The 41,160-nt window shown below is 58.9% G+C and carries 33 protein-coding genes and 4 pseudogenes; 12 read left to right on the forward strand and 25 right to left on the reverse strand.

All coding sequences use genetic code 11. The annotated features are described in order from the left end of the window. A partial coding sequence (locus AB4048_RS24590) for a PQQ-dependent sugar dehydrogenase (protein WP_442204618.1) occupies positions 1-1,011 on the forward strand: 1,011 nt, incomplete at its 5' end. Between the two features lie 934 nt (positions 1,012-1,945). Beyond that, positions 1,946-3,090 (forward strand): annotated as a pseudogene (locus AB4048_RS24595) (fumarylacetoacetate hydrolase family protein). A gap of 204 nt (positions 3,091-3,294) precedes the next feature. Here the strand turns inward: AB4048_RS24595 and AB4048_RS24600 are convergent. From AB4048_RS24600 to AB4048_RS24615, 4 genes are read right to left on the reverse strand one after another with little or no spacing between them, the layout of a single operon-like run. Next, positions 3,295-4,116 (reverse strand): alpha/beta hydrolase, encoded by an 822-nt coding sequence (locus AB4048_RS24600; protein ID WP_442204619.1) that lies wholly within the window; start codon positions 4,114-4,116, stop codon positions 3,295-3,297. Between the two features lie 16 nt (positions 4,117-4,132). Further along, complete coding sequence (locus tag AB4048_RS24605) at positions 4,133-5,620, reverse strand: NAD-dependent succinate-semialdehyde dehydrogenase (RefSeq protein WP_442204620.1); 1,488 nt, start codon at positions 5,618-5,620, stop codon at positions 4,133-4,135. A gap of 16 nt (positions 5,621-5,636) precedes the next feature. Next, positions 5,637-6,863, reverse strand: a complete 1,227-nt coding sequence (locus tag AB4048_RS24610; RefSeq protein ID WP_442204621.1) for an iron-containing alcohol dehydrogenase — start codon at positions 6,861-6,863, stop codon at positions 5,637-5,639. Further along, positions 6,860-7,894 (reverse strand): Ldh family oxidoreductase, encoded by a 1,035-nt coding sequence (locus AB4048_RS24615; protein WP_442204622.1) that lies wholly within the window; start codon positions 7,892-7,894, stop codon positions 6,860-6,862. Before AB4048_RS24615 ends, AB4048_RS24610 begins: the two co-directional genes overlap by 4 nt. An 88-nt stretch (positions 7,895-7,982) precedes the next feature. Here AB4048_RS24615 and AB4048_RS24620 point away from each other — a divergent pair, with 88 nt between their 5' ends. The 5 genes from AB4048_RS24620 (at position 7,983) to AB4048_RS24640 (ending at position 12,947) form a co-directional block, all read left to right on the forward strand. Continuing rightward, positions 7,983-8,684, forward strand: coding sequence for a GntR family transcriptional regulator (locus tag AB4048_RS24620; protein WP_442204623.1), 702 nt, complete (start codon positions 7,983-7,985; stop codon positions 8,682-8,684). 37 nt (positions 8,685-8,721) lie between these two features. Next, positions 8,722-10,275 (forward strand): sugar ABC transporter ATP-binding protein, encoded by a 1,554-nt coding sequence (locus AB4048_RS24625; protein ID WP_442204648.1) that lies wholly within the window; start codon positions 8,722-8,724, stop codon positions 10,273-10,275. Next, positions 10,272-11,264 (forward strand): ABC transporter permease, encoded by a 993-nt coding sequence (locus tag AB4048_RS24630; RefSeq protein WP_442204624.1) that lies wholly within the window; start codon positions 10,272-10,274, stop codon positions 11,262-11,264. The genes AB4048_RS24625 and AB4048_RS24630 overlap by 4 nt, the downstream gene beginning before the upstream one ends. A gap of 55 nt (positions 11,265-11,319) precedes the next feature. Then, positions 11,320-12,270 (forward strand): substrate-binding domain-containing protein, encoded by a 951-nt coding sequence (locus AB4048_RS24635; protein WP_442204625.1) that lies wholly within the window; start codon positions 11,320-11,322, stop codon positions 12,268-12,270. 62 nt (positions 12,271-12,332) lie between these two features. Then, a complete protein-coding gene (locus tag AB4048_RS24640; RefSeq protein ID WP_442204626.1) occupies positions 12,333-12,947 on the forward strand; it encodes a DJ-1/PfpI family protein in 615 nt (204 codons plus the stop codon). Between the two features lie 331 nt (positions 12,948-13,278). Here AB4048_RS24640 and AB4048_RS24645 read toward each other — a convergent pair whose 3' ends face one another. Continuing rightward, positions 13,279-15,153, reverse strand: a complete 1,875-nt coding sequence (locus tag AB4048_RS24645) for a glycerophosphodiester phosphodiesterase family protein (protein ID WP_442204627.1) — start codon at positions 15,151-15,153, stop codon at positions 13,279-13,281. 338 nt (positions 15,154-15,491) lie between these two features. Next, a pseudogene (locus tag AB4048_RS24650) lies at positions 15,492-17,038 on the reverse strand (acid phosphatase). Between the two features lie 139 nt (positions 17,039-17,177). Between AB4048_RS24650 and AB4048_RS24655 the strand changes: the two are divergent. Then, entirely contained in the window at positions 17,178-18,416 is a 1,239-nt protein-coding gene (locus tag AB4048_RS24655; RefSeq protein WP_442204628.1) for a cytochrome-c peroxidase, read from the forward strand. Between the two features lie 61 nt (positions 18,417-18,477). On the opposite strand, the gene AB4048_RS24660 is transcribed toward AB4048_RS24655, so the two are convergent. The 6 genes from AB4048_RS24660 to AB4048_RS24685 form a co-directional block, all read right to left on the reverse strand. Further along, positions 18,478-18,690, reverse strand: coding sequence for a hypothetical protein (locus tag AB4048_RS24660; RefSeq protein WP_442204629.1), 213 nt, complete (start codon positions 18,688-18,690; stop codon positions 18,478-18,480). 407 nt (positions 18,691-19,097) lie between these two features. Next, positions 19,098-20,267 carry a mandelate racemase/muconate lactonizing enzyme family protein gene (locus AB4048_RS24665; protein ID WP_442204630.1) on the reverse strand — a complete coding sequence of 390 codons (1,170 nt, stop codon included), beginning with the start codon at positions 20,265-20,267 and terminating at the stop codon, positions 19,098-19,100. Between the two features lie 31 nt (positions 20,268-20,298). Beyond that, the gene (locus AB4048_RS24670; RefSeq protein ID WP_442204631.1) at positions 20,299-21,072 is read right to left on the reverse strand and encodes an amino acid ABC transporter ATP-binding protein; all 774 of its coding nucleotides are present in this window, start codon (positions 21,070-21,072) and stop codon (positions 20,299-20,301) included. After that, complete coding sequence (locus AB4048_RS24675; RefSeq protein WP_442204632.1) at positions 21,069-21,728, reverse strand: amino acid ABC transporter permease; 660 nt, start codon at positions 21,726-21,728, stop codon at positions 21,069-21,071. Before AB4048_RS24675 ends, AB4048_RS24670 begins: the two co-directional genes overlap by 4 nt. After that, the gene (locus tag AB4048_RS24680; protein ID WP_442204633.1) at positions 21,725-22,390 is read right to left on the reverse strand and encodes an amino acid ABC transporter permease; all 666 of its coding nucleotides are present in this window, start codon (positions 22,388-22,390) and stop codon (positions 21,725-21,727) included. The genes AB4048_RS24675 and AB4048_RS24680 overlap by 4 nt, the downstream gene beginning before the upstream one ends. Before the next feature lie 65 nt (positions 22,391-22,455). Beyond that, positions 22,456-23,295, reverse strand: a complete 840-nt coding sequence (locus AB4048_RS24685) for a transporter substrate-binding domain-containing protein (RefSeq protein ID WP_442204634.1) — start codon at positions 23,293-23,295, stop codon at positions 22,456-22,458. A gap of 218 nt (positions 23,296-23,513) precedes the next feature. Between AB4048_RS24685 and AB4048_RS24690 the strand changes: the two genes are divergently transcribed. Beyond that, complete coding sequence (locus tag AB4048_RS24690) at positions 23,514-24,206, forward strand: GntR family transcriptional regulator (protein WP_442204635.1); 693 nt, start codon at positions 23,514-23,516, stop codon at positions 24,204-24,206. A gap of 466 nt (positions 24,207-24,672) precedes the next feature. Here AB4048_RS24690 and AB4048_RS24695 read toward each other — a convergent pair whose 3' ends face one another. From AB4048_RS24695 to AB4048_RS24720, 6 genes are all read right to left on the reverse strand, one after another. Next, positions 24,673-24,906, reverse strand: a complete 234-nt coding sequence (locus AB4048_RS24695) for a BrnA antitoxin family protein (protein WP_442204636.1) — start codon at positions 24,904-24,906, stop codon at positions 24,673-24,675. Between the two features lie 142 nt (positions 24,907-25,048). Next, the gene (locus AB4048_RS24700) at positions 25,049-25,801 is read right to left on the reverse strand and encodes an amino acid ABC transporter ATP-binding protein (RefSeq protein WP_442204649.1); all 753 of its coding nucleotides are present in this window, start codon (positions 25,799-25,801) and stop codon (positions 25,049-25,051) included. A 46-nt stretch (positions 25,802-25,847) separates the two neighbouring features. Continuing rightward, positions 25,848-26,795, reverse strand: a complete 948-nt coding sequence (locus AB4048_RS24705; protein WP_442204650.1) for an amino acid ABC transporter permease — start codon at positions 26,793-26,795, stop codon at positions 25,848-25,850. 125 nt (positions 26,796-26,920) lie between these two features. Beyond that, positions 26,921-27,778, reverse strand: coding sequence for an ABC transporter substrate-binding protein (locus AB4048_RS24710; protein WP_442204637.1), 858 nt, complete (start codon positions 27,776-27,778; stop codon positions 26,921-26,923). Positions 27,779-27,897: 119 nt separating this feature from the next. Beyond that, positions 27,898-29,202, reverse strand: coding sequence for an NAD(P)/FAD-dependent oxidoreductase (locus AB4048_RS24715; RefSeq protein WP_442204638.1), 1,305 nt, complete (start codon positions 29,200-29,202; stop codon positions 27,898-27,900). A gap of 24 nt (positions 29,203-29,226) precedes the next feature. Next, complete coding sequence (locus AB4048_RS24720; protein WP_442204639.1) at positions 29,227-30,246, reverse strand: isopenicillin N synthase family dioxygenase; 1,020 nt, start codon at positions 30,244-30,246, stop codon at positions 29,227-29,229. A 99-nt stretch (positions 30,247-30,345) separates the two neighbouring features. Between AB4048_RS24720 and AB4048_RS24725 the strand changes: the two genes are divergently transcribed. From AB4048_RS24725 to AB4048_RS24735, 3 genes and pseudogenes are all read left to right on the forward strand, one after another. After that, the gene (locus AB4048_RS24725) at positions 30,346-31,290 is read left to right on the forward strand and encodes a nucleoside hydrolase (protein WP_442204640.1); all 945 of its coding nucleotides are present in this window, start codon (positions 30,346-30,348) and stop codon (positions 31,288-31,290) included. A 110-nt stretch (positions 31,291-31,400) separates the two neighbouring features. Then, positions 31,401-32,024: a TetR/AcrR family transcriptional regulator gene (locus tag AB4048_RS24730; RefSeq protein ID WP_442204641.1), complete on the forward strand. Its 624-nt coding sequence runs from the start codon at positions 31,401-31,403 to the stop codon at positions 32,022-32,024. Between the two features lie 27 nt (positions 32,025-32,051). After that, positions 32,052-32,241, forward strand: a pseudogene (locus AB4048_RS24735) (IS110 family transposase); the annotation flags it as partial. 902 nt (positions 32,242-33,143) lie between these two features. Here the strand turns inward: AB4048_RS24735 and AB4048_RS24740 are convergent. The 7 genes and pseudogenes from AB4048_RS24740 to AB4048_RS24770 form a co-directional block, all read right to left on the reverse strand. Continuing rightward, positions 33,144-34,211, reverse strand: a complete 1,068-nt coding sequence (locus tag AB4048_RS24740) for an AI-2E family transporter (RefSeq protein WP_442204642.1) — start codon at positions 34,209-34,211, stop codon at positions 33,144-33,146. A gap of 108 nt (positions 34,212-34,319) precedes the next feature. After that, entirely contained in the window at positions 34,320-35,144 is an 825-nt protein-coding gene (locus AB4048_RS24745) for an LssY C-terminal domain-containing protein (protein WP_442204643.1), read from the reverse strand. Between the two features lie 389 nt (positions 35,145-35,533). Continuing rightward, a complete protein-coding gene (locus AB4048_RS24750; protein ID WP_442204644.1) occupies positions 35,534-36,343 on the reverse strand; it encodes a transporter in 810 nt (269 codons plus the stop codon). 397 nt (positions 36,344-36,740) lie between these two features. Next, the gene (locus AB4048_RS24755) at positions 36,741-37,538 is read right to left on the reverse strand and encodes a hypothetical protein (RefSeq protein ID WP_442204645.1); all 798 of its coding nucleotides are present in this window, start codon (positions 37,536-37,538) and stop codon (positions 36,741-36,743) included. A gap of 390 nt (positions 37,539-37,928) precedes the next feature. Next, on the reverse strand, positions 37,929-39,563 hold the full coding sequence (locus tag AB4048_RS24760; protein WP_442204646.1) for an arylsulfatase: 1,635 nt from the start codon (positions 39,561-39,563) through the stop codon (positions 37,929-37,931). A gap of 459 nt (positions 39,564-40,022) precedes the next feature. Continuing rightward, positions 40,023-40,790 (reverse strand): hypothetical protein, encoded by a 768-nt coding sequence (locus AB4048_RS24765; protein ID WP_442204647.1) that lies wholly within the window; start codon positions 40,788-40,790, stop codon positions 40,023-40,025. 127 nt (positions 40,791-40,917) lie between these two features. Then, a pseudogene (locus AB4048_RS24770) lies at positions 40,918-41,160 on the reverse strand (hypothetical protein); the annotation flags it as partial.

The raw sequence follows: 41,160 nt of genomic DNA on the forward strand, positions 1-41,160 counted from the left end.
GCGATCAAGCGACCCAAGGATCTCATCATGGGATGGATGGAATCGCTGACGACATCCGGAGGCTCTGGCAATGAAGACAGCAACAAAATAACCCTTCTTCGCGACGCCGACGGTGATGGCGTCGCGGAGGTGCAGGAGACCTTCCTCGACCACCTGAACTCGCCCTTCGGCGTGGCGCTGGTGGGAACCGATTTCTATGTCGCCGACACCGATGCGATCCGCAAATTCTCGTACRCGCCCGGCGAAACGACAATCAGCGATCCYGGAACCGTCTTCACGCCTCTGCCAGGCGGGCCKATCGATCATCACTGGACTAAGAGCCTCGTTGCCAGCGGCGACGGCAACCTCCTCTATGTGGGYGTAGGGTCCAACAGCAACATCACGGAAAACGGAATCCRGGCCGAAAAGRACCGCGCGGCTATCTGGGAGGTGGATCGAGCCACCGGYCGCCATCGCRTTTATGCGGATGGCCTGCGCAATCCGAATGGATTGAGCTTCGAGCCGAAGACCAATGCCTTGTGGACGGTCGTCAACGAGCGKGACGAGCTTGGCCCCAACCTCGTGCCCGACTACATGACCTCGGTGAAGGACGGCGGTTTCTACGGATGGCCTTACAGCTATTTCGGCCAGAACGTTGATCCGCGGGTTATGCCACCCCGACCCGACCTGGTCGCCAAGGCGATCGTTCCCGATTATGCCCTAAGTGCTCACGTAGCCCCGCTCGGCATGGTCTTCTATAACGCAGACAATCTTCCCGAGTCTTATCGAGGTGGYGCTTTTGTCGGCGAACATGGGAGCTGGAACCGAGATACGTTCAACGGCTACAAGGTCATCTTTGTGCCCTTTAAAGACGGACGCCCGAACGGCGATCCCCAGGACGTGGTGACCGGCTTCCTGAATGAGAAAGGCGAGGCACGAGGTAGACCTGTCGGCCTTGCCGTCGCCAAGGACGGTGCCCTTCTTATTGCCGACGATGTCGGCAACACGATCTGGCGCGTGACAGCTAAGTGAAGTCTAATCTCGAAGGGCGGGGTGGCTTTGGCATTGAAAGCGGGGATCACGTCGCCCAGCATACATCTGAACCCAGATGACGCGGCATCACATAGAAAAAGCCACCGATACGATTTCATCTACGCCCGCATCGGTGGCCTCAGTCCCCAGTTCCTAACATCTGTGAAGTTATCTCTGCGTGCCGTTACGTGATATGACCCGGAAGGCGTAAAAGCGGGGTTTGAAAAGGTTCATTTGGGTGGCCGGCAGTTGGAACTGACTTCTTCGATCCGCCTGCTTCGCGGTTATTCTCCACTTTGGCGGGGCCTTTTTACTTCGCCGTGTTTTCTGGAACATGTCTCCGGCCTATTGGTTGTCCTCGTTACCCAACCAGGAGTAAAAACATGCTGTTTAAGATTTTGTCAGTTTCATTGTTGGCTTTTTCTATGTCGCGCCTTTGCTCAAAGCAACACCGGTAGCAAAGGCGGCACTAATGCTGCCGGCGGCAAAGACAGCAGCTCTGCGGCCGGTGTTGCCACATAAACGCGGCGTCAGTGAATTTGGCATAGAAACGGTGGGAGCGGGGTAAGGGAATAGCAACGGCGGCTCTGGCGACCTCGTTCGCTCGGGACGCGGTCGCCACCCCAAGCGATTACAACATGGCTTTCTGACAAAACGGGTTAGAAATCCGACACCGACTGGCCCGCCGTGCAGGTAGGGGGCATAAAATTGAGAGATGTGCCCGCGCGGATAAGCCACTGCTCTACCCAAGCTAACCTGTGAGGTGCATGCCGTGACCCGAGAATTTTGGATCAGGCACTGCAAACGGAGTTCCGACGTCGTCCGAGGCTCACGGTTTGGAGATACTCGCGATGAGATGTGCGAGCTAGGCACTGGTCCGACTGCCGGGAGATGCGAGGCGCGTTCGCACCGAATGCCAACAATTGAGGATAAAATGGACTATTCTATATTTTCATCGGGCGTGTTTGTGGGCCGGATCTGGAACCCACTAGTTAAAGGACCTTGTGTCGTCACTGTTAGAGATGGCCACGTCATCGATATCACGCCAGGAAGGTGCCCACCGTCCGCGATCTGTTAGAGTTGGAGAATCCGACGTTGTTCGTGCGTAGCTCTAGCGGTCGCGCCATTGGCGCTATTTCCGACATTCTCAGCTCGAAGAGTAACAGGTCACTCGAGGAAGCCCACCTATTAGCACCTTGCGATCTTCAAGCGATCAAGGCTTGCGGCGTTACCTTCGCACGATCAATGATCGAACGGGTCATCGAGGAGAGAGCCGCCGGGAATCCAGATCGTGCTGCCGCAATTCGTAAAAAGGTGGCCGCGGCGATCGGTGAGAGTCTTCACAATCTCAAGGCCGGCTCGGACGAGGCAGCAAAGGTCAGAGAGGTGTTGATTAAGGAGGGGGTCTGGTCTCAGTACCTCGAAGTCGGAATCGGCCCCGACGCAGAGGTTTTCACAAAATCTCAGGTGATGTCATCGGTGGGGCATGGGGCAAACGTTGGTCTGCACCCCATTTCGAATTGGTCGAATCCTGAGCCTGAAGTTGTGCTTGCCGTAAATTCTGCCGGTATCGTCCGAGGCGCCACCCTTGGCAACGACGTTAATCTTCGGGACGTGGAAGGACGATCAGCGCTTCTGCTTGGTAAGGCGAAAGACAACAACGCGTCGTGCTCGATCGGCCCCTTCATTCGGTTGTTTGACGATGGCTACACAATAGAGGACGTGCGAGCGGCCGAGCTTTCCCTTATTGTGCGGGGTGAGGATGGCTTTGAACTTCAGGGCCGGAGCAGCATGAAAGAGATAAGTCGGGATCCTTTGGATCTAGTCTCCCAGACGATCGGTAAGCACCATCAATATCCCGACGGATTCATGCTTTTCATGGGTACTCTCTTTGCCCCAACAGAAGACCGAGATGAACCAGGCCAGGGTTTCACGCACAAACTCAACGACGTCGTAACGATTTCAAATGACAAGCTCGGGTCTCTCACAAATACCGTCAAGCTCTCGACACATTGCGATCCATGGATCTTTGGTACGTCACACCTAACGCGAAACTTGGCCCAACGTGCCCTGATCTAGGCTCAGGTGTGGCATGCGGCTTGAGACGTCCGGATCCATTCGGCGTCGAGGCATCAGCCTCAACGCCTTATCAGATTTTGCGGATCGAGCCCGGTCCTTCGTGAGTTTCCGGATAGATTGGTCGCAGTTTTGGCAAGGGCGGTGAACTGGTCTGGCGCGGCACTTCCAAAGTTCTGTCATTGTTGGCCGCGGCTCAAACCCCTTTCACAGACTGCGTGCTATGACGTCGGAGAGGAGCTCCGCTGTGGCGGTTCCTGCGATACCGAGGTCCCTGACGCTGCTCATATGATTGGCCCGCCCGATCGCTCTTCTCACGACCGTGAGTCCCTGTTTCTCCAGAGAACTGGCAAATTCGTTTGCCTGTCGATGGAAAGGAGGCGTCTCGTCAGCGCCTACAGCGACAACAACGTGGCAGCTTTCATCGTGGGTATGAGTGAGCGGCGAAAATGCTGCGACTTCTTCATCGGTGATGGCGATTTCAGCTTGGAGGAACGATTTCTGCAGGGGTTCCAGGTCGAAGATGCCGCTGAGAAGCAGAGCCGCCCCGACATCCGATTTGGTATCACCCCTGTGAAACAGGAAGCTCGCGAGATGAGCGCCAGCGGAGTGGCCACTGATGGAAAGGCATGCTGGATCGCCGCCGTAAGATGATATGCGTTCCAACACCCATCTCTTCGCAGCCCGTACCTGGTCGACGAGCACATCCATCCGGACACCAGGCATCAACGCGTAATCGACGATGACCGCGATTGCTCCAGCACGTGTGACGGTGTCGGCAACATAGGAGTAATCCTTTTTTGAGAACATCCGCCAATAGCCGCCGTGGATGAACATGTGGACCGGCAGGTTTTGGCGGCTGCCCTCCGGGAAGAAGATGTCCACCGTTTCGCTAGCAGATTCTCCGTAGGGCACGTTTGGCACCATCGGCAACCTATCCCGCGTCCTAGCGCTCGCTTCGACGATCTCTGCCACGATCGCATCGAAGTCTGCGACGTGGCCGCGGATGCGGAATGGGTCCGTCTCCAAGAATCTTTCCTCCGGTTCAGAAACTGGTCGCGATATATTTTGCTTCCATAAATTCGGCAATGCCATGGTGCTGGCCACCTTCACGCCCAAGACCGCTCTGTTTGACGCCGCCGAAAGGCGCTGCCGGATCGGACATCAGCCCACGGTTCAAGGCGATCATCCCGGCCTCGAGCCCGGCGGAGACGCGCAGTCCACGGGCAAGGTCGCGCGTGTACACGTAGGCGGCTAGACCATACTCGGTGTCGTTCGCCCGGCTGATGGCCTCTTCTTCGCTGTCAAACCGGTAGAGAGGCGCAACCGGTCCGAAGATTTCTTCGTGGGCCATTTCGGAGTTGGCTGGCACGTCAGCAAGAACCGTGGGTGGGTAGAAGAAGCCGGCTTCCGCGGGCATCTCGCCCCCACAAAGAACGCGGGCACCTTTTTTCTTCGAATCCTCGACCAGCCGGCTGATCTTCTCGACCGCCTTCCGCGTGATCATCGGTCCACAGTCGGTCTGAGCGTCAACGCCTGCCCCCACTTTCAAGGCGGCCATCCGCTTCGTCAGTCCGTCCGCGAAAGCATCATAAATTCCTGACTGAACGTAGAACCGGTTGGCGGCGGTGCAGGCTTCCCCGGCGTTGCGCATCTTGGCGATCATCGCCCCCTCGAGCGCCGCCTCCAAGTCCGCGTCGTCGAACACGAGGAAAGGAGCGTTACCCCCCAATTCCATCGCACAGGAAACGACATGTTTGGCTGCCTCGGCAAGCAGCAGACGTCCGACGCCTGTGGAGCCCGTGAAAGAAAGCTTCCGGACGCGGGGATCTGCCAATACTTCGGCAGCGATTGGACCAGGAGTGCTCGTCGTCAGAACATTGACGACGCCAGGCGGTACCCCTGCCTCCTCATAAATTGCGGCGAGAGCATAGGCCGTCAGCGGGGTTTCGCTGGCCGGCTTGAGGATCACTGTGCACCCAGCGGCCAATGCGGGGGCAATCTTGCGAGTAGCCATGGCTGCCGGGAAATTCCATGGTGTGATCAGCAGGCAGATGCCGATCGGCTGATAGTCAACAATAATTCGATTGGTACCAGACGGCGCGAGACCGAACTCACCAGTGATACGAACCGCTTCTTCAGCGTTCCAGCGGAAAAACTCGGCGGCGTAGGCGACCTCGCCGCGCGCGTCGCGCATGGCTTTGCCGTTTTCCATCGATATCAAAGTCGCCAGCATTTCCGAGCGTTCGACCATCAGTTCGAAACAGCGACGCAGGATTTCGGAGCGTCTGCGGGGAGGTGTAGCGCGCCAGGCGGGAGCTGCAGTGGACGCAGCATCGACACTCGCACGGGCGTCCTTGATAGTCGCATCCGGTACTGTAGCAAGAAGAGCGCCGGTAGACGGATCAATGACTTCTATCTGTAACCCAGAGCTCGACTGTCGCCAGCTTCCATTAATGTACAGACCGCGGGCAGCAGCCTGGATGTCGGGTAGTTGGGGGTCAGCCTGAGGTGTCTGCTGGGCAATCGTCATGTCATTTCCTCGATGATTAAATGGCGGAAGCGGCGAGGTCGCCGTCGTACGCTGCGCGCACAAGACGCTTCATGGCGTCGAGGTCGAACGGTCTAGGATTGTTCTTGATCAGTCTGTCGATGCCCAAGGCCTGTTCGGCAGTCCAGTCGAGCTTGTCGGCGGAGAGCCCGAGATCGGCGAGAGTTGGCGTGATACCGATTGAAGCGAAAAGTCTGCGAATTTCTTCAATCGCGGCCTCGGCCATCTCTTCACTGCTCCGTGCCGAGCTGTCTAGGCCGAGGGCCGAGGCGATCTCGGCCATCTCGGCTGCCGAGACGGACCGATTGTAGTTCATGACGTAGGGCATCATGGTCGCGACCCCGAGGCCATGAGCGGTGTGGGTGAGAGCGCCCGCGGGATATTGGACAGCGTGAGCCGCGGCAGTTCCCGCTGTCCCAAAAGCGCAGCCAGCGGCGAGAGCCCCCATCATCACCTCGGCCCGCGCGTCCTCGTCGGCACCATCCTTGCAGGCCTTCTCCAAGCTCCGGCCAAGAAGCTTGATGGCCAACAGAGCAAAATGATCGGTCAACGTGCTCTTGCCAATGAAAACGTGCTTTTGAGCCAGGAGGGGATCGGGTTCCCGGCGCGCCGCTGTGAAGGCTTCGATAGCGTGGGTCAGAGCGTCGGCACCGGCGACTGCAGTCAGTCCGGGTGGGCAGGTCATCGTTAGTTCCGGATCGCAGATTGCCGCGGTCGCGATGAGATAGGGACTGGAAATTCCTACCTTCAACGTGCGGTCGGAATCCGAGATTACCGCGACCGGGGTCACCTCGGAACCTGTGCCGGCCGTCGTTGGCACGGCGATCACCGGAAGGGTTGGCCCTGGGACCTTGTATTCGCCGTAGTAGTCCTGCAACCGCCCCTCATGGCTGAGGAGGAGGGCCGCGCACTTTGCCATATCCAGGCAACTCCCGCCACCGATGCCGATGACCATCTCTGGATCGAAACCGCGCGCACCTTCGACGCATACCGAGACTGTATCGCGTGGAACGTCAGGCTGGACGCCGTCGTAAATCAGCACGTTAATGGAAGCTGCCTCAAGGGCCTTGACGATCTCGGAGAACACGATCGTCGCGGCAAACCGTTCGTCGGTACAGATCAACGCGCGTTTCCCAAGCTTCCCTGCGACGATCGGCAAGGCATGGCGCTGGCCTTTGCCAAACAGAATTTCCTGTGGAAGCCGAATGGCGGCAAAGAGGGTCATTGTCCGTGTCCTTTGACAAGCGATTTGCTGAGAAGACTAAGCGCGTTCAGTTCGTCCCAGAGCCTGGGCGCTACTTCGAAGCCGTCTGAGAGGGCTCGGTCCCGACGCGCAGAAGCGCCATCGCCAGGGATAGTGACGGGGTGGGTGTGATCGGCCGGCTGCGAAGTCCGGACAAGATCTAGATAGGCGCTGCAACGAGCTAATAACTCGGGCTGGGAACCGACATCGATCGCGATCAGCACGTCTCCCTTGTTGCAAACGGCTTCGGAGTCGAGGGTTCCCCGGATGTTCGGGGCGAACGCCGATCCAGCGATCGATGCTACAAGTAACTCAACCGCCAAACCGAGAGCGTATCCCTTTGCGTCTCCGAAGGGGGCAAGCGAACCCTTCATCGCTGCGGATGCATCGATGGTTGGCATTCCGGTCTCATCACGGGCCCAGCCGACCGGGATTGGCAATCCGTTCGCCGCATGATGATGGATCTTGCCCATGGAGACGAGCCCTGTCGCGAGATCGACGACCATTGGCCGTCCTGCGGTTGGAACGGCAATCGCCACGGGATTGGTTCCAAGCAATGCACGTGCGCCACGGTAGGGATGCACCAACGCTTCGCTCGAAGACATGGCCAGCCCAATCTGCCCTTTGCTCGCGAGATGTTCGACGTAATGGGCAAGCATACCGATGTGATTTGAATTGCGGATGCCGGCGACCGCAACGCCGCTTGACGCCGCTCGTTCCGCTATACGCCTCAAAGCGGCGACCGCCACGACCGGTCCGAGCCCTCTAAGGCCATCCACTTCTAAAAAGGCCGACGACCGCCATGTCGCTACGCCCTCTGTTCGTGGATCGGCAAGACCACGCTCGATTCTTGTCAGGATCCGGGGGAGGCGCTGGAGACCATGAGAAGGGTGGCCTTTGAGCTCGGCTTCGACGAGCACCTCGGCTTGGAGCGCCGCATGCGTTGAAACCGCATTCCGCTCTTCCAGAAGCGTTATCGCCAATCGTCTTGCTTCGTCCTTCGTGACCTTCACATCCGCTCCAATATAAAATCCTATAGGATATGGGATTGCATATCGCGGAGCATCATGTTAGCGATTGGTCATGTCAAGAGGCAAAAATATGTTCGATCGAAATCCCCCCGTGGCCAAAGATGCCCCCGATACGAGCGGCTTTATCCAGAGATCCAGCAGTCTGGCGGGGAGCGTGTACGAGGCCATCTTCGCGCAACTGATGTCTCTCAAGATTGCGCCTGGATCGCGGATTACGGTCGATAACCTCGTCCGTGAGTTAAACGTGTCGCAGACGCCAATCAGAGAGGCGCTCGGCCGTCTCGAGGGCGAAGGGCTCGTCGTCAAGACCCATCTCATCGGCTACAGCGCGGCCCCGCAAATCGCACGGCGCCGGTTTGATGAACTCTATCAGCTTCGCCTGCTTCTCGAGCCTGACAGTGCTGCCAGGGCGGCGCTAGCAATGGATGAACAAAAGCTGGCCGTCCTGCGGGAGGTGGCGGGTGTGATGGGCCGCCGCGAGGGCGGCGACGAACGTCTGCGCTATTCGACCTTCGCGAGGCAGGATGCCGTGTTTCATGACAGGATCCTCGAGTTCGCGGGCAACGAACTCATCCGCGAAACGCTCAACCACCAGCACACCCACTTCCACATCTTCCGTCTTATGTTCCATTCACGCGTGACCGAGGAAGCGCTGGACGAGCACGAAGCTCTCCTTGCAGCGTTCGCAGCCGGCGACGCGTCGGCAGCCGAGAAGGCAATGCGGGTCCATCTTGAGCATTCGCGCGACCGGCTTCTGCCGGCCTTCGACTGAGGACCGGTCAATGTCCCACGTCGCGAGTATCGAGAGAATGGGAAGGATAGCCGTGGCGCAAGTCGACGAAAAGATTCGCGATCCAGTCCTTCGGGCCGAAAGTCTTTCCAAGCAATATGGCCCCGTGACGGTACTTTCAGAGGTAACACTCGACATTTTGCCTGGTGAGATCCACGCAATCATTGGTGAGAACGGTGCGGGCAAGTCGACATTCATGCGGCTTCTGTCAGGCTATGCCGAGCCAAGTGGCGGCACGCTTTCCATGGACGGCTGCCAGGTGAGGTTTGCCAAGCCGCAGCAGGCTCAGGACGCCGGAATCGTTCTCGTTCATCAGGAAATCCTGCTTGCTGACGCACTCACCGTCGCTGAGAACCTGTTTCTTGGCCGCGAGCTGCTGCGTCACCGCGTCGTCGACGATCGGACCATGCGGCGCCTTGCGACCGAGAAGCTCGCGGAACTCGGCTGCCTGGTGTCGCCGAACGCGCTCGTGCGCAATATCTCACTTGCCGATCGCCAGCTCGTTCAGATCGCCCGCGCACTCCTTGACGACTACAAACTCGTCATTTTCGACGAGCCGACCGCCGTCCTCACAGGGGACGAGGTTGAACGACTGCTCGGAATTATCCTGCAGTTGAAGGAGCAAGGAGCTGCGGTGCTCTACATCAGCCATCGCCTCGATGAGGTGCAGCGGCTGGCCGACAAGGTCACGGTGCTGCGCGACGGCAAGATGATCGGAACGTATCCTGGCGGCACTCTCAGCCAGATGGATATGGCACGGCTCATGGTCGGACGCGATCTTGCATCGCTTTATCCTGAAAAAAGCGTCAGGGCCACCGGCGAACCAATGCTGACAGTTCGCAATCTGTCGGTTCCGGGTTTCGCCAAGGACGTCTCTTTCCAGGCGCGCAAGTCAGAGATACTGGGTTTCGCCGGGATGATCGGCTCAGGCCGCACGGAACTTTTCGAAGGCATCATGGGGCTTCGTCGGGCCACGGGTACGGTCGAACTCGAGGGCAGGCCGATCAACATCCATTCCCCCCGCGCTGCGATCGACGCCGGTGTCGGTTACCTCACGGAGGATCGAAAAGGGAAAGGTCTTCTGCTTCAGGAGCGGCTGGCCCCGAACCTGACGCTCTCGGCATTGGAGCGCTTTCATCCGGGAATAATGATGCGCCGCCGGCGTGAACAGGCGGCTCTGACTGAAGCGGTTGAAGAGTACGACATCCGGCTCAAGAGCCTGGGCGTGAAAGCGGGACAGCTTTCCGGCGGTAATCAGCAGAAGCTTCTGCTCGCCAAGGTCCTGCTCACCACTCCCTCAGTCGTGGTCATTGATGAGCCCACGCGCGGCATCGACATCGCCAATAAGGCGCAGATTTACGTCTTCATCCAAAGGCTCGTGGCGGAAGGAAGGACGTGCATCGTCATTTCCTCTGAAATGCAGGAATTGATCGGCATCTGCGATCGGATCCTGGTGATGCGCGAGGGGCGCATTGCCGGCGAGGTCTCGGGTGATGAGATGACGGAACACAATGTCGCGCTTCTGGCGACGACTGACGCCGCTGTGGGAAGCAGCGAGGGAGGAAGACGATGACGGTAATCACGGGTTCAGCGGCGGTCAAGCAGGAACGGGAATGGTACATCCACTGGACTGACGTCGGGCCGTTCGTCGCGCTTTTTGTATTGATGGTGATCGGATTTGCGATCAATCCAGATTTTCTCTCGGCGACGAATCTCAGCAACGTCGTTACCCGTAGCGCGTTTATCGCCATCATCGCCGTCGGCGCGACATTCGTGATTTCCTCGGGAGGACTGGATCTTTCCGTCGGATCGATGGCCGCGTTCATCACGGGGATCACCATCATGTTCATGAACAGGATGGCGCCGGAGTGGGGCGTCTCGGCAATTCCTGCCGGAATGGTCGTGGCGGTTTTTGCCGGGACGCTTTGCGGCCTCATGAACGGCCTGATCGTTACCATCGGCAAGATAGAGCCATTCATCGCTACGCTCGGCACAATGGGGATCTTCAGGGCTCTTATCACCTACATGTCCGATGGCGGGACAATCCCGATCGACCGCAGCCTGCGCGACGCTTACCGGCCGGTTTACTTCGGTACCTGGGGAGGAATCCCGGTGCCGATCTTGATCTCGATCGCCGTCGCTGCAGTGGCTTCCTTCATTCTCTACAAGATGAAATACGGCCGGAAATGCGCTGCTGTCGGCGCGAATGAGGACGTTGCCCGGTATTCCGGCATCTCGATCGTCAAAACACGCACGATTGCCTATGCGATCCAAGGTGCCTGCGTCGCGATCGCCGCCATATGCTACGTGCCGCGCCTGGGAGCCGCTACGCCGACGACAGGCGTTCTTTGGGAATTGCAGGTCATTACCGCGGTGGTCATTGGCGGCACTGCTCTTCGCGGCGGCAAGGGCCATGTCTGCGGCACGGTGGCAGGCGCGGTCATCCTCGAACTCATCGCCAACCTGATGGTGCTCTCGGACTTCGTCTCCGAGTACCTCGTATCGGGCGTCCAAGGCGTAATCATCATCATCGCCATGCTTATTCAAAGGTTCTCGAAATAACTCGTGTCAGGACCGCATGAGTTCATGATTTTGGGTCCAATTCTGGGAGGAATGAATGTTCAGTAATAAATGGATTGCGGCTGCGGCCGTAAGTAGTTTGCTTATCGGCGGCCACGCGATTGCTGCCGACAAAAAAGTCGTCGCGGTTTCGATACCAGCAGCCGATCATGGCTGGACGGCCGGTATCGTCTACCACGCACAAGCAGCAGCCAAGGAAATCAACGCCGCATTCCCGAACGTCGAAGTCATCGTCAAGACGTCGCCGTCGGCAACGGCCCAGGTCAGCGCCTTGGAGGATCTTTCGGCAGGACGCAAGCTCGATGCCTTGGTTATCCTGCCTTACACTTCGGAGGAGCTGACGACTCCTGTGAAGGCGGTTAAGGATGCCGGCACGTTCATCACTGTCGTCGATCGTGGTCTCAACGACCCCTCTATCCAAGACCTGTACCTTGCTGGCGACAACATCGCCGTTGGACGCAACACTGCAAAGTTCATGATCGACCAGCTTGGCGGCAAGGGCAATCTTGTGGTTCTGCGCGGTATTCCGACGGTGATTGACGACGAGCGCATCAAAGGCTTTGAGGACGCGATCAAGGGTACCGACCTTAAGGTACTCGACATCCAGTATGCACACTGGAACAGCGACGAAGCGTTCAAGCTTATGCAGGATTATCTGGCGAAGTACCCGAAAATTGATGCTGTGTGGGCCAACGATGACGACATGCTCCTCGGCGTCCTTGAAGCGGTCAAGGAATCGGGGCGCAAGGATATCAAGCTAGCCCTCGGCGGCAATGGCATGAAAGACATCGTCAAAAAGGTCATTGATGGTGACAAGATGACGCCTGTCGAAACACCTTATCCCCCGGCGATGATCAAGACGGCGATCTACATGACCGTCGCCAACCTCATCGGACAAGCGCCAGTGCGCGGGACGGTCAAACTCGACGCGCCGCTGATCACCAAGGAGAACGCAAAGGAATACTACTTCCCCGATTCGCCATTCTAACATTTCACTTAGTTCGGGGCGGCGTGCGCCGCCCCGCCACATGAAGCAAAGAGGAGTAGATTATGCCAGGCAAGAAGATACTGATGCTGACCGGTGAGTTCACCGAAGAATACGAGATTTTCGTCTATCAACAGGCGATGGAAGCCGTTGGACACACTGTGCACGTCATCTGCCCTGACAAGAAGGCAGGCGACCTCATCAAGACATCGCTTCACGACTTCGAAGGCGATCAGACCTACACCGAGAAGCTCGGTCATTTCTTCACGATCAATAAGACCTTCTCGGAGGCAGAGGCGCAGCTCGATCAATATCATGCGGTCTATGCGGCAGGCGGTCGTGGCCCTGAGTACATCCGGACCGACAAGCGCGTGCAAGCCATCGTCCGCCATTTCCATGAGAAGCAGAAGCCGATCTTTACCATCTGCCACGGCGTTCAGATCTTGATAGCAGTCGACGGCGTGGTGCGTGGTAAGAAGGTGGGCGCGCTCGGGGCTTGCGAGCCGGAAGTAACTCTGGCTGGTGGCACCTACGTCGACCTCTCACCAACCGAAGCCTATGTTGATGGCACCATGGTGTCGGCGAAGGGCTGGACGGCGCTCGCAGCATTTATCAGGGAATGCTTGAAGGTACTAGGAACACAAATTAGTCACACCGACGACGTGGCCCAAGCCGCGTAAAACTCTGCGAGTTTGAACCGGCTCAGCGAAGCCAGTTCAAACTCCGTCATCGATCACACCGGACTGAAATGAGATTAGCACGCATTGTCATTCCGCATATCTTCACATCGCGCTATCGGCGTGCGCCGTATGAAGATGAATCATCAACGACGGAAGTGGCGGGTCGCAGAGAGAATTCTGGTGGACGCGAAATACTGATTGAACGCCGGCCAAGCGCAGCTTTCGTTGGCAACGTCAAAAATTCGATGCCGAACTTCACCTCGAACTGACGGCGGTCGAGGCCGACGAGGTCGACATTGACGTCATTGGTCGATGTCTTGATGCTCAGCGCTCAGGCATCCTGTTCGTTTCCAACGAGACGGAAGCTGCCGAGGCCGAAGCTGTCTGCCACCCACAGAAGCAGCCGCTCGGGCAAGGAGAGGGCATTTCGCTGCGCCATCACCTGTCGCGCCAACGCGGGCTGGTTGGTGATAAGCCCGTCCACTCCCATCGAGATCATCCGCGACATCGTCACAGGCTCGTCCACCGTCCAGACGTAGAGCTTCTTTCCTTTCGCGGCGCTCCGCTTCACCAAACCGACGGAGGCCTGTCCGGTGTTTACCGCGATGAAGTCGGCGTCGAGCTTCGAAAGGTCGCCGATGGCTCTGGCGGCCAGAATCCCGGTACGCCATCCCGGTCGCAGTTCCTGCATTTTCTCGACCATCGGCAATTTGAGCGAGATCACGGAGATATTGTCAGTCATTCCCGTCTCTTCGACGATCCGGGCGACCTTGTTCTCCAGGTCGACATTGTGCCCGTAGTACTTCAGTTCGATCATCACCTTCGACCTTCCGCGCGCGGCCATGAGCACGTCGTGCAGGGTGGGCGTCCGCTCGCCCGCGTAGGCGGGGTCGAACGAGCTACCGATGTCGATGCCGGCGATATCGCTCATCGTCGCGTTCCAGATCTTCAGGTCGACACCCGCCGACTTCATGAAGTCGCTGTCATGGGCGACGATGACTTCGCCATCCGCGGTCTCCTGCACGTCGATCTCCACCCAGTCGGCGCCGTCGTCGATCGCCTTGAGAACGGCCGCCATGGTGTTTTCAGGTCGTATTCCTGCCGCACCACGGTGCGCGATGATCTCGACGGTGCGTGGCGAACCTATTCGCGCGAGCAAACCATCCGTCACGAACAGTCCCGCTGTGACGCAGGCCGACGTGGCTACAAGAATGACCCAAAGCGGCAGTCGGGGGCCGGCATCGGCCGTCGCGGTCGAGGGAAGACCTTCCTGCCCGGACGCCTCCGAGAACTCCGTCAGCAGGAGCCGCGCCAGGGCACCGTTCGCTAGCGCCGATACGACGGTATTCATCAGCCACCAGACCAGCAGCAGGAAGAAAGTCATCGCAGCTATCCCCCGTAGACTGTCGCCCATAAGCGAAGGAACTCCACCGATCATGGCACCAAATAGCGCGGCGATGGCGGCGGCCATGCCAAATCGGAATGTGATCAGGACGACGATCTGCCACAACAGGCTCAACTTGCGCCCTTGAAGCAGCGCGGCGCTCTCTTTGAAGGCGGTCCTTGGCGCGACGCCCAGCCCCACGACGAGTTGCAGGGCGAAGCCCCAGCGGGTCAGAAATGACAGCATGACCAGGCCCATGAGCGTCGCCAAAACTGCGATGATGGCGGCGGCGAACAAGGCCTGCGGCGGATGATAGGTGAGGTAGTAGTTGATGTCGTAGTCGCGCAGTAGCCAATAAGCGGTGGCAGCCATCGCCAGGCCGAAGGGCAGGGCAATGGCGAGAACGCGCAGGAGAAGCCCCAGGCCGAAGCGCATCAGCCGTGGAAAACGCGGAACGACGAAGCCAAGCCCCCGCCGGATCGCGGGAAAGGCATGCCGCTCTCGAACCGCCAGCGTGTACATCATCAACGTGACGTCCAGCGCCGCGGCGGCGATGCCGAGGCTGAGGGCGGCCGCGGCCGCTAGAGCGCCGAAAGGCGTCAGCAGGAGCCGGGCGATGTCCTGATCGGTCATGGCGCTGCGGCCGGAAAAGGCGACGACAGTGCCGAGAAGCAGTCCGATCAATGGTATCAGCAGCGCGGACGTGACCAGTCGGACTACGAGGTGCGTGGCGATGAATGGCACGCGGTAGGCGAAAGCGACGCGGAAATGCGTCGAGACCTTCGACAGTGCCGCGATTGCCTTGCCCGTCGCTGCTCGCACGCTCCGCCTCCGTTAAGTGCCGGGCGTCCCAGCAGCAGTTCTAAAAGACCTGCGAACGATCGTACGAGGCTGATTGACATCGACCGAGTGCACGCCAACGCAGTCGAGGGGCGCGCCAAACGGATGGATTGTCTTAGCCCAAAATGCACCGTCTATCAAAACGGCGACGCTATACTTGATTCAGCACCTTGTCATCTGAGGGGCCGGGGCCGGTATCTACGGTTCTCACTGGGAATAGGAGCGGACTGCAGAAGGGTAGGCGATCAAATACATCCAAATCTCCTATAGCTGTACGGTCGCGTGACAAGGGCAGCGGGTTAGCTGTGGCGAATGCCCTCTCAATGCGCTGTCAGATCGAGCGCGCTTGTAAGGTCCCCAAGGGGTAATTCGCCGTAGGAGGCTACGGCGCTGTCTCGCACCGTAATGCCGTGCAGCGTCGGAAGCTCGAACCGGCGCGTAATGAAGCGCAGGATCGAGGTCGTGTCCATCGGCGTGTGGTCGACGAAGCCGCGGCGCGCGAACGGCGAGATGACAATGGCGGGAATGCGCGATCCGGGGCCCCAGCGGTCGGCCTTCGGTGGCGCGACATGGTCCCAAAGCCCGCCATTCTCGTCATAGGTGACGACGACGATCATGTGCGGCCATTGGGGGCTTTTTTCGAGATGGGCGACAACGTCGGCGATGTGTTTGTCGCCTGCCAGAATGTCGGCGTAGCCGGAGTGCTCGTTCAGATCACCCTGCGGTTTGTAGAATGAGACCGCGGGTAGTGCACCGGCATCGATCTGCTTGATGAATTCGGCACCACCCAACCCTCCGTCACGCAGATGTTGAGCGCGCGCCGCCGTTCCTGGCGCGAAGTTCGCATAATAATTGAAAGGCTGGTGGTGGTATTGGAAGTTAGGAACCGGGGTCTTGTTGCCATGGTCGAGAACGTCCTGCCAGGCGCCGCCATACCAGGCCCAGTTGATATGCTTTAGGCTGAGGAGGTCGCCGATCGTCGGCTCCGTCTGCGGCGGCAGTGTCGTCGGTTTGGTGGGATCGGCGCTGGTCGGATCGGAACCGGCGACCGGCGCATTCCCGCTCGGTTGGTAGGGCGGCTGCATGGTGTTTACGGCGTAGAGTCGGGTGTAAGGTTGCCGTCGCCGGCGAATTTGGGGATGCCGTCGAGTGCCGATCTCGGCGAGTTATCCGCGATTTTCAGTGTGACGCCATCCGGCTCCACAACTGCGATCGACGGCTTAGCCGGATTGGTGTCCGCGTTTGCATAGTAGGGCGCGCAGGCGCAGACCAGCCATTGGTGATTGAAGAACGAGCCTCCGAAGCCACCCATGAAGAAATTATCGGCAAGCGTATATTTCTGCGCGACCGTCCACATGGCTGTCTTCGAACCGTCCCACAGGCCCATTACCATGGCGCCGGAATCGGCATATGCGACGAACTTATTGTTCCTGCCGCCGTCGATCTGCATCTGGTTTTGGTAGAAGCGATGCCAGAGATCGTGGGTGATCGTCCCGAGCGGTTGGTTGAAACCAACGGGATCGTCGACCCAAAAGGGGTGGTTTGCGAGATGCTCGGTCTGCGCTTGCGTGACCGGCGGTACTATACCCTTGGCGGTCAAACCGTCCCAAACGGGCGGCAACTCAGCCAGAGGCGTGTTGTCGCGATCGAGCTGGACGAGCGCGTTGATGGAGGCATTCTGAAGCCCGTTGGCACCCGGAAAATTTCCGTAAAGATTGTCGAAGCTCCGGTTCTCGGCATAGATCACGACGACCGTGTCGATCGCCTTCAGATCGGCGTCGTTACCAGGCCCCGCGGCTCGCGCGGAGGTGAGGGAGCCGACGACAAGGCCGACTGTTGAAGCTGTCAGGATCAATGTCGACCGCATGGTGTCCTCGTTCATATCTGTTTATTGATATCTACCGATGCTTGCGCCATCATGCCTTGCAAAGCCGTCGAAGACACGCCGAATAATGAAGGTAATCACAAAATTTCTTTACGGCATAAGAGGAGAGCGCCGGGCTCGGATGCTGCTGTTTGTCTTGATGGCAACGGTGCTTGCAGCCGGCGCTTCCGTCGAAGTTTCGCCCACATCCGCCGCCGCCGGACAGGAGTTCACGCGCGCCCAGGCCCGCCGACAAGTGGAGGCGCTGGGTGAGCTCGGGCGGGCGTTGTTTTTCGATCCTTCGCTGTCGGGTTCAGGCAAGATCGCGTGCGCCTCCTGCCATGACCCGGACCATGCCTTCGGTCCACGGAATGCCCTCGCAGTCCAGCTCGGTGGCGGCGATATGCATCAGCCCGGCGTCAGGGCGGTTCCGTCGCTCAAGTACCTGCAGGCCGTACCGCCCTTCACCGAGCATTTCTTCGAATCGGAAGACGACGCCGACGAGAGTATCGACAACGGGCCGACTGGCGGCCTGACCTGGGATGGGCGCGCAGACCGTGGCCGGGAACAGGCCAAAATTCCGCTGCTGTCCGGTTTTGAGATGGGCAACAAGGACGAGGCGGAGATCGCCCGGCGGCTGCTCGCGGCAGGATACGACAAAAAGATCGCCGCCATAGCCGGCCCGGACCGGCAAGACGATCCCCGGACCGTCTATGACACCGCGCTCAAGGCCATCGAGGTCTTCGAGCAGGATTATCAGACCTTCTATCCTTATTCGAGCAAGTTCGACGCCGTACTGGCCGGGCAGACGACGCTGACCGCTCAGGAGGCGAGGGGACGCGATCTGTTCGAGGCGCCCGACAAGGGCAATTGCTCCTCGTGCCATGTCAGCCAGCGAGGCAACGACGGCACGCCGCCGCAGTTCACCGATTACGGCCTGATCGCGCTCGGCGTGCCGCGCAATCCGGATATTCCCGCCAACAGGGATCCGCGTTATTTCGATCTTGGCCTGTGCGGCCCGCTGCGCACTGACTTTGCCGGCCGCAAGGAGTATTGCGGTCTGTTCCGCACGCCGACGCTGCGCAACGTCGCACTGCGCCAGACCTTCTTCCACAACGGCGTCTTCCATTCACTTCGCCAGGCCGTGGAGTTCTATGTGGAACGGGAGATGGATCCGGGGCGCTGGTATGCGTATCGGGCCAACGGCGGCGTCGACAAATACGACGACCTGCCGGAGGGGGCAAAGGCGAACGTCAACATGGACCCGCCCTTCGATCGCCGCCCCGGTGACAAGCCGGCGCTGACCTCTGCCGAGATAGATGATGTCGTAGCGTTCCTGAACACGCTGACAGATGGCTACAGTCCGACAAAAGCCCAGTAAGGCCTCCACGGCAGCGCAGCTCACGCGGGTGCCGAAGCCTGCGCCAGGCCCCAATTAAGATCTAACTGTTTCCGGACTCGACCCGAAGAGCGAGCAGCTTGGCGACAGCGTCAGCGCCGTTGCCAGAGGCCGACAACTTCCCGCTATCGTGCACTTCGAGCGCGGCTCCGTTCGCGAAGCTGACGGACCATCCGTCGTCGTTGCTGTTCCGGCGGCGGTCGGTCAGTTCAATGCCTGCCGCGGAGACCAGCGCGATGGCTTTTTCTACATCCATAGTCGTCACTCGATTAAAGATGTTTCGCGTACCAGCTAGCGCTCGAAGCCGAAACGAGTCAAGGCCAACCCGGTTCGGCCGGCAGGTGACAGGTCGAAGCAACGTGCGCCACGCGATCATGTCATCCAACAGCGATGTCGGAGATCATTCCGCGTTACGAGCAAGGAGTAGAAATGACCGCCTCGTCGCGTTTCTGCCGGCTCCGCAGGCCGGCCAGCGGGCAGACCGCCCCGACGTCGCAGCCGCTTGCACTCGTTGCAATGGTAAAGGTCGAGAAGAGACCCAAAGAACCCGCACATTAGCTAAATGAAACACCAGCGATTTCGTTGAATCGTGAGATCCTTTACTGGCGACAAGCAGATTCCTCGCTTGCCGAGTGTGGGGACGGTCGACCGAACCCGCCATATCTATGCTACTTTGAAAAACCGTAACGCTTCCTCATTAAGCACCGCACCCAGCCCTGGTTTTGTGGGCTTTTCGATGACGCCGTTGTTGAACGTAAAACCATCCTCCGCCAATTCCTTGCGCAACGCATCGACACAAAGGCTCGGTGGCAGGTACTCGATAAAGCGGCAATGCGAAGTGTTGAACGCCAGATGCGCAGTAGCGGTCACCGAGATGCCCGTCTTCCAGCAGTGCGGTACGATAATGCGACCACGTTCCGCTGCCATATCACAGACTGCCTTGGCCTCGCCGAATCCGCCGACGCGGCCGATATCGGGCTGCGCCACATCGACCTTGCCGCGATCCATAAGTTCCTCGAACTCATAGCGCGTTGCCTGCCATTCCCCGGCCGCAATCGGCATTGGCGCCTCGTGGTGCAAGCGAGCATAATCATCGAGCTTATCAATCCAGAGCGGGGTTTCGAGGAAGAAAATGTCGAATTCCGCCCAATCTTTGATCGTGCGCAGCGCGGTTTCAGCATCCGGCCACATATATTGCACATCTATCATCAGCGCGATGTCCTTGCCCAGCGCCTTGCGGACCGCCTCTACGACCCTGGTGTGATTTTCATAGGGCTCACGCATGCCGTCATGCGCGTAGGGGCCGTTCATCGTGACCTCGGCTTTTACAGCCTTGAATCCCAGGCCCTTGGCGCGTTCGGCCCAGATACACAGCGAGTCGCGATATTCTTCCCAGCGATTGCCGCTGGGCTGGAGCGAGGCGTAGGGGATGACTTCCGCCTGCTCGGCCCCTCCAAGAAGCTCGAAGATGGGCTTTCCCTCGACTTTACCGCGTATATCCCACAGCGCCATGTCGATAGCGCCCATGGCGTGTATCACCGCGCCGCGCCGCCCGTTCATGGCGGTGCCGACATACATCTTGTGCCATAACTCTTCGGTCTGCAGCGGATCGGCACCTATCAGCATATCCTTGATACCCAACCCCATCGTGTGGGTCCCGGGAGCCTCGATACAGGCCTTGGCTATCCAGGGGTTGACGTCGGATTCGCCAAGTCCGGAAATGCCTTCGTCCGTTCGAATGATAACGATGAAGCTGTCCTGAGCGGACGACGTGCTGCCAGTGCTCATATCCGGAGCAAGAAGAACGTGGCACTCGATATCTGTAATCTTCATGATTTTCTTCCTTATGGAAATTGATGGATGGCTAAACCGAACGAGCGGAGCTTCCATCCCAACCGAGATGGCGAAGGAAATCGCGGGTCCTCGTCACCGTGGGCGCTTCGAATACCTGGTGCGGCGAGCCGATTTCGATGATCCGTCCCTTGTCGAACACGGCGACCCTGTGCGCCACCCGCGCGGCAAACGTCATTTCGTGGGTGACCACCACCATGGTCATGCCCTCGTCCGCCAACTGTTTCATGACGCTTAGCACTTCACCGATGGTTTCCGGGTCGAGCGCCGAGGTAGGTTCGTCGAACAGCATCATGTCCGGGTGCATGGCCAGCGCCCGCGCAATCGCGACCCGCTGCTGCTGGCCTCCCGACAGTTGGGCCGGATAAACATCGGCCTTGTCGACCAGGCCGACCTTTGCCAAAAGTTCGTCGGCGCGGTAATTCGCGTCTTGCCGCGACAGTTTAAGAATCTTGTGCGGGCCGACAGATACGTTGGCGCGCGCAGTCATGTGAGGGAACAATTCGAAACCCTGAAACACCATGCCCATGCGCTGGCGCACCTTTCGAATGTCGGTGCGCGGGCCATGCACGTCGATTCCATCGAAGATGACCGTGCCGCCGTCGATGCTGTCGAGAGCGTTGATGGCGCGCAGCAGCGTTGACTTGCCGGACCCGCTCGGCCCGATCAGGCAGACGACCTCGCCACGGTTGACATCGAGGGATACGCCGTTCAGCGCCTGCACCGTGCCATAGCGCTTGGAGACATCGACGAGCTCAACAATGGGAGTTGCCGGTACAGCCGTCATTCGCTCACCTTGAATTTGCGATGCACCCAGTCAGCGAGCTTTGCCTGCGGGTAGCCCATCAGCCAGTAGAGGACCGCCATCGCCGTCAGCACTTCCAGCACGCGGAAGCTTTGAGAGCGAAGTTGCAGTCCGACATAGGAAAGTTCAGCGACCGCGATCACCGAAACCAGCGAAGTATCTTTGAAAAGGGACACCCAGGTGCTGGCCAAGGCAGGCAGCACGCGGTGGATCGCTTGAGGAATGATGACGATCCTGAGCGCTTGCCATTCGCTCATCCCCAGTGCCAGGGCTGCATTGCGCTGGCCAGCGCGGATAGAGTTGATGCCGGATCGGAAGGTTTCGGAGTTGAATGCTGAGACATTTAGCGTCAATGCGATCAGCCCGGTGGCAAAAGCCGATGCGCGGAAGTCGATCATCACCGGAAGAATATAGAAAACCCAGTAGACCTGCAGGATGATGGGCGTAGTGCGGAAAAATTCTACGAAGCCGGTGGCGAACGCACGTACCGGTGCCAGGCGGGACATGCGCATCAAAGTCAGCAGCATGCCACCGGGCAGGGCCAGCGCCATGGTGGCAAAGGCCAGCATGATTGTGACTCCTGCCCCGTGCAGCAAAAGGGGCCAGTTGTTGGCTATCACGCTCCAATCGAATTTCATGAGGCACCGAGATGGGCGATGCGCCGATACAAATGGTCGACCGCGCGCGCCACAGGCCAGCTCATCACGAAGTAGACGATCAGTGCTGCTGTGAACACTTCAAACGGTCGGTAGGTTTGCCCGACCACAACCTGGCTTTGGCGCATCAACTCCGGAACTGCGATTGCCGAGGCCAGCGAACTGTCCTTTATCGTGATAACGAGTAACGACCCGAACGTCGGCAGCATGCGGATCAACGCCTGCGGCAATACGACGATGCGTATCGCTTGCATCGGGCTCATGCCAAGTGCCAGCGCCGCGCGGGCCTGCCCTGGGCGGATGGATGTTAGTCCTGCACGGACCAGTTCCGCCACGAAGGCGCCAAGGTGAAGACCCATGCCGACGACGGCGGCAATAAACGGGCTCATTGAGTATCCGCTTACCAGAGGCAGTGCGAAAAAAATCCAGACCAGGATTACCAGGAGGGGAACGGAGCGCATTGTGTCCACATAGATCGACAGCAGCGCATCGAGCCATCGCGGGCCATATGTTCGTGCGATGCCAACAACAAGCCCGGTGGCCAATCCGATAGCGATGGACAGAATGCTCAGCGAGAGGGTGAACAAAACACCATTGAGCAGGAAACGCCAATAGCCGCCAAGGATGGTGAAATCGAATTGCACGTGAAGCGGTTCCGGTTAGGAATAAGGCGGCCGCATTGCCGCCTTATTCAGGAATGAGGGCGGAACTAATTGCCTTTAATTACCCGGAATTCCTCCGCTTCGACCTGCGGTTGGACTTCGGCAGCCACAGCCTGCAGCCAAGCCAGAAATTCGGGCTGGTTCTTGTCGATGGCGTGACCTACCGGCGTCGCCATTTCCTGGCTGCGCAGGCAGTCTGCGGGGAAAACCATAAGACCGGCTACGGCCTTGTCTACCTCAGGCCATTTTGTATTGTCGAGGGGCGCGATGTCTGCTCGCTTCGACACGATTTCCTCAACGGGGGCGGTGGCACCGGACCCGCTGACGCCGTGCGCGGCCATCTTAGGAAAGCGCGTCGGCACCCAGGTCTCGGGTGGGGTACCGGTGTAATAGGCCATGGTGATGTCGGGCGAGTTGAGATCATCCACCGACTTGATGTTTGCCAACTTTGGATTCGACTTCAATCCAATCATGCAAAGGCTGGATTTCGAGTAGACGATAAAATCCACCACCTTTTTGCGGGCGTCCGTGATGGATAGCGGCGCAATGGTAATGTCCACTTGTCCGGTAGCCAGGATCGGCACTTTGGTCTCGTGACTGACCGGCACGGGTTCAAGTTTGACACCCAGTCGCTTGGCGTATTCCGTGGCGAGCAGCCACGACGGCCCGCTGAAAGGTTCACCCGAACCGCTGGTATTTTCGATCAGCCACGGCAATTCGCCGAGAACTGCAACCTTGAGAGTGCCCCGTGCCTTAATAGCGTCGATGCGACTGCTCACCCCCGGCGCGGGCACATCCGCCCCTGCGGCGGAAGCCGCATTGGCCGCCAACATGGCACCTATTGCAAAAATGCCGGCGGCTATTCCGCCTAATATTCTGGATTTCATCTGATCCTCCCAACGGCTCGCACCGAATTCACGAGATCGAACGGACCTTGCCGGATGAGCCAGTCCGGGCAGGAAAAGTTCGCATAAGTGTCGCCGACCGGTCAAGCAAATTGCATGAATGTAGGCAAACTAATTGTATTCAATTTCAAATGCGCTATTTTGACAGGCAAACAGCGCTATGCTTGAGCAATGGCGCCATTGCCGAGGCAGAGTGAATCATGGACCGTGCCGTCAGAACTGAAATGACCTTGCAACGACGAAAGAACCTCGCCGAGCAGATATCCGACACGTTGGTCGAGGCGATCGCACTTGGCGTGCTCAAACCCAGCGAACGCATCGTGGAGGCCGAGATAGCGGCCCGCTTCAAGGTCAGCAGGGTGCCGGTTCGCGAGGCACTCAAAATTCTCGTTACGCAAGGCATTCTGGAGGGGGAACCCCATAGGGGGCTTCATGTAATCCCCATCGACGAAACCATGCTCGATCGAATCTGCGAGGCGCGGCTTGCCGTAGAAGTTATTGCGGTCAAAACCCTGATGTCTGCGCCGGAGTTGATGGCACGATTAGGCGAAAGCCTTGACCAGCGTATCGCCGATATGGCGACGCAGGTTTCACGAAACGACCTCACTGGCGTCAATCAGGCGGATATTGCCTTTCACGCCGATCTTTGCTTGATTTCCAATAATCGTATTGTTTGGACGCTCTGGCAGGCGATCGCGCGCCATGTCTGGATCGTTTTTGGGCGTGAGATTCTTTCCGAGAAAGCCATCTCCAACATCGTCCAGGAGCATGAAGAACTCCGCGTCGCAATTCTCTCGGGCGATGAAGAGCGAGGCGTGCGTGCGCTTCAAGAACATATCTTCAGACAACGAATGAACCACAGATCTGCGCGCTCCGTATCCAGGGCCTCTTGAAAGCATGCGAATTTGGAGCAACGTTGGGCTTGGAGGTGCCCGCGAGGTTGACGCAAAACGAGCCTTGAAGCCACGTCAAGAGTGGGCGCCGGAGAACTACCCCCCACGCGGGATCGGCGCGCGCGGTGAGGTAGGGGCAGGTCGGCGTCGCCGTTTCTCGCGACCTCCTATGGGGTTAAGCGGCCATTATCGCAATCTGTTTGGGGCAGCGGAAGTAACTTACTGTAACAAAGTGCAGCCACGCCTGCGAAAGGCGCTTTTGCTGCGCCACGGTTTTATTCCCGCGTTACTCCGTCCGATAATTTCACGGTAGAAGTCCCTCGAACCTCACGTCCAGACCTCCTGGTCATGAGATCCTCCAAGTCCCGTTGCTCGTCCATGGAAAGGCGATCACAGTCGCATTCGAAGCTGCGTGACACCATTTGCAACGGAGGAGACGGTAGGCGGACACGCGACTAAACGTCGATCAAACCGCGCGTTTCACGGCATCCCGCAAGGCATCGTTCATGCGGTCCTGCCAACCAGGGCCGTCCGCCTGAAAGTGCGCCAGGACGTCGCTGTTGATCCTCAATGATATCATTTCCTTGGTGTGCGGGATTGCGGGTCTTTCGATCGCAGGAGCCGCCTCCTTCTTTCTCGGACTGAACAATGCCTCAGCGGTGTCTTTTGGATTAGTTGGTCTTCGGGGTGTTGTTGCCATAATCGGTTCCTTTTCGGGGCTTACTACGCTGTGCCATCCTCAGGGGATCGAGCGGTGGGGCTCCAGCCATTTACCTTCCGGCCAAAAGTGTCATGCCTTCGCTAACACGCGCTGCATATCCTCGGCTCTGACCAACGCGCATTCACAACACGCGCGACAAGAATTCCCGCGTGCGAGGCGATCTTGGGTCGCTGATCATCGCGCGAGGTTCGCCCTGCTCGACGATCACGCCCTCGTCCATGAAGATCAATTGGTCGCCGATTTCGCGGGCGAAGCCGATCTCGTGGGTCACGACCACCATGGTCATGCCACTCTCGGCGAGATCGCGCATGACGCTCAGCACCTCGCCGACAAGTTCCGGGTCGAGCGCCGAGGTAGGCTCGTCGAACAGCAGCACTTTCGGTCTCATCGCCATGGCGCGGGCGATGGCGACGCGCTGCTGCTGGCCGCCGGAGAGCTCGCGGGGATAGCGGTCATGCTTGTCCGACAGCCCGACGCGAGCGAGCAGCACGGCGGCTTCGGCGCGCGCCTGTTCCACCGGCGTCCGGCGCACCTGGGTCGGTGCTTCGATCATGTTCTCCATCACGGTCATGTGGGAAAACAGGTTGAAGGACTGAAACAGCATCCCGATCTCGGCGCGCCTCTGGCAGAGCAGAACGTCCCTGACCTCGTGCAGACTGTTGCCGATCAGGTCGTAGCCGACGAATTCTCCATCCACCAGCAGCAGACCGCCGCTCAGCTTCTCCAGATGATTGATGCAGCGCAGGAAGGTGCTCTTGCCAGAGCCTGACGGGCCGATGATGCAGCTGACGGAGCCCTTGGGCACGTCGAGATCGACGCCCTTAAGCACTTCGATATTGCCGTAGGACTTTCGTACGCCGCGGGCGAAGACCATGGAATCGGCCGGTACCTGGAAACGGGAACGATTGTCTTTGCTTGCCTTAGACATCGCTTTGCCTCCTCCGCCAAGTGATGGCGCGTGCCAGGATCTCGATCAGCATGGCATCGTCGCGCTTGTCGCTACGGCCGAAATGCCGTTCGAGGAACAGCTGGCCGACCGACATGATACTGACGACGGCTAGATACCAGAAGGCGACCACGATCAGGAGCGGGATGGTCTCGAACGTGCGGGCATAGATGCTCTGGGCCGAATAGAACAGGTCGTCGACGGCGATGAAGGTCACGAGCGAGGTCATTTTCAGCAGGTTGATAGCCTCGTTGCCGGTCGGCGGCACGACGAAGCGCATGGCCTGCGGCAGCGTAATGCGCTTGAGGATCATGCGGTATGGCATGCCCAACGCACTCGCCGCCTCGGCCTGGCCCGACGGCACGGACTTGATACCGGCGCGGATGATCTCTGCCATGTAACCGGCCTCGCAGAGCGAAAGCGCGACGACGGCCGAGAGGAACGGCGTCATGATGTCATTGGTCCTGGCCGAGAATACGGTGCCGATATAGGGCAACGTCAACGAGATCTGCCGCACCAGCAGAGAAAGATTAAACCAGAAGATCAGCTGGATTAGCGCCGGCACGCCCCGGAAGAACCAGACATAGACGCTGGCGAATGCGCGCAGGATCGGGCTCGGAGAGACGCGCATGATGGCGACTACGGTGCCAACGACGATCGCCACCGCCATGATCAGCACAGTTAGCAGCAGCGTCGTGCCTAGCCCGCGCAGGATCGGCGGATGCAGTATGTATTTGGCCGCGGTGTCCCAGGAGAAGGCTGGATTGACTGCGAAGGCGCGGATGATGAGCGCGACCAACAGCAGCGCAAGCGCGGTGCCCACCCAGATGCCATATTGTCGCTGGGGAACCACCTTCAGGCGCGCCACCTTGTCCGCTATGGCCGCATTCGCCATGGTCGGGGTGGGGGGAGGGTCTGCCATGCTCATTCGCTTTTCCTACAGAGTGTCGTCATGGGTGTGCGGCATGGGCCGGACAACGCTAGAGCGCCACCACATCAGCGAATGCGGCGGCGCTCCGAGATGGGCCGGGCGGACAGCGCCAGCCATCAATCGGCGCGCAGCGAGCCCATTTTGTTGACGAAATAGGGCTCCTTGATCGCATAGGTGCCCATGCCGTACTTCTTCAGGATCTCCTGGTACTTCCCGTTCCTGAAGAGTTCGGCAAGTGCCGCGACGATCATATCGCTTGTGGCCGGATCATCTTTGGCGACCGCCAGACCTAGCGGCGCGATGTCGTAGAGCGTCGGCAGGACGACCAGCTGGCCCTTGCTAGTCACTTCGAAATAGCTCGACGAGGTGGCGTCATCCATGCGCGCGTCGACGCGGTCCGAGAGAACCGCCTGCACGATGTCGGTGGAGGAATTGAACACCGACTTGGTGATCTCGGTTTGGCCCTTGTCCGTGCAATCCTTGCTCAGCTTGTCGACGAGGAAGTCCGAGGCGCTGCCGGCGGAGACGCCCACCCGCTTGCCGCACAGCGGCGTGTCGCCGGTAAAGCTGCCCTTTTTCTCGGGCGATGTCGAGGCGGCTATGCCGGCCTTGATGAACATCACGAAATCGACCTGCTTGAGGCGCTCGGGATTGGCTGAAAAAGTTTCCCAGGCGATCTTGAAACGGCCGGATGCAAGGCCGGGGATCATCGAGGGGAACGGTGTGCGCTGCACGTCGAGTTCGGCATTGACCAACTTGGCGACTTGGCCGGCCAGTTCGATGATGATGCCGACCTGCTTGCCGTCGGCGTCGAGATATTCGAAAGGCGCGTAATCGAGCGTGTTGGCGACGGAAAGCTTGCCGCTGCTCTGGACTTCAGGCGAAGCCTTGATCTCGGCCGATAGCGCCGAGCTGCTCCAGACCGTAAACAGCGCGCCGAGGCCGAGCCCGGCCATTTTCAGATGTGTGTTCATTTCAGTCGTTCCTCTCTTTGTATTGTTCTCAGTTCCTGACGCCTCGGACGGGTTATGCGGTTATCCCCTGGCGCATTCCAGCCGGCGTACCTGACGGGAACTCTTGGTAGAGGTGCCCATCAAACGCCTGTGGTCGGTCGCGGCCTGGTGCCGTCTATGAAACGTTCGTAACGGAAGGCCGCGATATCGACGATCGGCCTATCACCGGAGACGAGATCAGCGGTAAGGCGCCCAGCACCGGGGCCGATCCCGAATCCATGACCGGAAAAGCCGGTGGAAATGACCAGGCCCGGCAGTGATTTGACCGTCGAAATGACGGGGATCGCATCCGGCGTTGCATCGATGATGCCCGCCCAGGCCTGTTCGACCGCCACGCCCTTGACCACGGGGAAGGCCTTCTGGAAGGCCGCATAAGTCGCCGAGAGTCGGCTCCCCAACGGAGCGGGATCGAGCGTCCGTACCCGTTCGAACTGCGTGTCGCCCGCGCCGTTACTGGCTGGGCCGGTGAAGAGCCCAAGGTTGAAGCTGCTCCATTCCTGCCGCATCATCGGCACGAAATCGAAGAAATAGCGGAAACTGTCGGCGCCGATATCGTGCCGATTCTGGCTACCGTCGGCGATCGTATAGCCGCCATCGAGCCGTTTCCTGTAGGCGAAATCGGTGCACCATGCGGCGCCATCGGGACCGCCCGAGACCGGCGCGGTCCGCAGCACCGAGGCGCGCACGCCAAGCTGCGGCAACCTCACCCCAACGCCGCGCAGGAGCTTCGTCGACCACACGCCGCCGGCGACTACCACGGTCTGACAGTCGATATGTCCATGCTCGGTGAGGATACCGGACACGCGGCCATTAGATGTTTCGATATTCCGGACCGCGCAATTGGCGACCAGCACCGCGCCCGCCGCTGCCGCAGCCCGGCCGATCGCCGCCGCCGCCTTCTGCGGCTCGGCCCGCGCGTCGCTGGCGGTATAAAGCGCGGCATGCCAGTTGCGGGCGGCGCCCGGCAGCAAGGCCGAAAGCTCCGCGCCTCGGATCATTCTTGAATCGACGCAATGGTCGCCGGCGCGTTTCAGCCAGTTTTCGTGATGGGCGACATCTTCATCATTGTCGCAGAGATAGAGAATACCGGTGCGGCGGAAGCCGACATCGACGCCGACCAGTTCATCCATGCCTTCCCAGATCCGCATGGCCTCGACAATCAGCGGCAATTCGCGAGGATCGCGACCCATGCGACGGACCCAGCCCCAGTTGCGGCTCGATTGTTCCCCGACAAACTGCCCTTTCTCGCAGGCCACGACCGAGAGGCCCCGGCGCACTAGAAAGAGCGCTGTGGTTAGTCCGATGATACCGCCGCCCACGATCACCACATCGGCGGTCGCGGGCGGCTTCTCGACTGATATGACCGGTTCGACTGGCGGTCCCAATCCATACTCCCGACGGTGCTGAGCTCAACCCTTCGCAGCCGCGGCTTCCGCCGCCTGCTTCTTGCGATAGTGATAGTTCTTGTCAATCCGCTCCATGAGGTAATCACCGTACTGGACCGGCGGATATTTTGACTCGCTACCAGCTGGCACGCAAACATCCAGCGCCTCGATTATCTCACTCATCGACGGATCGAAGAAGAAGGGCTGTGAATAGCGCTCGCGGCCGGTACGGTTGATGACCCGGTGGGGCGTCGACACAAAGACGTCGTTGGACCAGCGGGCGAGAATGTCGCCGACATTCATCACGAAGGAATCCGGCACCGGCGGCGCGGGCACCCAGTCGCCGGCCTTGTTCTTGACTTCAAGACCGCCAACATTGTCCTGCGCCAGCAGGGTGATGAAGCCGTAATCGGTGTGCGGCGCCGAACCGAACAGGCCTTCTTCCTGCGGCTGCGTCGGGTAGTGCAGCAGGCGCAGGAACGTGGTGGGATCTTCGAAATAGCGGTCTAGGCTGTCGGAGGGCAGGTTGAGCGACAGCGCGATGGCCTGCACCATCTTGCGCGCCAGCGTGCTCATTTCGGCGACATAGTTCTCGATCGTGGCGCGGAAATCCGGCAGCGCGGCCTCGTCCGGCCACTGGTTGGGGCCCTGCAGCGGCTCCTGGGCCAGCGACTTGGGGTCATTGGCGTCGACTTCATGCATAAAGAAGATCGACTCGCTCTGGTTCGGCTTGCTGACGGTGGCGACCGAGGAGGTTACGATGGTCGAGCCAGCGAAGGGCAGGAAGCCACGGAAATTCTTGTCGATCTTGAGCTTGAGCTTCTCTTCGTCCGGCAGCGCGAAGAAGCGCTTGGAGGCCTCGCGGACGGCTTCAACATCGGCACGCGGAATGGGATGGCCGACGACATAGAGAAAGCCGATCGTTTCGAGATAGCTGCGCAGCGTGGCCGCGGTCGCCCGGATCGCCGCTTCGTCATCGCCATAAAGCGACGAAACATCGAGAATCGGAATCTCGGAAAAATCGCCGCGGTCGTTCGAGTTCATCGCAAACTCCTGTCTTGAACATACGATACAGTACTGTATTTCTACACATAGAAATGATAACGGCAATAGGCATTCTTCAACCATGAGAATCTCAAAGCAATGACCCCACGCAAGATAATCATTGACACCGATCCGGGGCAGGACGACGCCTTTGCTATCCTCTTCGCCCTGGGCTCGCCGAAGGAGCTCGAAGTTGTCGGCATCACCACCGTGGGCGGCAATGTCCCCCTCAGGCTGACGGCGATTAATGCGCTGAAAGTGGTCGAATTGGCTGGCCGTCCCGACATTCCCGTGTTCGCCGGCTGCCCGGCGCCGATGGTGCGGCCGCTGATGACGGCGGAATATGTCCATGGGGAGACCGGCCTCGACGGAGCCGACCTGCCGGATCCGGTGACGCCACTGCAAAAAGAGCATGGCGTGAACTGGATAGTGCGCACCATCATGGAAGCCGAAGTGGGCGAGATCACCGTCTGTACGCTCGGGCCGATGACCAATCTCGCCATGGCGATGACCATGGAGCCCCGGATCATCCCCCGAATCCGCGAAGTCGTACTTATGGGCGGCGGCTTCTTCGAGGGCGGCAATGCGACGCCGGCCGCCGAGTTCAACATCTATGTTGATCCGCACGCCGCCCACAAGGTGTTCGCCTCGGCGGTTCCAGTCACCATGGCCGGCATCGATTGTACCTATACGGCGCAGATGACGCCGGAATGGCTCGGACGGCTGCGCGAGACCGGCAGCCGCGCGGCGATCGAAGCAGCCAATCTCGCGGATTTCTTCCGTCAATACGGCTCCCACAAGTTCCCGACCGAAGCGCGGCCGATCCACGACGCCTGCGTCACCGGCTACCTGCTTGCGCCCAAAATCTTCGAGCAGCGCCAGTGCTATGTCACGGTCGACATTTCCTCGCCCGTCACGATCGGCATGACCGTGGTCGATTGGTGGCATGTCACCGGGGCGACGCGGAATTGCAACGTGCTACGCCGCATCGAGCCGGAGCCATTCTTCGAACTCATGCTGGAGCGGATCAGCGCGCTCCCTTGATTCTGCGCCCGCTGGTTGATACCGGCAGGCCGATAGGCAAGACATCGACCGGCATAGGTGCCGTTCGCAATTCAGCCCCGAAGCGGCCCAGCATTGAAAGGGCAAAAGCCTTGGCAAGATCGAAGCAGTCAACCGGCGCCGCCGCGAAATCGGACGAGACCCAAGGCCCTCGCCGAACACTGACCCGCCAGGGTTGGGTCGTAGCGGCCCGCAAGATGCTGGAGAGCCGTGGCATCGCCGAGGTTAAGATCGACCGCCTCGCCCGCCAGTTCAAAGTCACGCGCGGCAGCTTCTACTTCCACTTCTCCAGTCTAAAGGACCTGCACAACGACCTGTTGGAAGAATGGCGCCGCGCCAACTGCGCCCCCTTCCAGGCCATGGTCGACATCGAAGTAACCGATGGCGTGCAGTTCTTCAGTGACATCGTCCATGCCTGGGTCGACGAAAATCCCTTTAGCCCCAAACTCGACCTTGCCGTCCGCGACTGGGCCCGGACCTCGAAGGATCTCGAAAAGCAAGTCGACGCCATCGACCAGCTACGCATAGATCTCCTGATCCGCGCCTTCCTCAAGATGGGCTATTCCCACAAAGAAAGCACCGTCCGCGCCCGCATCACGTATTTCCACCAGATCGGTCAATACGCCCTCTCCTTCAAGGAAGACCCCGAGGTGCGCAAGAGCTACCAGCCGCTGTTCGGCGATGTGCTGCTGGGGCCGCTTGCCAAGAGTTTGTGACGACGGAAACTAGATCGCACGCGCCATAAGATGTCGAAGCATGCAGTGAACAGTGGGAAATGTCCTCGCGCTTCCGGCTCGCTTTGAGCAGCTACAGCAGAAGGCGCGGTTGCGAACAGGAAAGTCATTTCCCATCGTGCCCATCCAAGAGGCGGGACTGGACGGCTTTTGGATACATCGCGTGCTGGAGGCGAACGGGATCGAGAGCTACGTTTTGACGCAGCTTGGGCGATCGTGATAACGGAGGGTTTCGTTTCGAGGCAGCGGGCGAAATCGCCTGGAGTTCGACCTTATCACCAACCTCACAGCAACATCGCTAGATGGCGACGGCTCTTAGCGACACGATCCATCAGGCATTCATCTCTGCGCCGCCCTCTCGGTCTTGTAGAGATCTTCGAAACGAGCCTCATCTCCCGCATCGGTCTACGATCCTCGTCCAGCAGCTTGACGGCGGTTCCGCTAAGCTGTCAGCCAAGGCGCAAATCGGGGAATATATTTTGGAAGACGGTATCGATACCAACTGCCACAAAGCCAATCACCAGGATTGAGGCCAGCCGGCGGCGAAACGCCAACGGGAAGAGGCCCTGTCCGGGCCTCTTCGATTTCGTTAGCTCTTCTTGTTGCTCTGCTGCCCTGCCTTGGATTGCCGCTCGTTAGAATCACTGCGGCTAGAACCCGACTGACCGTCCTGTGTCGAAGCCTGCTTCTTGTCGCCGCCACCTTTATGGCTCTGCTGGCCAGCTTTCACGTGCTGTTCGTGAGTTCCACCTTGGGAAGCCATTATCATTTCCTCCTGAAGTTCGAGTTTTCGGATTCCTTCATGCGAAATCCATTGATCAAACGACGCGGCGCTGCGTCGGTCGAGGCTCCCACCCGGTTCATCGGCAGACGGGGACAGGGTGCCAAAAAGGGTCCCCGGCAATCTGCGCACTAGGGCCCTTCAAGCGACAATATAAGTTCACAACCGATGGTTCGTGCGACATCTACCCAATTTGTCGGACCGGAAGTCTACCGTCAGGCTCTAGCATCCTCACGTCAATGTAGAAACCGGGGCCGAGGCTGGAAACCAAATAACGTTTATCAATTCAAAACCTATCCTTAAGTCCTCGCCCAACAATCTTAATCAGGCCCGCCTGCCGAGTGCCGGCTTGACTGTAATGATTGCCGCATGGCGAACCGGAGGATCACGCCCAACGATGCCGCCATTGGTATCGCCAACAACACGCCAATGAAGCCGAACAGCCATCCAAAAGCGAATAGCGCAAACATCATCCAGACTGGGTTAAGTTTGACGCGACGACCGATGACGCGCGGCGATAGCACATAATCGGCAAGTATTTCTCCGCCGATAAATATGCCCGCCACAACAGCGATAGGTACCCAATTCGGCCAGAACTGAGCCGTCGCAACGCACGTCGAGACAAAAATGCCGGTGACGGCACCGAGATAGGGAACAAAACTGATGAGGCCTGCGGCAACGCCGATCAATATGGCATGGTTGAGCCCGACGAGCCTGAGGGCTGTCGCATAAATCACCACAAGAGCGAGACAGATAATGACCTGCCCGCGCAGGAAGCTGGCGACTGTTTCGTGGATTTCGCGCCCAAGCGCCCTGATATCGCCACGATATGCCGCGGGAAACCAGCCATCGACCATCGCAATCGTTCGGTGCCAGTCGATTGCGAGATAGATGGCGATGATTGGCGTGACGACGAGCAGCGAGATGAGGGAAACTAGCGCGAGCCCGCTCGACCATAGAGAGCGAAGAAAGCCATCGAGCCAGTCGCTACCCATCGTCTTGGCGATTTCGCTGGAGGATTGCTCAATGTGAAGTTCGTCACCCATGACACTGTGCATCCAAGGGCGGCTTGCATCGTTAATGAGCGACTGGAGTCGTGTGACGTAGCGAGGAAACTCCTCAATAAAAAATCTGGCCTCGCCAATAATTGCCGGAAGCATCACCAAGAGAAAGGCGATAAGACCCGCGACTAGCGGCAGGAGGACGGCCAGAGCTGCAAACGAACGATTGATCCCGAACCTCTCCAGCCTGTCGACCGCCGGAACGAGCAGATAGGCAAGCAATGCACCGACAACGAACGGCAGCAGGATTTGGCGCAACAGCACCAGCATAACCAAAGCGACTGCAGTGACCACGATCCAGAACGCGGCTGGTTGCGCAATTCTCATCGACGTTCTCCGCACGTTCGTTTTCCAGCCCAAATCTGGCTCAGTTCCCGTTTCCCCGTGCGCGGATCCTCGGATTCAAAGGGCGTGGCGGGAGGTATTGATGGCAATTCAGCTCACCGTCAAACTTGCGAAGGCGATCTCACCATCGGTAATGTAGTGGTTGACCTTTCCGGTCTGCAAAACTGAACCCGATTTGTGCCACGCGACATCCCCGATTACTCGCCTTGCTGCTAGCTCATTGACTATGTAGTCGCGCTCGGCGTTCGTATCCGAATCGGTCGCATGCGTAACTTGAAATGTTAGCCAAGTTAGCGAGAACCCAGTGTCTCGGGTGCCCGCCCCAACCCATAGTGCGCGCTCCTCGGGCGACGGCTTGTCCGTATTTAACCAGAAGCTGGCGGCACTCATGTCGTCTTCGGAATGGGCGAGGCTGAGCGTCCAGAAGCGGATGTGATGGCGCTTGCGCGGGCTGCCGTCGATGGGCTCTTGGAACCCAATATCCTGCCCACGCCCAAACAGATAAAGGGTGCTGAAAGGGGCGGTGGGATAGGCGGAGTTGACTAGAAACGCTCGTATCATTCGCCACGAGCTTGCAATCCCCAAACGGTCGGCCGTGGACCAGCCTGCTGTTTCAAAGGCCTTACGGAGTTGTTGAAGGGTGCCGATGAGGACGAAATTTACAGGATCGCCCGGCAGACCATCTCCCGTGATCGTGTATCTAGGGATAAGTCTTCGATGAAGGACCTTCAGGCACATTCGGACCACGTTAGGCAGAATGACATAAGCAGCCAAGCCATAGGTAAGGCAGACCGCCAAGACCCATGGAAGCCTGTGATCGGCAGTATCGAAGACAACGAAGACTATCAGCCAAACGCTTACTACGCCCACGCAGAAGACGAGAAACCGCTGGAAAAGGCGAGTGAGCAATCTCAAATCGTTTGTCCCGAATGTGACCCGATAATGCCCTTCGCCCTGATAGTTCGAAGGGGTGTTCCGACAGTTAACACCCAATTTGAATGATAATGCTTTTCCTGATTTGGACCGGGATTTTCACTAGCAAGCTATACCGAATTCTCGCCCAGAAGTAGCTTCCTCACCAACAGTGGCGGGTGGGTCCCGAACGGAGCAACGTCCTGGGATGGAAGGGAAGACTGCGCCGGTTCTGTAGCACGCAACAGCTAACCGGCCCGATCGACTGCGATTTTGGTCGAGCCGCACCGATATTCAGCTTGCTCTATCAATTGCCACTTAGCACGTAGAGAACGCAGGTAGCCGAAAATGCTCATGACTCAGCTATCCCCTGAATCACCGGCGTTGTGCGGTCACTCGGGAAAAAGCAGCGTCGCGAAGGCTCGTATGCCAAAACCGTCCGGTCCACCGTCGGGACTTGCGGCCCAGTAGCGCGTACCGATGCCGAAACTGACCGCCTGCTTGTCGATGCGCACGAGCTTGGAGATCGTGACATTGATCGGAACCGCCCAGTCGCGCGCTTCCCAATTGTAAGTGCTTTCGGTGTCCAGCGAGAAGGTCCAGGCATCGTGTGTAGTGTAAGACAGAAAAGGCTCCAGGAAAGTGGAACTGACGTTCTCGCGATCGTCCTGCCCGGCAAAAGACCAGATTTGGTTTGCCAGGATACCGTAGGTCCACGGCCCCTCCTGCTTTAGCGCCACGCCTGTCGGACCTGCCCCCCACTTGCCGCTGCCCAGCTGTTCATCGGTGGCAGTCGGCAACAGCAAGGCCGGGCCGACCCCCCAGATGAGCCCGCCTGCGGTCGGCTTGGCGGGCGATAAGAAGAAACTCTGAAGGGTGTCGCCAAGGCCAAACTGATCGCCAGATGGCCCTGCGATATCGTGCTGGTAGGCGATTGGTACAATCGTCCTGGATATGAGATTCCAGTCCTCGTTCAGGTGGAAGGGGATGACCGGCTGCACGTTGACGTACGCTTTGTCGCCATTGTTGGGACCATAACTCTGGTCCCAGTTGAATTGGAACGGCACGCTGACCAGCGAAGCAATCGGGTTTGCGAGCTTCTTCGCCAGCTCCTCGCTGTTGTCCTCAGCGAGCAATGGCGTCGCAAAGGCTGCGATCAGAGCGAAGGAGGCGGCGGTCGATGTGAGGCGAGCATAAATCATTTTGGATCCCCAAATGCACCCCAGCCGATATACTCGGACGTTCAAGCTGGCTTGACTAGTGCCTGGCCGCAACAGATGGGTTTAAAGATGTCGAGTTGCCAGTACGGATACGGTCGGGACCATGATTGCTGTTGTGCAGGTGGAGCGCGTAAGTTCCCTCCGCTGAGAACGGGCTACTGCCGCCGATCACGGCATTGGTGGGCCCTCCTGAGGCGCCCCGACGGCGGCAAGGCTCTTAGGTGAGCGATCTTTTCAAGCTCGCCAACCATCAATGTGGTAAGCTGGACAGGGGCGGACCAAGAACGCGCTACCAGACCGTAGCGCTCCGAGGTAGCCAGCCTCAATCAACCGACTTTCTTTGCCGGCTCTGCAGCTTTCTTGCGTCGCCCTTGATGAGCTAGAAGTGGATGGATAGGCCCACAGTCGGGCCTTGCAAGACCACATCATAAACGAACCCATTATCTCGATAGTTCACGCCCATGGCACGGTAGCCGACCTCAGCCGAAAACGTGTTGTTGAACTTGTAGCCGAGACCCGCACCGACATCCCAATCAACATCTGCGCCGCCCCCGCCCACGAGGCCCCACCCTGTCGTGTAGATCTGTGGCGTGAAGAAATAGTTGCCCTTCAGGCCGGCCATCGCATCAACCCAAGTCTTGGTGCTGTCGCCCCGTGCACCGTCCAGGAAGCCGCCGTTGAAGGAAATCGTGTTGTCGAGCGACCAGAGTCTTGCCCCGCCGACGATATCGAGGTGGCCGTTCGGTGCGTCGAGCAGCGCATATCCCGCGCCGAGGAAGCCGGTGAAGGTCTTGGAGGTGACCTCAACATTGTTGGCGACGATACCTCTCGGCGTGGCGGTGTCGTTTGAGAGCTTCAAATATATAACGTCGCCGACAATGCTGTAGCGATCATAACGCGCCTCGCCTGTCACCATCGCCCCGAAATCGAGATTGTTCCAAATGTCGCCGAAGTCTGCATTGATATGAGCCTCGGGTAATCTGCGCACTCCAACATCGCCCGAAATTCCAGCGGCCCACAAATACGGAGTGACAGTATAGGTCCATCCCGAGGAGGTTTGTACCGGCGTCGGGGCTGGCGCGTCCGGCGTCATGTCAGCAGCTTGTGATACGGAAATCGGCAGCGTGGCCCCAAGTATGACGGCCGCGTAAATCGTCGCTCGCTTGGCTCGTGTCATCGCATTTCCTCGCCGCAGTGCGCGACGCGAGCGGGATGCCGCGTTGCATCGGTATATCCCGGAACGCGATCTGTCCACTTACACGCTGCGAGACATAAGAAAGTGACAGGATGTGGCTTTGGAGACGCACCAGCTTTTCATAGGAATCCACGAGGAGTCTCCGCTGGGGCTTGTGGAAGCGCTCGGAAAAAATCCATCTAAATTGGCGACTTAAGTGTTTCGACAGCCAAGAACACGGTATCGATGTTACAGGTCGCCTCAGCCGAAATCGCTGCACGTGCCCTTGCGTTCGCAAGTCAATGTGGGTTCTCTGGGCGTTTTCTTATCCTTTGTGCGATCAGTACTCGATGCGGGCGGCCTCGAGGCCGCCCGCATTGAGAATTGGCTCTATCAGTTGCCCGGGCCTTTTGCGGCAGCCGCAGCCTGGGCCATGCGCTGCTGCATCTCGGCCTTGACGGCGTCGAGGTTGAAGCTCGCGCCTCGCTGCATTGGAGGAAAGTCGAGGAAGGTCTGGAGCTCCTTTCCGACCAGCTGCTGGACAAATACAAACCGCCAGAACTGGTACTTGAACCAGTCGAAATACTGCTGTCCACCCTCTTTAGTTCCGTTGTTGGGCCAGCCAGTCCGCTCGAATGGGTCGAGCCGCAGGTTGGTGATGTAAGGGACGTCCGGGTGGGTCTTTTCGCCAACCCAGCCCTGAGGCTGATCGATGAAGCGGAACTTATAGTCGTCGATGCGAACTGCGCCGACCGTACTTTCGCCCAGGTAGAAGATCTCGTGGCGTGCAGAAGGACCTTTGCCGGTGATGGCCGCCGTCTGGTCGTATCCATCAAGATGGTTCTTGTAGGTCCGGTCTTCTATGGTCTTGCCCTGCAGGAGTTCGTTGGTGATGTTCGGATTGCCGGCGGCCGCAGCAAAGGTCGGCAGCCAGTCCAGGCCGGAGAATATGCCGTTCTGCACCGTGTCAGCCGGCACATGACCGGGCCAGCGTAAGATCGCCGGTACGCGGAAGCCACCTTCGAGCACAGTACCCTTCGACTGGGCGAAAGGCGTCTGCCCTCCGTCAGGCCAAGTGAACACTTCCGTCCCGTTGTCGGTGGTGAACAGGACGATGGTGTTGTCGTCCTCACCCAAAGCCTTGATCTTGTCCATCACGAGCCCGATGTCGTCATCCAGCTGGGCCATTCCGGCTTCCTCTTCCGACCAGCCGTTCTCAGAGTTTCGCATTGCCTCATATTTGGGAGACAGGTGGGTGACGATGTGCATGCGCGTAGGGTTCAGCCAGACGAAGAAAGGTTTGTTGTCCTGCTTGGCCTTTTCCATGAAACTCGTGGCGAAGTCACGGATCTCGTCGTCGACCGTTTCCATGCGCTTGGGAAAGAGCTGGCCGGCGTCCTCGATCCTTTGCTTGCCGATTTTGCCCCAGCGGGGCATCTCGGTCGGGTCGTCCTTGTCAGTTGCCCAGCTGTGAACCATGTTGCGCGGTCCTACCACGTTCAACAGATCCTGCGGATAGTTCGGGTGCGCCGGGTCTTCCATCGCGTCGAGATGATAGAGGTAGCCGAAGAACTCATCGAAGCCGTGAACCGTCGGTAGAAACTCATTCTTGTCACCCAGGTGGTTCTTCCCGAACTGGCCGGTGGCGTAGCCCATTGACTTCAAGACGGTTGCGATCGTCACCGCTTCGGCTGGAAGGCCGATTGCCGCGCCAGCTTGGCCAACTGTAGTCATGCCAGTTCGGATGGGTAGCTCGCCCGTGATGAAGTTGGCGCGGCCGGCTGTGCAACTCGCCTCCGCATAATAGTCCGTGAACAGCATGCCTTCTTTGGCAATCCTGTCCAAATTGGGGGTGCGGCCGGCCATTAATCCGCGATGATACGCTCCAATGTTCCACATGCCTATATCATCGCCCATGATGACAAGGATGTTGGGCTTTGATTGGTCTTGCGCGGCAACGCTTGCCGCGCTTCCATAAAAAACTGATGCAGCTGATATCGCCGCTGCTAAGCAAATGCCTGCCTTCATGTCAGGTACCTCCCAGACGCACCTCAGCTCTGCCAACGGTGCGGGTGAATATGCGCTCAAACCTCAATTGAAAAATGCGACCGGTTCAGCCGGCGGTGAGCCGTGGGTCCTCTACTTGCGTGCTTGATGGAACCGAAGATCGGCGTTTCAACGGCGTCACTATAGTGGCTTTCACTAGGTAAACGAGCCTACCCAAACGGACTAATTAGCGGACACGAAGCTTGTCGGTAAGGCCAAGCCAATCACACCGCGGCGGCGCGGAGCCGAAAACAAAACGGACGCCCAGCCAACCCATGGATACCAGAGCTTCTGTTTCCCGCGGGTGCCGATCGACGATACGGACGGGCCGGCTCGTCACCAGAGCCTAGCCGATCCTCGCAATCGACAAGTCGTATCCTGGCCTTTAGCCAACCATTCGGCATTTTAAGCGGTTCGTCGAAGAAACACGCCCTAACGCCGTCAGTAGCAAGCGGCGAAGGGCGTATCGACGCAGGTACTGTCATAGTAATTGTGGTAGTAGGGTTGCCCCGCGCCGCCACTGTCCGACACGCCTGGCAAGGAGCTGCGATACCAGGCGCCGTGGTATACCGGCGCATGCCAGTAGTTATGGGCTTGTACGCCATTGTCACCTGAGCCTCCCGCGCCCAATCCGCTGCGGGCCAACCCGACGTAATTAGGGCTTCCTATGCCACTTCCGCCATAGCCGCCGCCGCCGAAATCGCCGCTGAAATTATCGATGAAGACCGCGGCCGGACCACTCGATCCGTTGAGGCTTCCTTCAAGGACCGAAACCTCGAAGGTCAGCGTGTTGCCATCGAGTTTGGGCGATTTCAGTGTCACTACCGCGTCGCTGACCTTCGAGCCGTCGCCGCCGAGAATGGAGACTGTCGCATTGGGCGGGTTCTTCGCGAAATTGTCCTTACCTTCATCCCATTGCATGATGAATTGTTCGGTCGTCACATGGCCGGCCGAGCGCACCGGGCGGTCGGCGAATACGATCGAACTCGCAAAGACGCCTGTCAACGTCAGCTTGTCGTTGGCGAGCGTCGCCCCCGCCGAGTTGATGACGGCGAGCGACGGCACCGGCCCGGTCGGCGTCACTACGCCAATCGTCTTCTGCAGGGGAACGTGGGGCTTGACCCCCGCATCCTGGGCGACGGCGCCGACGACGGCGCAGCAAAGCGCAGTTGCGGCGAAGGCAAGGCAGGAGAGATTTCTGGCAAGCATTGCTGGTCTCCATCTTCTGGGGCGGGCAAGCCGCGTCGGGAATTGACCTATCTCGAACAGCAACCGCCGATGTGCGGTCGCGGCAGCCCTCGTCATTCAACAGGGCGGGGCGATCTCTGAACCACCATCACTCGCATGGCGGATATGGGTAGTAGCCGCATCGGTAGCCACGGTTGTAGTAGGGCGCGTATGCGTAAGGATGGGCGACTGCGGCTCCAACGGCGACGCCAGCCGCGACCCCTGCGGCCACCGGCGCACCGGCATACCAGGCGCCGTGATAGACCGGGGCATGCCAGTAGTTTCCGCCGTGCCATGTATTAACATTGATGTTTCGGTTGACGTCGATGCGATTGCCACTGAAGTCTCCACG

The organism is Rhizobium sp. RAF56, assembly GCF_052113965.1.
Classification (GTDB): Bacteria; Pseudomonadota; Alphaproteobacteria; order Rhizobiales; family Rhizobiaceae; genus Rhizobium.

Coding starts and splice junctions, on each gene's coding strand:
- AB4048_RS24620 (WP_442204623.1), top strand. CDS start 7,983: ATGTTCGATCGAAATCCCCCCGTGGCCAAAGATGCCCCCGATACGAGC.
- AB4048_RS24760 (WP_442204646.1), bottom strand. CDS start 39,563: ATGAAGGCAGGCATTTGCTTAGCAGCGGCGATATCAGCTGCATCAGTT.
- AB4048_RS24720 (WP_442204639.1), bottom strand. CDS start 30,246: ATGAACTCGAACGACCGCGGCGATTTTTCCGAGATTCCGATTCTCGAT.
- AB4048_RS24635 (WP_442204625.1), top strand. CDS start 11,320: ATGTTCAGTAATAAATGGATTGCGGCTGCGGCCGTAAGTAGTTTGCTT.
- AB4048_RS24625 (WP_442204648.1), top strand. CDS start 8,722: ATGGGAAGGATAGCCGTGGCGCAAGTCGACGAAAAGATTCGCGATCCA.
- AB4048_RS24750 (WP_442204644.1), bottom strand. CDS start 36,343: ATGATTTATGCTCGCCTCACATCGACCGCCGCCTCCTTCGCTCTGATC.
- AB4048_RS24725 (WP_442204640.1), top strand. CDS start 30,346: ATGACCCCACGCAAGATAATCATTGACACCGATCCGGGGCAGGACGAC.
- AB4048_RS24670 (WP_442204631.1), bottom strand. CDS start 21,072: ATGACGGCTGTACCGGCAACTCCCATTGTTGAGCTCGTCGATGTCTCC.
- AB4048_RS24690 (WP_442204635.1), top strand. CDS start 23,514: ATGGACCGTGCCGTCAGAACTGAAATGACCTTGCAACGACGAAAGAAC.
- AB4048_RS24605 (WP_442204620.1), bottom strand. CDS start 5,620: ATGACGATTGCCCAGCAGACACCTCAGGCTGACCCCCAACTACCCGAC.
- AB4048_RS24685 (WP_442204634.1), bottom strand. CDS start 23,295: ATGAAATCCAGAATATTAGGCGGAATAGCCGCCGGCATTTTTGCAATA.
- AB4048_RS24700 (WP_442204649.1), bottom strand. CDS start 25,801: ATGGTCTTCGCCCGCGGCGTACGAAAGTCCTACGGCAATATCGAAGTG.
- AB4048_RS24710 (WP_442204637.1), bottom strand. CDS start 27,778: ATGAACACACATCTGAAAATGGCCGGGCTCGGCCTCGGCGCGCTGTTT.
- AB4048_RS24695 (WP_442204636.1), bottom strand. CDS start 24,906: ATGGCAACAACACCCCGAAGACCAACTAATCCAAAAGACACCGCTGAG.
- AB4048_RS24610 (WP_442204621.1), bottom strand. CDS start 6,863: ATGACCCTCTTTGCCGCCATTCGGCTTCCACAGGAAATTCTGTTTGGC.
- AB4048_RS24705 (WP_442204650.1), bottom strand. CDS start 26,795: ATGGCAGACCCTCCCCCCACCCCGACCATGGCGAATGCGGCCATAGCG.
- AB4048_RS24660 (WP_442204629.1), bottom strand. CDS start 18,690: ATGGATGTAGAAAAAGCCATCGCGCTGGTCTCCGCGGCAGGCATTGAA.
- AB4048_RS24655 (WP_442204628.1), top strand. CDS start 17,178: ATGCTGCTGTTTGTCTTGATGGCAACGGTGCTTGCAGCCGGCGCTTCC.
- AB4048_RS24640 (WP_442204626.1), top strand. CDS start 12,333: ATGCCAGGCAAGAAGATACTGATGCTGACCGGTGAGTTCACCGAAGAA.
- AB4048_RS24665 (WP_442204630.1), bottom strand. CDS start 20,267: ATGAAGATTACAGATATCGAGTGCCACGTTCTTCTTGCTCCGGATATG.
- AB4048_RS24675 (WP_442204632.1), bottom strand. CDS start 21,728: ATGAAATTCGATTGGAGCGTGATAGCCAACAACTGGCCCCTTTTGCTG.
- AB4048_RS24755 (WP_442204645.1), bottom strand. CDS start 37,538: ATGACACGAGCCAAGCGAGCGACGATTTACGCGGCCGTCATACTTGGG.
- AB4048_RS24765 (WP_442204647.1), bottom strand. CDS start 40,790: ATGCTTGCCAGAAATCTCTCCTGCCTTGCCTTCGCCGCAACTGCGCTT.
- AB4048_RS24630 (WP_442204624.1), top strand. CDS start 10,272: ATGACGGTAATCACGGGTTCAGCGGCGGTCAAGCAGGAACGGGAATGG.
- AB4048_RS24740 (WP_442204642.1), bottom strand. CDS start 34,211: ATGAGAATTGCGCAACCAGCCGCGTTCTGGATCGTGGTCACTGCAGTC.